The organism is Amycolatopsis sp. NPDC048633, from assembly GCF_040650695.1.
GTDB lineage: Bacteria > Actinomycetota > Actinomycetes > Mycobacteriales > Pseudonocardiaceae > Amycolatopsis.
Genome location: NZ_JBEZHS010000046.1, coordinates 1 through 54,106 on the forward strand (window position 1 = coordinate 1; position 54,106 = coordinate 54,106).

At 71.6% G+C, this 54,106-nt stretch carries 60 protein-coding genes (1 of these 60 cut by a window edge); 28 read left to right on the top strand and 32 right to left on the bottom strand.

What is annotated here, in order from left to right; genetic code table 11:
* Positions 1-385: 385 nt before the first annotated feature.
* Positions 386-1,312 carry a hypothetical protein gene (locus AB0C38_RS44310; protein ID WP_360685781.1) on the bottom strand — a complete coding sequence of 309 codons (927 nt, stop codon included), beginning with the start codon at positions 1,310-1,312 and terminating at the stop codon, positions 386-388.
* 598 nt (positions 1,313-1,910) lie between these two features.
* Between AB0C38_RS44310 and AB0C38_RS44315 the strand changes: the two genes are divergently transcribed.
* The 4 genes from AB0C38_RS44315 to AB0C38_RS44330 all read left to right on the top strand — a co-directional run bounded on the left by AB0C38_RS44315 (position 1,911) and on the right by AB0C38_RS44330 (position 4,711).
* Positions 1,911-2,444, top strand: a complete 534-nt coding sequence (locus AB0C38_RS44315; protein WP_360685784.1) for a hypothetical protein — start codon at positions 1,911-1,913, stop codon at positions 2,442-2,444.
* A gap of 61 nt (positions 2,445-2,505) precedes the next feature.
* Positions 2,506-3,390, top strand: a complete 885-nt coding sequence (locus tag AB0C38_RS44320; RefSeq protein WP_360685787.1) for a class I SAM-dependent methyltransferase — start codon at positions 2,506-2,508, stop codon at positions 3,388-3,390.
* Positions 3,387-3,806, top strand: coding sequence for a hypothetical protein (locus AB0C38_RS44325; RefSeq protein WP_360685790.1), 420 nt, complete (start codon positions 3,387-3,389; stop codon positions 3,804-3,806). The genes AB0C38_RS44320 and AB0C38_RS44325 overlap by 4 nt, the downstream gene beginning before the upstream one ends.
* Positions 3,807-3,895: 89 nt before the next feature.
* The gene (locus AB0C38_RS44330) at positions 3,896-4,711 is read left to right on the top strand and encodes an SAM-dependent methyltransferase (RefSeq protein WP_360685792.1); all 816 of its coding nucleotides are present in this window, start codon (positions 3,896-3,898) and stop codon (positions 4,709-4,711) included.
* Here AB0C38_RS44330 and AB0C38_RS44335 read toward each other — a convergent pair.
* The 3 genes from AB0C38_RS44335 to AB0C38_RS44345 form a co-directional block, all read right to left on the bottom strand.
* The gene (locus AB0C38_RS44335) at positions 4,701-5,048 is read right to left on the bottom strand and encodes a ClpX C4-type zinc finger protein (protein WP_360685997.1); all 348 of its coding nucleotides are present in this window, start codon (positions 5,046-5,048) and stop codon (positions 4,701-4,703) included. The genes AB0C38_RS44330 and AB0C38_RS44335 overlap by 11 nt on opposite strands.
* A gap of 34 nt (positions 5,049-5,082) precedes the next feature.
* Positions 5,083-5,472, bottom strand: a complete 390-nt coding sequence (locus AB0C38_RS44340; RefSeq protein WP_360685795.1) for a hypothetical protein — start codon at positions 5,470-5,472, stop codon at positions 5,083-5,085.
* Positions 5,473-5,563: 91 nt separating this feature from the next.
* Positions 5,564-6,808 carry a GDSL-type esterase/lipase family protein gene (locus AB0C38_RS44345; protein ID WP_360685798.1) on the bottom strand — a complete coding sequence of 415 codons (1,245 nt, stop codon included), beginning with the start codon at positions 6,806-6,808 and terminating at the stop codon, positions 5,564-5,566.
* 89 nt (positions 6,809-6,897) lie between these two features.
* On the opposite strand from AB0C38_RS44345, the gene AB0C38_RS44350 reads away from it, so the two are divergent.
* Positions 6,898-7,173 (top strand): hypothetical protein, encoded by a 276-nt coding sequence (locus AB0C38_RS44350; RefSeq protein ID WP_360685801.1) that lies wholly within the window; start codon positions 6,898-6,900, stop codon positions 7,171-7,173.
* Here AB0C38_RS44350 and AB0C38_RS44355 read toward each other — a convergent pair.
* The 3 genes from AB0C38_RS44355 to AB0C38_RS44365 form a co-directional block, all read right to left on the bottom strand.
* Complete coding sequence (locus tag AB0C38_RS44355; protein WP_360685804.1) at positions 7,170-8,009, bottom strand: GH25 family lysozyme; 840 nt, start codon at positions 8,007-8,009, stop codon at positions 7,170-7,172. The genes AB0C38_RS44350 and AB0C38_RS44355 overlap by 4 nt on opposite strands.
* A gap of 99 nt (positions 8,010-8,108) precedes the next feature.
* Positions 8,109-9,557 (bottom strand): radical SAM protein, encoded by a 1,449-nt coding sequence (locus AB0C38_RS44360; protein WP_360685807.1) that lies wholly within the window; start codon positions 9,555-9,557, stop codon positions 8,109-8,111.
* The gene (locus AB0C38_RS44365) at positions 9,557-12,136 is read right to left on the bottom strand and encodes a glycosyltransferase (protein ID WP_360685809.1); all 2,580 of its coding nucleotides are present in this window, start codon (positions 12,134-12,136) and stop codon (positions 9,557-9,559) included. The genes AB0C38_RS44360 and AB0C38_RS44365 overlap by 1 nt, the downstream gene beginning before the upstream one ends.
* A 116-nt stretch (positions 12,137-12,252) precedes the next feature.
* On the opposite strand from AB0C38_RS44365, the gene AB0C38_RS44370 reads away from it, so the two are divergent.
* From AB0C38_RS44370 to AB0C38_RS44390, 5 genes are all read left to right on the top strand, one after another.
* Positions 12,253-13,335: a sensor histidine kinase gene (locus AB0C38_RS44370; protein ID WP_360685812.1), complete on the top strand. Its 1,083-nt coding sequence runs from the start codon at positions 12,253-12,255 to the stop codon at positions 13,333-13,335.
* Positions 13,332-13,976 (top strand): response regulator transcription factor, encoded by a 645-nt coding sequence (locus tag AB0C38_RS44375; RefSeq protein WP_360685815.1) that lies wholly within the window; start codon positions 13,332-13,334, stop codon positions 13,974-13,976. Before AB0C38_RS44370 ends, AB0C38_RS44375 begins: the two co-directional genes overlap by 4 nt.
* A 99-nt stretch (positions 13,977-14,075) precedes the next feature.
* Positions 14,076-14,465 carry a hypothetical protein gene (locus AB0C38_RS44380; RefSeq protein WP_360685818.1) on the top strand — a complete coding sequence of 130 codons (390 nt, stop codon included), beginning with the start codon at positions 14,076-14,078 and terminating at the stop codon, positions 14,463-14,465.
* A gap of 1 nt (position 14,466) precedes the next feature.
* On the top strand, positions 14,467-15,759 hold the full coding sequence (locus AB0C38_RS44385; protein ID WP_360685821.1) for a DJ-1/PfpI family protein: 1,293 nt from the start codon (positions 14,467-14,469) through the stop codon (positions 15,757-15,759).
* 206 nt (positions 15,760-15,965) lie between these two features.
* Positions 15,966-19,619 (top strand): family 78 glycoside hydrolase catalytic domain, encoded by a 3,654-nt coding sequence (locus AB0C38_RS44390; RefSeq protein WP_360685824.1) that lies wholly within the window; start codon positions 15,966-15,968, stop codon positions 19,617-19,619.
* A 70-nt stretch (positions 19,620-19,689) separates the two neighbouring features.
* On the opposite strand, the gene AB0C38_RS44395 is transcribed toward AB0C38_RS44390, so the two are convergent.
* Positions 19,690-20,034, bottom strand: coding sequence for a hypothetical protein (locus tag AB0C38_RS44395; protein ID WP_360685827.1), 345 nt, complete (start codon positions 20,032-20,034; stop codon positions 19,690-19,692).
* A gap of 183 nt (positions 20,035-20,217) precedes the next feature.
* On the opposite strand from AB0C38_RS44395, the gene AB0C38_RS44400 reads away from it, so the two are divergent.
* Positions 20,218-21,477 carry a cation:proton antiporter gene (locus AB0C38_RS44400; RefSeq protein ID WP_360685830.1) on the top strand — a complete coding sequence of 420 codons (1,260 nt, stop codon included), beginning with the start codon at positions 20,218-20,220 and terminating at the stop codon, positions 21,475-21,477.
* 144 nt (positions 21,478-21,621) lie between these two features.
* The gene (locus tag AB0C38_RS44405; RefSeq protein WP_360685833.1) at positions 21,622-21,804 is read left to right on the top strand and encodes a CsbD family protein; all 183 of its coding nucleotides are present in this window, start codon (positions 21,622-21,624) and stop codon (positions 21,802-21,804) included.
* Positions 21,805-21,862: 58 nt separating this feature from the next.
* Here AB0C38_RS44405 and AB0C38_RS44410 read toward each other — a convergent pair whose 3' ends face one another.
* Entirely contained in the window at positions 21,863-22,144 is a 282-nt protein-coding gene (locus AB0C38_RS44410; protein ID WP_360685836.1) for a hypothetical protein, read from the bottom strand.
* 55 nt (positions 22,145-22,199) lie between these two features.
* Here AB0C38_RS44410 and AB0C38_RS44415 point away from each other — a divergent pair, with 55 nt between their 5' ends.
* On the top strand, positions 22,200-22,766 hold the full coding sequence (locus AB0C38_RS44415) for an isochorismatase family protein (protein WP_360685839.1): 567 nt from the start codon (positions 22,200-22,202) through the stop codon (positions 22,764-22,766).
* A 118-nt stretch (positions 22,767-22,884) separates the two neighbouring features.
* Here AB0C38_RS44415 and AB0C38_RS44420 read toward each other — a convergent pair whose 3' ends face one another.
* From AB0C38_RS44420 to AB0C38_RS44430, 3 genes are read right to left on the bottom strand one after another with little or no spacing between them, the layout of a single operon-like run.
* Entirely contained in the window at positions 22,885-23,217 is a 333-nt protein-coding gene (locus tag AB0C38_RS44420) for an antibiotic biosynthesis monooxygenase (protein ID WP_360685842.1), read from the bottom strand.
* A 43-nt stretch (positions 23,218-23,260) separates the two neighbouring features.
* Positions 23,261-24,163 (bottom strand): serine hydrolase, encoded by a 903-nt coding sequence (locus tag AB0C38_RS44425; protein ID WP_360685845.1) that lies wholly within the window; start codon positions 24,161-24,163, stop codon positions 23,261-23,263.
* A complete protein-coding gene (locus AB0C38_RS44430; protein ID WP_360685848.1) occupies positions 24,160-25,026 on the bottom strand; it encodes a LysR family transcriptional regulator in 867 nt (288 codons plus the stop codon). The genes AB0C38_RS44425 and AB0C38_RS44430 overlap by 4 nt, the downstream gene beginning before the upstream one ends.
* Positions 25,027-25,134: 108 nt before the next feature.
* On the opposite strand from AB0C38_RS44430, the gene bla reads away from it, so the two are divergent.
* Positions 25,135-26,043 (top strand): class A beta-lactamase, encoded by a 909-nt coding sequence (bla, locus tag AB0C38_RS44435; RefSeq protein ID WP_360685851.1) that lies wholly within the window; start codon positions 25,135-25,137, stop codon positions 26,041-26,043.
* Here bla and rimO read toward each other — a convergent pair.
* The 8 genes from rimO to AB0C38_RS44475 all read right to left on the bottom strand — a co-directional run bounded on the left by rimO (position 26,036) and on the right by AB0C38_RS44475 (position 32,588).
* Positions 26,036-27,397: a 30S ribosomal protein S12 methylthiotransferase RimO gene (gene rimO / locus AB0C38_RS44440; RefSeq protein ID WP_360685854.1), complete on the bottom strand. Its 1,362-nt coding sequence runs from the start codon at positions 27,395-27,397 to the stop codon at positions 26,036-26,038. The two genes, bla and rimO, sit on opposite strands and share 8 nt — an antisense overlap.
* 4 nt (positions 27,398-27,401) lie before the next feature.
* Complete coding sequence (locus AB0C38_RS44445) at positions 27,402-27,716, bottom strand: hypothetical protein (protein WP_360685857.1); 315 nt, start codon at positions 27,714-27,716, stop codon at positions 27,402-27,404.
* Positions 27,717-27,811: 95 nt separating this feature from the next.
* The gene (locus tag AB0C38_RS44450) at positions 27,812-28,444 is read right to left on the bottom strand and encodes an NAD(P)H-dependent oxidoreductase (RefSeq protein ID WP_360685860.1); all 633 of its coding nucleotides are present in this window, start codon (positions 28,442-28,444) and stop codon (positions 27,812-27,814) included.
* A 27-nt stretch (positions 28,445-28,471) separates the two neighbouring features.
* Positions 28,472-28,723, bottom strand: coding sequence for a hypothetical protein (locus AB0C38_RS44455; protein ID WP_360685863.1), 252 nt, complete (start codon positions 28,721-28,723; stop codon positions 28,472-28,474).
* 85 nt (positions 28,724-28,808) lie between these two features.
* Complete coding sequence (locus AB0C38_RS44460; protein ID WP_360685866.1) at positions 28,809-30,059, bottom strand: helix-turn-helix domain-containing protein; 1,251 nt, start codon at positions 30,057-30,059, stop codon at positions 28,809-28,811.
* A gap of 24 nt (positions 30,060-30,083) precedes the next feature.
* Positions 30,084-30,782 (bottom strand): alpha/beta hydrolase, encoded by a 699-nt coding sequence (locus AB0C38_RS44465; protein ID WP_360685869.1) that lies wholly within the window; start codon positions 30,780-30,782, stop codon positions 30,084-30,086.
* A 16-nt stretch (positions 30,783-30,798) separates the two neighbouring features.
* On the bottom strand, positions 30,799-31,902 hold the full coding sequence (locus AB0C38_RS44470) for an NAD(P)/FAD-dependent oxidoreductase (RefSeq protein WP_360685872.1): 1,104 nt from the start codon (positions 31,900-31,902) through the stop codon (positions 30,799-30,801).
* Positions 31,902-32,588 (bottom strand): TetR/AcrR family transcriptional regulator C-terminal domain-containing protein, encoded by a 687-nt coding sequence (locus tag AB0C38_RS44475; protein ID WP_360685875.1) that lies wholly within the window; start codon positions 32,586-32,588, stop codon positions 31,902-31,904. The genes AB0C38_RS44470 and AB0C38_RS44475 overlap by 1 nt, the downstream gene beginning before the upstream one ends.
* A gap of 497 nt (positions 32,589-33,085) precedes the next feature.
* On the opposite strand from AB0C38_RS44475, the gene AB0C38_RS44480 reads away from it, so the two are divergent.
* Positions 33,086-33,511 (top strand): DoxX family protein, encoded by a 426-nt coding sequence (locus AB0C38_RS44480; protein WP_360685877.1) that lies wholly within the window; start codon positions 33,086-33,088, stop codon positions 33,509-33,511.
* Between the two features lie 9 nt (positions 33,512-33,520).
* Here AB0C38_RS44480 and AB0C38_RS44485 read toward each other — a convergent pair whose 3' ends face one another.
* Together AB0C38_RS44485 and AB0C38_RS44490 are read right to left on the bottom strand one after the other, a co-directional pair.
* Positions 33,521-34,027 carry a VOC family protein gene (locus tag AB0C38_RS44485; RefSeq protein ID WP_360685880.1) on the bottom strand — a complete coding sequence of 169 codons (507 nt, stop codon included), beginning with the start codon at positions 34,025-34,027 and terminating at the stop codon, positions 33,521-33,523.
* A gap of 266 nt (positions 34,028-34,293) precedes the next feature.
* Complete coding sequence (locus AB0C38_RS44490) at positions 34,294-35,052, bottom strand: D-Ala-D-Ala carboxypeptidase family metallohydrolase (RefSeq protein WP_360685883.1); 759 nt, start codon at positions 35,050-35,052, stop codon at positions 34,294-34,296.
* Between the two features lie 179 nt (positions 35,053-35,231).
* On the opposite strand from AB0C38_RS44490, the gene AB0C38_RS44495 reads away from it, so the two are divergent.
* Together AB0C38_RS44495 and AB0C38_RS44500 are read left to right on the top strand one after the other, a co-directional pair.
* Entirely contained in the window at positions 35,232-36,101 is an 870-nt protein-coding gene (locus AB0C38_RS44495) for an alpha/beta fold hydrolase (RefSeq protein ID WP_360685886.1), read from the top strand.
* 4 nt (positions 36,102-36,105) lie between these two features.
* The gene (locus AB0C38_RS44500) at positions 36,106-36,696 is read left to right on the top strand and encodes a TetR/AcrR family transcriptional regulator (protein ID WP_360685889.1); all 591 of its coding nucleotides are present in this window, start codon (positions 36,106-36,108) and stop codon (positions 36,694-36,696) included.
* Here AB0C38_RS44500 and AB0C38_RS44505 read toward each other — a convergent pair.
* From AB0C38_RS44505 to AB0C38_RS44515, 3 genes are read right to left on the bottom strand one after another with little or no spacing between them, the layout of a single operon-like run.
* A complete protein-coding gene (locus tag AB0C38_RS44505; RefSeq protein ID WP_360685892.1) occupies positions 36,693-37,040 on the bottom strand; it encodes a dihydrofolate reductase family protein in 348 nt (115 codons plus the stop codon). The genes AB0C38_RS44500 and AB0C38_RS44505 overlap by 4 nt on opposite strands.
* Before the next feature lie 6 nt (positions 37,041-37,046).
* Entirely contained in the window at positions 37,047-37,547 is a 501-nt protein-coding gene (gene tsaA, locus AB0C38_RS44510) for a tRNA (N6-threonylcarbamoyladenosine(37)-N6)-methyltransferase TrmO (protein WP_360685895.1), read from the bottom strand.
* Positions 37,548-37,589: 42 nt separating this feature from the next.
* Complete coding sequence (locus AB0C38_RS44515) at positions 37,590-38,711, bottom strand: S1 family peptidase (protein WP_360685898.1); 1,122 nt, start codon at positions 38,709-38,711, stop codon at positions 37,590-37,592.
* A gap of 381 nt (positions 38,712-39,092) precedes the next feature.
* On the opposite strand from AB0C38_RS44515, the gene AB0C38_RS44520 reads away from it, so the two are divergent.
* On the top strand, positions 39,093-40,181 hold the full coding sequence (locus tag AB0C38_RS44520) for a mandelate racemase/muconate lactonizing enzyme family protein (protein WP_360685901.1): 1,089 nt from the start codon (positions 39,093-39,095) through the stop codon (positions 40,179-40,181).
* 66 nt (positions 40,182-40,247) lie between these two features.
* On the opposite strand, the gene AB0C38_RS44525 is transcribed toward AB0C38_RS44520, so the two are convergent.
* The 5 genes from AB0C38_RS44525 to AB0C38_RS44545 all read right to left on the bottom strand — a co-directional run bounded on the left by AB0C38_RS44525 (position 40,248) and on the right by AB0C38_RS44545 (position 44,882).
* The gene (locus AB0C38_RS44525) at positions 40,248-40,577 is read right to left on the bottom strand and encodes a hypothetical protein (protein WP_360685904.1); all 330 of its coding nucleotides are present in this window, start codon (positions 40,575-40,577) and stop codon (positions 40,248-40,250) included.
* Positions 40,578-40,744: 167 nt separating this feature from the next.
* A complete protein-coding gene (locus AB0C38_RS44530; RefSeq protein WP_360685907.1) occupies positions 40,745-41,986 on the bottom strand; it encodes a GGDEF domain-containing protein in 1,242 nt (413 codons plus the stop codon).
* A gap of 110 nt (positions 41,987-42,096) precedes the next feature.
* Positions 42,097-43,806, bottom strand: coding sequence for a sulfatase (locus AB0C38_RS44535; RefSeq protein WP_360685910.1), 1,710 nt, complete (start codon positions 43,804-43,806; stop codon positions 42,097-42,099).
* A gap of 117 nt (positions 43,807-43,923) precedes the next feature.
* Positions 43,924-44,319 carry a PPOX class F420-dependent oxidoreductase gene (locus AB0C38_RS44540; protein ID WP_360685913.1) on the bottom strand — a complete coding sequence of 132 codons (396 nt, stop codon included), beginning with the start codon at positions 44,317-44,319 and terminating at the stop codon, positions 43,924-43,926.
* Positions 44,316-44,882, bottom strand: coding sequence for an NmrA family NAD(P)-binding protein (locus AB0C38_RS44545; protein WP_360685916.1), 567 nt, complete (start codon positions 44,880-44,882; stop codon positions 44,316-44,318). Before AB0C38_RS44545 ends, AB0C38_RS44540 begins: the two co-directional genes overlap by 4 nt.
* A 207-nt stretch (positions 44,883-45,089) precedes the next feature.
* Between AB0C38_RS44545 and AB0C38_RS44550 the strand changes: the two genes are divergently transcribed.
* The 7 genes from AB0C38_RS44550 to AB0C38_RS44580 all read left to right on the top strand — a co-directional run bounded on the left by AB0C38_RS44550 (position 45,090) and on the right by AB0C38_RS44580 (position 50,545).
* Positions 45,090-45,284 (top strand): antitoxin, encoded by a 195-nt coding sequence (locus AB0C38_RS44550; RefSeq protein WP_360685919.1) that lies wholly within the window; start codon positions 45,090-45,092, stop codon positions 45,282-45,284.
* Between the two features lie 75 nt (positions 45,285-45,359).
* Complete coding sequence (locus tag AB0C38_RS44555; protein WP_360685922.1) at positions 45,360-46,529, top strand: VanZ family protein; 1,170 nt, start codon at positions 45,360-45,362, stop codon at positions 46,527-46,529.
* A 103-nt stretch (positions 46,530-46,632) separates the two neighbouring features.
* Positions 46,633-47,019: an STAS domain-containing protein gene (locus AB0C38_RS44560; protein ID WP_360685925.1), complete on the top strand. Its 387-nt coding sequence runs from the start codon at positions 46,633-46,635 to the stop codon at positions 47,017-47,019.
* A gap of 92 nt (positions 47,020-47,111) precedes the next feature.
* A complete protein-coding gene (locus AB0C38_RS44565; protein ID WP_360685928.1) occupies positions 47,112-47,507 on the top strand; it encodes an ATP-binding protein in 396 nt (131 codons plus the stop codon).
* A gap of 4 nt (positions 47,508-47,511) precedes the next feature.
* Positions 47,512-49,128 (top strand): PP2C family protein-serine/threonine phosphatase, encoded by a 1,617-nt coding sequence (locus AB0C38_RS44570; protein WP_360685931.1) that lies wholly within the window; start codon positions 47,512-47,514, stop codon positions 49,126-49,128.
* Complete coding sequence (locus tag AB0C38_RS44575; RefSeq protein ID WP_360685934.1) at positions 49,125-50,195, top strand: cobalamin-dependent protein; 1,071 nt, start codon at positions 49,125-49,127, stop codon at positions 50,193-50,195. The genes AB0C38_RS44570 and AB0C38_RS44575 overlap by 4 nt, the downstream gene beginning before the upstream one ends.
* Positions 50,192-50,545 carry an STAS domain-containing protein gene (locus AB0C38_RS44580; protein WP_360685937.1) on the top strand — a complete coding sequence of 118 codons (354 nt, stop codon included), beginning with the start codon at positions 50,192-50,194 and terminating at the stop codon, positions 50,543-50,545. Before AB0C38_RS44575 ends, AB0C38_RS44580 begins: the two co-directional genes overlap by 4 nt.
* Here AB0C38_RS44580 and AB0C38_RS44585 read toward each other — a convergent pair.
* Complete coding sequence (locus AB0C38_RS44585) at positions 50,542-52,632, bottom strand: MMPL family transporter (protein ID WP_360685940.1); 2,091 nt, start codon at positions 52,630-52,632, stop codon at positions 50,542-50,544. The genes AB0C38_RS44580 and AB0C38_RS44585 overlap by 4 nt on opposite strands.
* A 74-nt stretch (positions 52,633-52,706) precedes the next feature.
* On the opposite strand from AB0C38_RS44585, the gene AB0C38_RS44590 reads away from it, so the two are divergent.
* From AB0C38_RS44590 to AB0C38_RS44600, 3 genes are all read left to right on the top strand, one after another.
* Positions 52,707-53,159 (top strand): MarR family transcriptional regulator, encoded by a 453-nt coding sequence (locus AB0C38_RS44590; RefSeq protein ID WP_360685942.1) that lies wholly within the window; start codon positions 52,707-52,709, stop codon positions 53,157-53,159.
* A gap of 124 nt (positions 53,160-53,283) precedes the next feature.
* Positions 53,284-53,409 carry a hypothetical protein gene (locus AB0C38_RS44595; protein WP_360685945.1) on the top strand — a complete coding sequence of 42 codons (126 nt, stop codon included), beginning with the start codon at positions 53,284-53,286 and terminating at the stop codon, positions 53,407-53,409.
* Between the two features lie 180 nt (positions 53,410-53,589).
* A complete protein-coding gene (locus tag AB0C38_RS44600) occupies positions 53,590-54,015 on the top strand; it encodes a hypothetical protein (RefSeq protein WP_360685948.1) in 426 nt (141 codons plus the stop codon).
* A gap of 66 nt (positions 54,016-54,081) precedes the next feature.
* On the opposite strand, the gene AB0C38_RS44605 is transcribed toward AB0C38_RS44600, so the two are convergent.
* Positions 54,082-54,106, bottom strand: partial view of a DUF4360 domain-containing protein gene (locus AB0C38_RS44605; protein WP_360685951.1) — the 3' portion only. It continues 602 nt past the right edge of the window; only the last 25 of its 627 coding nucleotides appear in the window; its start codon lies off the right edge, out of view; the stop codon is at positions 54,082-54,084.

Below are 54,106 nucleotides of genomic sequence, written 5' to 3' on the forward strand. Positions count from 1 at the left end.
TACGTTTGGGTTTCGTGTTTGTTTTGTTGTTCAAGGCGGCCCCTCCGGGGCCGCGCCGCTATCGGCCGGCACGCGCGGGACCCGCCTCCGGCACCCACGCGACCGGCCGGCGGCTGCACCGGGGACCGCAGCTCAAGAAGGAGAGAATCCTCTCCGGACGGGCAGGCCTCCGAGATGGCCGAGTCGAGCGCGGCAGCCGCGTCCGTATCTAGCCAAACGGCATCTCGACGACCTCCCGGAGGGCTATCACACCACAACAAGGGGCAGCCGAGCATGTAGGTGGCAGACAGGCGGAAAGCACCTTCTTGACACACCGTGATCGGGCTGCACCAGGTCGACGAGATACCGAAGCCCGTCCAATACGATTATTGCAGTCTCGTCGAGACTAGACGAAGATAGCTAACGGTATAACTTGAATGTAGTATCCATTCAAATGCACCCCTGGGAGTGCAACTTCCGCGCCACTCTCCCTCCATTTCTCGCGCATTTCCTCGATCAACGGTTCAACCAAACTCTTGGCAAACGGCCCTAGGCCACCCCTCCGAACCACCGAGTTTTGCGCATCCTCTCGAAGATCAACAGCCGTCACCTTTCCCAGGAAGCTAAATTGCCCACCAACCAGTGCGGCAGCTACTTCAGAATTAAAGTACTCGCGACTCGCTGTAACGATACCTGAAACTTTTGATTGCCTGAATATTAGGTCGATTACCGGCGAAGAATCTAGGTCAGATTCAATTATCTTGACCATCCGCATGGTTGCCGCGTTCGACTCGGCTAACTCGCGAGCCGACGCCCGAGCGGCTTCTTCAAGTTCCAAGGCGGCCAACTGCTCCGGACTCATGCCTTTGCGCTCGTTGCGCTTGACCAAAGGGGCGCCTGCACCAGCCTTCGCAGCCTCCTCCTCAACAAACGGAGATAGGCTATTCATGAACTCCACTAGGGTCCGCATCGGAGACACTTCAAATTGACCTGCCAACTCAACTATGTCGCCCGACTTGATTGCCTCCACGGAGACGTCCTCCCCAACCCTCACCACCAAGCCGTCGGCATGAAGTCGCGCCCGGAGACGATTGAAGAGAGAAGCGGAAGTGTGCTCGCGCACAAATTTACTTTCGGTACTCTGGTCGCCTCCCGATTCGCGCGAGTATTTACCATTTACAGCCAGACTCAAACCTAGCAATGTAGCAAGACTTGGAAGTTTCACTCCAACTGAACCCTCGCCGCCAGACTTCTTGCTCTCGGCCTGTTTCTCCGCAATCTCACTCGTAAATGAAACGCCATCTTCCAGCGCAGCCAAGAAGCTCACCAGCATGGGCGTATCCAAATAGATTGGATGCGCCAGTTCGAAAGCGCGACCCCTGGGCTTACTATTTGTCACCATTTGACTCCCTCTTCCTGTGGCTCACCTCAGAAGATCAGCTGCCCGGAAGTCGTCGACCACGATCTGGCCGTTACGGTCCCGACACCGCACTCGGAAGCGACGACGCCACCTGATCGGTGCCACATGCATGCCACATGGCACCGACGTTCACCCACCGCCGACGATCAGCAACACGCGTGTTTTCCGAGGTAAAGCGGCCTGTAACTACCCAAGACCAAGGTCGGACCCTGACCGGATTAGAGCAGGGGTCGCAGGGTCAAATCGTGTCAGCCCGACGAAAGCACTTGCAGGGCCCGTGAGCAACATAACCACAGCTCACGGGCCCTTTGTGTCGCCGCCTTGCTTCGTCCGCGATCACCCGCGCGAGGCATCGCGGCCTCGACCTTCACCGGCCGGACTGGTGCCGGTACCCGTGGGGCCACGAGATCTCCTCGACCGGCAAATGGGCTACTTCGCGTCTGCCGGCTAAACCACTCGCCGAGTGAGGCGTGTTGGGGTCGAAGGTTGCCGGGCCGGAGGGGCAGACCCGATGGAAGCTGAAAGGGCGCACACGATGAAACCATGGAGAGCCATCGTCAGCGTGGCGGTCGCAGCGGCCACCGTCGTCGTCCTGCCGACTACCGCCGAGGCGAGCCCCTACTGCGTTCAGGACCTCGCCGGTGGCCCGCAAGCCTGCTTCACCACCGAGCAAGCGCTTGAGTCCCACCAAGCGGACCTCGCGCTGAGCCCCTTGCTCACCGTGTTCGACAGCACCGACTGGCACGGCGGGAGTGGATACCTGAACTTCGCCAGCGCCTACGGCCGTACCTACTGCGACGCCCCCAAGGTGCCGAACGAGGCGTCGGAAGGAAACCTTGGCCTGCGGCACTTCTCCAACGGCTTGAACGTGGCCGGGCGCATCAGCTCGTACGTCATCAAGGCCGGCTCCGGGTGTTCCGTCACCTTCTGGACCGGCACGGGCTTCAACGGCAACGGCGTCACCTCGAATCAGAACTGCGAGAACCTGACCAGGTGCTTCGGCCGCTTATTCAACGACAACACGCTTTCGCTTGCCGTCAGCTGAGCGGCTCGTGGTCGGCGAAACTCGGTCGCTCGGACGGAGGCGCGTCGTTAGCCTCCGGCGGGTGATCCATGAAGACCCTCGCGCGTACCTGCTCGGGCTTGAAGGCATTGCCTTGCTACGCGCGTTCACCGGAGAGTTCGATCGGGACTTCGTGGAGGCTCGGATCGCTGAGGTCCGCGGGATCCTCGCCGACGAGGCGTTGGCGGACGCGGCCGTGGAAGTCGACCGGGTCGACTCCGTTGCGGGTTATCGGCTGTGGTCGGCTACCTATGACCGGCCCAACTCGGCGTTCGACATCGACGAGCCCGTCGTCAAGGAGATCGTGAGCTCGCTGCCCGTGGGGGTTGCGCTGGATGCCGCGTGCGGGACTGGGCGCTACGCCGAGTTTCTGGCCGGGCGTGGCCATCGGGTCATCGGGGTGGACAGCTCACCCGACATGCTTACCCGGGCGCATGTCCGGGTGCCCCAAGCCGAATTCCTGCGAGGGGATCTGCACCGGCTCCCGGTCGCCGACGCCGAGGTCGATCTGGTCGTGTGCGGCTTGGCGCTGACCCACGTCTCGACGCTCGAGCCGGTGCTGGCGGAGTTCGCCAGGGTTCTGCGGCCGGGCGGGCACCTGGTGATCGCCGACATGCACCCCGAGCGCGTGGCGCAGGGCGCCGTTCCGCCCGTGCGCGATGCCGAGGGCCGACCTGGGCGCCTGAGCTCCTACCGGCACTCGATCGGGGACTACCTGCGAGCCGCGCTGCCGGCGGGACTGCAGGTGCGTCGCTGCGAGGAACCTCCGGTGCCGACCGGCGAACGGTCGGGGCCCCGGACAGTGCTGGGGCCATGGGAACTGTGGCCGTGGTGCCTGGCCGACATGGTGCCCGAAGCGAAACGAGCCGCCGGGACGCCCGCGTTGGTCGTCTGGCATTTCCCATTGTCCTCGATGGAAAGGGTATGACTGTGAAGAGAACGACCGCAGTGCTGGCCACGCTCATGGCAGCCACCGGACTGACGCTGGTAGGCGCACCCGACGCACTGGCCGCGGACGGGGCCACCGTTTACCTGTCCGGCAATGATGGGACGTACTTCAGCGGTACCGTCAACTTCACCAACAGGTCGGCCAGCGTCGATGGCGTCGTCTACCCGTCGAGCAACCGCTGCCGCCGCGTGAACGCGGCGGCGTTCGACAGCGTCACCAATGTCCTGGACCTCAAGGGCACCAGACTGTGGTGCACCATGTCTTCGCCGCAGCACATCCCGCTGACGGCGAACGTGCCCGGCGGAGCCTCGAAGATCGGGATCTCGCTGCTCGACCCCGAGGGCTACTCGGTCGACATCTGCTGGGTCACCCGGGGCGACACGTCCTGCAGGTGAGCCCGCGGGCCGTCTCGATCGCGGAGGAACCCGGGGGCACGGCAGACCGGACCCGGTAGGGTGATCGGAGCCGATTCGAGGGGGATGCGATGACCGATCAGGAAGGCGCGGACTGGATTCCGCCCGGAGCCGACCTTTCCCGGCCCAGCGCCGCCCGGATCTACGACTACCTGCTCGGCGGGGCCCACAACCTCGCCGCCGATCGGGCCGTCGCCCAGAAACTCGAGGCCATCCAGCCTCAGGTCGCCGCCATCGCCCGGCGGAACCGGGCCTTCCTCCGGCGCGTTGTGCGGTTCATGCTCGAGCAGGGCATCCGGCAGTTCCTCGACCTCGGCTCCGGGATCCCGACCGTCGGCAACGTGCACGAAGTCGCCCAGGCGGTCGATCCCGACTGCAAGGTCGTCTACGTCGACTACGAACCCGTCGCCGTCGCGCACAGTCTCATGCTGCTCAAGGACAACCCGAACGCCGAGGCCTTCGAGGCCGATGCCACGAGCACCGAAGCCGTCCTCGGTTCCGGGCCTGTGCAGAACCTGCTCGATCTCGGCAAACCCGTCGGGCTGCTGGCCATCACGCTCGGGCACTACCTCCCGGACGTGAGCCGGATCTTCACCTCCTACCGGGACGCCCTCGCGCCCGGCAGCCACCTCGCGCTCACCCACCTGACCAACGACTTCGCCGTCCTGCGCGACCCCAAGATCGCCGAGACCATGCGGTCGACGCAGGACTCCATCTACCCGCGCTCGCGTGACGAGGTGCTGGCCCTCTTCGACGGCTTCGAGCTCGTCGAACCCGGGCTGACCACCTCCGCGAACTGGCGGCCGGACCGGCTCGCCGCCGTCGTCGACCCCGAAGAAGACGGCCTCTACGCGGGCGTAGGCGTCAAACCCGGCGTCAAGCCGTAGCCGAACCGAACCGCTCCCACGCCGACTGGCGGGTCATCCCCAGCGCCACGCCGATCTGCGCCCACGTGCCGCCCAGGGTCCGCGCTTTGCCGACCCACGCGGCCAGGTTCTGCTGCACCTGCGTGGTCGCGGCCGCGACCGGGCCGAGGTTCTGGAGCACCTGCGCCAGCGGCAGGTCGTGCTCCCACGGTGCGATGAGCGGCGCGTCCGACGGCTTGCCGTCGATCACCGAGACGCACAGCTGGACGCACCCGTCGCAGATGAACACCCCCGGACCGCCGACGAGTGTTTCCACTTCGGTGTTCGGCTTGGCACAGAACGAACAACGTGCGATCACCGCGGTCATGAAACCTCCCTTGTCAGGGTGTACCTTACGCGCGTAAGGCGCAGCCTGACAAGCTCAAGAACGCCGACGTCCACTCGGCGAGCTCGGTGAGCCGCGAAGTCAGCTCTTCGATCTCGGCCCAGCGGCGGTGCTCGCGTTCGAGGTCCGGCACCAGGAAGTCCTCGACCAGCTGCAGCAAGGTGGCGATCTCGTAGGCGACGTCGGCGAGCTGCAGGAACGGCCGGTACTCGGCCTCGGTGCCGGTTCCGTTGCGCGTGGCCCAGTCGCGGGCGCCGTGCCCGGCGGTGCGGCACACGGCGACGACGGTGCGCCGGAGGTCACCGCGCCGGGACTCCGGCCGCCCTTCGGTCAGCGGGGCGACGTTCCAGGCCACCGACAGCAGGCAGCAGCCGGCGTCGTCCATCGAGTTGTTCATCACCGGACGTACTTTGGGCACCCGCGGGCACAGACCGGCCACTCCGACTCGCGGGGTCACGCCATCGTGTGAACAACCCGCCCGGATCGGGTCATCGACGCACGGAGCCGGCCAGCATCGGCAGGGAGATGAAGTCCGCCAAAGCCTGCTGACCCGCCGCGTTGGCGTGGATGCCGTCACCGTTGTCGTAGGCCGGGAGGATGATGTTCGGCTTCAGTGGGTCCTTCAGCACCACGTCGAAGTCCACCACGCCCGAACACAGGCCGCCGCACGAAGCCCACCGGGAGACGAACAGCGCGATCTCGTGCCTCGCCAGGTTCGCCGCGTCGTCGTACCCCGGGCGGGGCGTGCTCGGCGTGACGTACACGGCGATGCCCGCCGCGCGCAGGCGCTGGAACACCGCCCGGTAGCTGTCGAGGATCGTCGCCGCGTCGCAGCCGTACGCGAGGTCGTTCGTGCCGTAGTAGTAGATCACCGACGTCACGCCGTGCAGCGACAGGACGTCGCGGTCGAGCCGGCTCAGTGCGTCCAGCCCGGTGATGGACGGCGGGGAACCGGGGCACGACGCCGCACTCGTCGTGCCCGAGACGCCGGCGTTGGCCACCGCCAGCTGGGCCGAAGCGGGCGACTCCGCGACGATCCGCCGCGCGAGGTCGTCGGTCCAGCGCCGGTCCGCGCCGAGCTGGGTGCAGCCGGGGCCGCAGTTGGTGCTGCCGATGCCGTCGACGACCGAGCTGCCGAACGGGACGACCGTGCCCTTCAACGCCGAGTTGTGCACGTCGACCGCGCTGACCACGTAAGTCGAGCCGACGGTGGAAGTGAAAGCGGCAGCCGAAGCATCAGCCGTGTGGTCCCCCGACCCCGGCGCGCTCAGGTAGTTGTCCCGCAGGGCCGCGCCGTGGCGGCCGGGAGTAGCCGTGCCCGCCACGAACATGCTCACCGCGAGGTTCGTGTCGGGACGCGTCACGAGCCGGGTTTCGTCGCTCCAGATGTCGCCGCCGACGGGGATCGTGACGGCGGACCGGCCGGCGAACGTCAGGTCGCGCGTCCCCGATACCCCGGCACCGGTCGTGCTGAGCCCGGCGGTGGCGTGGTCGATGGTCAGCGGCCCGGTGCCGAAGGTGTTCTGGAGCCGGACGCGCACCGCGTCGCCGCCCTGGCTGAGGTGGGTGATCATGCGCAGGGACTGGCCTGACACCGGCGCGTCGGTGCGGCCGTCCTGGGACTGCGCCCACGACGTGAACCAGGCGGGTCCCGCACCGTCCGCGCCCGGCGCCGAGGCGACGACCAATGCGGAAATCGTGGCCAGTACAGCGATCCGATGGGCTGCTCGCATCCGATCGATGGTAGGGAGCCGGTCACGAAAGCGGCAAGCAGCTTGTCCGATCTTGTCAGCGGCCGGGTTTTCGCGTTGCATGAGCAGGCATGACGCTACGAGGCCTGCCCCACCGCAGCGAGAGCACCCCGCGGATCTTCGGAGAGCCGTACGAGACACCCGACGGCACGACGGTGATCACGGTGACCAGCCCGCCCGGGGTCTTCGCGATCCGGGAGGGCCAGGCCAAGTTCGAGCCGGCGGTCGACGCGACGCGAGTCGCGCTGCTGGCCGTCGGCACCGGCCTGGTCGCCGCCACCCTCGGCACGCTCGCCGTGCTGCGCCGGCCGCCGTGGCCGGACCTGACGGGCCACTGGGAGCGTTAAGCCGCGCCACCGGCCAGCGCCACGACCCGGCCGAGCGGGCCGTTGTAGTAGTTCTGGTCGCCCGGGAGGCCGCCGCCACGCGCGAACTGCCAGATGCTCTGCTTGTCCCAGCCCGCCGGGAGCTCCCCGACCTCCGGTCCGTACCGCGCGAGCCACAGCGGGTTCGTGTTCCCGAACTTCGCCGCGTTGCCGGTGCACTGCTTCCACCACGCCGTGCTGGTGTAGATCAGCGCGCTGCGCTTGACCTTCGCCAGGTACGTCCGGGTGAAGTCGGTGATCCACGCCGTCAGGTCGGCCTGGTTCTTGCCGTAGCAGACGTCGCCGTACGGGTTGTATTCGATGTCCAGCGCGCCCGGGAGCGTCTTGCCGTCGGACCGCCAGCCGCCGCCGTGGGCGATGAAGTACTCCGCCTGCTCCGCGCCGCCCGAGATGTCGGGCCGGCCGAAGTGGTACGCGCCGCGGATCAGGCCCGCCGCGTGCGCGCCGTCGTACTGCTGGCTGTACTGCGGGTTGACGAACCCGGTGCCTTCGGTCGCCTTGACGTAGGTGAACTTGGCGCCGCCGGCCGCCGCGGCGCCCCAGTCGACCGGGCCCTGGTGCCCGCTGACGTCGTGGCCGAGTGTCTGGTCGGTCGTGTCGGCGCGGGCCGAGCCCGGCACGACGCCTTCGTGCAAAGCGATCTGCGTGCCCGCGAAGTTCGTGTCGGCGAGCGAGTAGTCAGGTGCGGCTTCGGCGGGTACGGCGACGACCACCGAAGCGAACGCGGCCAAGGCGCTCGCTGCGGCGAGCCGAGGCCGCCACCGCTGTTCGTCGTGTCCGGCAACGGTTCGGCTCATCAGGGCTCCGATCTCGGTACGGGCACGTCCGGACCCCATGCTGCCTGCCCTGATCGCTCCCCGCGAGACTTGTGTCACCCGATGTAGTGATCTTGGTTCTCAGAGCTCGGTGGTGATGATGGCCTCGACCAGCACTTCTCCCGGTGGAGTCAGCTGGATCACGCCGTCGTCGGGGCGCAGCTCGACGAGGCCCCGCGCGGCCAGCGACCGGAACTTCCCCAGCCACGGTTCCGCGAACAGCGAACGCCCGGGGAACCCCGACGCGTGCAAGGAATCCCGCAACGGCTGCAACGTCGTCAGCGCCATCTTCACCGCTCGCGCCTCCTGGGCCTCGGGCGTGAACCGCGTCGCCGAGCCCAGCGGAATGCGGCCGCCCGAAACGGTTTCGATGTACCGCTTGGAGTTGACGTCGGTGATCGCCTCCGAAGCGCGGCAACTGGAACTGCCGCCCAGGCCGATCGCGACCTCGGCCTCCTGCTTGTCCTGGTCGACCATGATGGCCTTCCACTTCTCGGGCCCGAGGCCGGCGCGCGCGAAGTACATCGTCGGGTGCTCGGTGTAGCCCGCCCCGCGCAGGCCGTCGGTGAGCAGCTCCCGCATCTGGTACTGCTCGCCGAGGGTCGGCCAGCGGTGGCCGTCGCGCACCAGCTTGTCCCGGTACGCCGGCAGCTGCCACGCCGCCGGCTTCTCGCCGGTCACGCCGGTGCGGGTGTCGCTGTAGGAGGCCAGGTGCAGCTTCGTGCAGACGACGGCCGTGACTTCGTTCTCCAGCACGACGTCGAGGTCGCGGCGGACGCTGTCCAGGGTCTGGTCGAGCAGGCCGTACATCAGGTCGATGCTGACCCACTCGAAGCCGAGCGACCGGGCGTTCCGGACGAAGTCGACGCACATCTCGGCGCTGTGCTCGCGGCCGCACAGCTCCAGGACGTGGTCGTCGAACGACTGGACGCCGCTGGACAGCTTGGTGCAGCCCAGGTCCCGCAGCAGCTCGAGCTTGGCCGGGGTGAACGTGCTCGGGTCGCCTTCGAACCGGATCGTCGTGTCGGCGGTGAACCCGAACTCCGAACGGTAGAACTCCAGCAGCCGGCGGATCTCCGGCTCCGGCAGCAGCGACGGCGTGCCGCCGAAGACGTTGAACTCCCCCACCTCGGCCCCGGCCAGGTGCGGGACGGCGTCGAGCCACAGCCGGGCTTCGGCGATGTTGAGGTCGACCCAGTGCTTCGCCTTTTCGTACTGCACTTCGGGTTTGCCCTTGACCAGCACCACCGGGTACTGGCAGAACCGGCAGCGGTACGCGCACGTCGGGATGTAGGACCACAGGTGGATCGGCCTCGACGAAGCCAGCTGCGCGTCCAGATCACGCAGGAAGTCCGACGGCGAGCCGGGGACGTTGCCCGGGAAGACGTGCGCCCCGAACGGGTCCTCCTGCACGAAGTCCAGGAGGTGCCGGTTCTCCGGCGCCTCGAGGACGTCGAGCACGGCGGGCCGCGGCCACGCCGGGTCGAGCGTGTGCAGCGAGCCGATCGCCTCTTCGTAGGCGAGGGTCATCAGAACACCCCTCCGTTGCCGAAATAGTTGTGGGCCTCTCCGGATTCCCGGTCCTCGCAGTAGTAGTGGACGAACTCCGCGAAGCGCTCCGCCGGGATCTCCGCCAGGCACGGCGGGAGCGGCGGCGGGAAACCGATGTCTTCACCGACGTGCCGCCGCAGACAGGCGAACAGGTCGTCGGCGAACTCGAAGTACAGCCGGTACGACGGCGTCTTGTACGCGTGGATCGGCGTGAAGTCGACGACGCGCATCCCGTCGCGGATCTCGGCGATCCGGCGGGCGAGCCGGGCCGCCAGGTCCGTGCCGAAGAACGCGATGACAGCGTCGTCCTCCAAGAGCGCCGGCGTCAACAACACCGGCAGGATCGTGTTCTTCGGCGTGAAGTCCTTGATCGAGAACTCCCACGCCTGCCGCGCCTCGGCCTCGGTCAGATCCGCGGCGGCGGCAGGCACCGAAGGCCGGATGTCCCGCATGACGATGATGCCGTCGGAGCCGTACGCCCGGCCGGCGATGACCTCGTCGATGGCGTGGTCGACGCGGCGCGGGTTGATCTCGACGCGGGAGCGCGGCGCGTACGTGATCGCGTCGCCGCCGCTGGCCACCTTGATGCCGAAGTCCCAGTCGTCGGACAGGTGGCTGACGAACTTCCCGTCCTGCAGCTGGTAGAAGATCTCGATGCCGCCCGCGCGCTCGTAAGCGTCGCGCTCGACGGCGAAACCCTTGCCATCCGGGAAGCCGCCGAACAGCGAGAACGTGACGGCGCGGCATCGCAGCGTCCGCTGGATCGCGTCCCACAGCCGTGGCCGCCCGGTGAAGTGCGCGAAGTCGTAGTAGTAGTCGCAGACGCCGATCGCGGCCTTGCTCGACTCCATCGCGGCGAACAGCTCGCTCAGCCAATGCGGGTCGACGCGGCAGTCCGCGTCGGCCGACACGAGGTAGAACCGCTCCCCCGGATCGGTGTCCGGGCGGTTCCGGCTGCGCGCCGCGGCGAAGTCCATGCCCGCCCGCCGCGCGCACGACACGCCCTGCTCGGACTCGGCGATCACGTGCAGCGCCAGGTCCGGATGCGAAGCTGCGAAGGCGCGCGCGACGGCCACGGTGTCGTCGGTCGAGTTGTTGTCGACCAGCACGACCTCGTACCGGCCCTTGTCGAGCGGCGCGTTGCCGTCGCGCTGGTCGTGCAGCGTCCGCAAGACCTCCGGCAGGTTCGCGGCCTCGTTGTAGACCGGCAGGACGACCGAAAGCCGCGTGCCCGCTCCCATCGGCGGCGGGTAAAGCCGGTCGACGAGGTCGTCGACGACCCGCGTGCCGAAGTGCGCCTGCCCGAGTTCGGAGTTCGCCCGCACCACGTCCGCCCGTTTCCCTTCGTCGGTGATCAGCTCGGCAACCTCGCGGGCGAACGCGTCGTCCGGCAGGTCGCGGGCCCGGATGTCCAGCACGGGCGCCCGGTAACCCTTGCGGCCGTAGACGACGTCGTAGAGCTCGTACCCGCTCGTGATGTACGGCGTCCCGGAGGCGATCGCCTCGCTGACCGGGTTGCCGTAGCTCTCGTAGTCGTAGGAGGTCAGGAAGGACACGACCGTCGCGTGGGAGAGGAGGTCCCGGACCGAGTACCGGCCGGGGACGGCCGTGTCGTACGGCGTCAGCCAGCCGCCGAAGACGACGCGGTCGCGGACGCCGAGCCGGGTGGCGAGGTCCGTGAGGCGCGAGTGCTCGGCCGGGGTCTCGTCGACGTCGCCGGCGACGAACAGCCAGACGCCGGGCAGCAGTGCCAGCAGGTGCAGGTCCCGGTCGATGCGCTTCTGCGGGATGATCCGCGTGATCCGGGCGAGCAACGGGACGCCGTCGGGAATGCCGTGGTCACGCCGGAAACCCGCGTTGCGCTCGTCGACCCGCGCGGGCGCGATGGCGAACGCGTTGGGCAGGACGTCGATGGCCCGCAGGTCCGGCACCCACTCCAGCGTCTTCGCCTTCGCTTGCTCGTGGAGCGCGAAGTAGTGGATGTGCGGCGAATTCCGCGGTGCGGGGACGCCGGGGTAGGGGAATCGGCCGTACTTGGCGATGCCCGGTTCGCTCTGCCACATGAGGTCGTGGTCACGCCAGAACACGAACCGGCCGAGGCGGTGGCGGGCACCGTAGCGGTCGATCGCACGGTAAAGCGCTTCGGTGTAGGTGATGTTCTCGGGCAGCGTGCCGTTCTCCACCATCACCATCGTGACGCCGAGGCGTTCCCAGGCGGCCACGATCTTCCCGGCCAGCTCATCGGCGATCCGGTCGATCTCCGGGCGCAGCGTCTCGTCGCCGTTCTGGACGACTTCGCGCAGGACCCGCTCGACGAACTCGCCGTCGTAGCCGCGAATCCCGCCGACGCCCTCGACGCGGTCGAGCGTGACCCACCCGGGCAGCAGCCCGGCTTCGTCGCGGTAGGGCCGGAAGAACGCGCCCTTGTCGGCCTTGATGTCATAGCCGAGGTCGAGGTGGACCCGGTGCCCGGCGAACCGGCGCGCCGTCTTGAGGAACTCGACCACGACTCCGGACAGCGCGGTGGCGTCGAAGGACACGCCCCAGAGGACTGACATCGATGTCGGACTCCCGTCTCGGCTTCGCCGTCGTCCCCAGCGTAAGCGGCGGGAGTCCGGACGGCCGCGTGAGCGAAGTGGTTGACCGCGGGCGCCGGACGCCCCAGAGTGACCCCATGAACCGGGCCCTAGGGGTGCTGACCTGCGGCGCCTTCCTCTCGATCGTGCTCGGGGTCCTCGGCTCCGGGGAGCCCGCGCTCGCGTTGGTGTTCGGCGCGGTCTTCACCGTGCTCGCGACGGCGGGCTTCGGCTGGGTGCGCACCCGCGACGGGTGGGCGTGGCCCGCGGTGTACGTCGGTGTCCAGCTGCCGCTGGCGTTCGTGACGTTCACGATCAGCGCCGGGGTCGGCGCGACGCTGTTCCTCGTCGTGCTGGTCAGCCAGTCCGTGCTGCTGCGCCTGCCGCTGCCGGTGATCGCGCTCGTGATCGCCGTGGTGCCGCTCGTGCACCTCGGGATGTCGCTCGGCGAAGGTCTGCGGGAAGGCCTCGGCACGCTCGTTTCGGTGCTGTTCGCGGCCGTCATCACCGAGCTGCTGCTGCGCGAACAGCGCTCGCGCGGCGAACTCGCCGAGGCGCACGAGAAGCTGCGCGACTACGCCACCCAGGCCGAACGGCTGGCGACGGCGCAGGAGCGCAACCGCGTCGCCCGCGACATCCACGACGGGCTCGGGCACTCGCTCACCGTCGTCCAGATGCAGGTCAAGGCCGCGCGGGCGGTGCTGCCGAAGGACCCGGGCAAGGCCGACGAGGTCCTCGCGAAGGCGCAGGAGCAGGCCGAGAAGGCGCTCGCCGAGGTGCGCCGCTCGGTGAAAGCGTTGCGCGAGCCGCGGTCGGTGCCGTTGCCGGACGCGTTGCGGGCGCTGGTCTCCGAGGCGGGTGTCCCGGGCGGGCTCACGGTTTCCGGTGCCGAGCGGCCGCTGCCGGAAGAGCAGCGCGAAGCCCTTTTCCGGACGGTGCAGGAAGGGTTGACGAACGTCCGCAAGCACGCCGGTGCGGAGCGCGTCGAGCTGGTCCTGAACTACGCCGACGCTTCGGTCCGCGTCGTGGTCCGCGACGACGGCGCCGGCTCGGACGGCGGCGCGTCCCCCGGCTTCGGGCTGCTGGGGCTGCGGGAACGCGCCGAACAGCTGGGTGGCAAGCTCGACTTCACCTCGGCGCCGGGCGAGGGCAGCGCGCTGAGCATGGAGGTTCCGGGATGACACCGGTCCGCGTCCTGCTCGTCGACGACCAGGCGCTGTTCCGCGAAGCTCTCGCCACCCTGCTGGCGACGCACGACGGCATCGACATCGTGGGCGAGGCGGGCAACGGCGAGGAAGCACTGCGCCGGACGGCGGAGCTGGCGCCGGACGTCGTCCTGATGGACCTGCGCATGCCGGTCCTCGACGGCATCGGCGCGACCAGACGACTACGGCTGGAGCACCCGGCCGTCCGGATCATCGCGCTGACCACCTTCGACGACGACGAAGACGTCTTCGCCGCCCTCCGCGCGGGTGCGGTCGGATACCTGCTCAAGGACGTCTCATCGGCCCGGCTGATCGAAGCGGTGCTGGCCGCCGCGCGCGGCGAGTCGGTGCTGCAGCCGTCGGTCGCCGCGAAGGTCGTCGCGCGGTTCGCGCAGCTGCCCGAACCGGCTCCGCAGCCCCTGGTGGTGCCGTTGTCCGAGCGGGAGCGGGAGGTGCTGCGCCTGCTCGCGGACGGCCGCAGCAACCGCGAGATCGCCGCGAAGCTGTTCCTCGCCGAAGGCACGGTGAAGAACCACGTGACGAACCTGCTGGGCAAGCTCGGCGCCCGGGACCGCACCCAGGCCGCGCTGCGGGCCCGGGATCTCGGCCTGCTCTGAGCAGTCACATGACCCGGGTCATGACTTCCGGCACGTCCCGATCCGGCCGGCACCCGGGATTCTCGTCCAGGAGCGAAACCGCACTGGAGGGAACCCGAAATGACCACCGCCGCACCGCCCCGGACCACCGCCCGCAAGCTCGCCCGGTTCACCGGGCACTACGTCGAGATGGTCGCCGCCATGCTCGTCGGGATGGTGGTGCTCCACCCGCTCTGGCCGGCCGCCTGGCTGGAGCGCGCGGACGTCGACGCGCTCGTCATGGCCACGAACATGACCGTCGCCATGACCGCGGCCATGCTGCTGCGCCGGCACTCGTGGCCGCGGATCGCCGAGATGGCCGCCGCGATGTACCTGCCGTTCGTCGCGCTGCTCGTGCCGTTCTGGCTCGGCGCGATCGGTGGCGGCACCCTGATGGTCGCCGGGCACGTGATCATGTTCCCGCTGATGCTGGCCGCCATGGTGTGGCGCCGCGCAGAGTACTGGCACTGACATGCGCGGATTCCTGAAGTGGTGCGCCCTGGTCATCGCCGTGCTCGCGGTCCCCGCCATCGGCGCGACCGTCTCCGCGCTGTCGGCGTTCGGGGCGCTCTACTCCCCCGGTCCGGACCGGCCGGTGCCCGCCGCGGCGCCGCCGGCCCACGACCCGGCCAAGCCGACCGCGGTGATCGTGGTCGGCGACCGCGGGGCCGTCGTCTCCGACACCCTCGCGCCGTACGAGATCCTGGCCTCGACCGGCCGGTTCAACGTCTACGCTGTCGCACCGAAGCGGGAGCCGAAGCCGCTGACCGGGGGCCTCGACCTGATGCCCGACTTGAGTTTCGACGACCTCGCCGCCCTGCTCGGCCCGAAGGCGCCCGACCTCGTCGTCGTGCCCGCGCTGCCGGACGTCGGCGAGCCCAGCACCGAGCCGGTCAAGAGCTGGCTGCGTACGCAGGCCGCCCACGGCGCGAAGCTGCTGAGCGTCTGCAACGGCGGCGGCGTGCTCGCTTCCGCCGGCCTGCTCGACGGCCGTCCGGCCACCGCGCACTGGCTGAAGCTCGAAACCTGGGAAGCCGACTACCCCGCCGTGCGCTGGGTGCGTGACCAGCGGTTCGTCGACGACGGCGACGTCGTCACCACCGCCGGGATCCTCTCCGGCATCGACGGGACGCTGCACTGGGTCGAGCGGCTGACGGACCCCGCGGTGGCGGCCGACGCCGCGAAGGCGATCGGCTGGACGCGCTACGGCACCAGGGTTCCGGTGCACCCGCCGGCGTCGATGCCGGACGCGGCCGCGATCGTCAACGCCGGCTTCCGCTGGAACCCGGACGAGATCGGCGTCCTGCTCGCCGACGGGGTCGGCGAGATCGAGCTCGCGTCGGTGTTCGACACCGAAGGTCAGTCGCTGTCCTCGCGCACCCTCGCCGTGAGCACCGACGGCGCCCCGATCCGCTCCCGGCACGGCCTGACCTTCGTGCCCCGCGCGACGCTCGCCGCGGCGGACCTCGACCGGCTGGTGGTGCCCGGCGCGACGCGCGGAGTGACGACCCCGCCCGGCGGCCCGGCTCCGGAGTACATCCACGACCGGCCCGGCTTCGCCTACGACACCGCGGTGAGCGCGCTTTCGCGCACCACGGACGTCGCGACCGCGCGCTGGACCGCGAAGACCTTGGAGCTGCCCACCGACGGGGTCGTCTTCGAAGGCCGGGCGTGGCCGTGGCTGCCCACGGCGCTGCCGGTCGCCCTGGTCCTGCTGGGCGCGGCGGTGGTCACCGTGGTCCTGCGGAAGCGGCGCCGGAGCTGAGCGCTGAACGCCCCGATTCCCCCGCGAATCGGGGCGTTCGGCATGCCTAAAACGATTTAGGAATCCGCCCGTTGTCGAAGCGATTCACCAAGTGTGCGTCCCGGTGGAGTATTGCCAACGTATGAGTTCGTGATTACAGTCACGTATCACGCTCTATTGAAACGTTTTAAATCTCGCCGCCCCGTCCCCGCCGTTAGGGAGCCCGCATGCTGCCCTCGAAGCTCTGGCGCGCGACCACCACCACGCTCGCCGCGATCCTGGTTCTCACCGCCGCCTCGGTTCCCCCGGCCGGCGCGGCCCCACCGGTCGACCTGGCCGGCGCGCACTGGATCTGGTACCCGGAAGGCGACGCCCGGGTCAGCGCCCCGGCCGCGACCCGCTACTTCCGCACGACGTTCACCGCGCCCGCCGGCGCGGTCAGCGACGCCCAGTTCGTCGTCACCGGCGACGACACCACCGACGTCTGGCTCAACGGCAAGCCCCTGGCCTCCTCGGCCCGCACCACCGACTCGTGGCGGACGTCGCTGCCCGTGGACCTGCGGCCCGCGCTGGCTCCCGGCGTCAACACCCTCGCCGTCGCCGTCCGCAACGCCGGTGGCCCGGCCGGCCTGCTCGGGCGGCTGCGCGTGACGACCGCTTCGGGCACCACCGACCTGGCCACCGGCGCCGGCTGGAAGAGCGCGACCACCGCGCCGGACGGTTGGGAGCAGCCCGGCTTCGCCGACGGGACCTGGCCCGCGGCCGCGGATCTCGGCACCTACGGCGCGGCGCCCTGGGGCAGCGGCGTCACCACCCCGAACGGCTCGGCGAAGACGCCGCTTTCGGTCGCGAGCGCCACCGTCGGGCAACGCGTCAACCCCCTCGGCGTCGACCCGGCCCAAGCGCGGTTCGCCTGGAAACTGGCGTCCTCGGCCGCGCAGCAACGGCAGTCGGCGTACCAGCTCGTGGTGTCCGCCGGCGGCACCGACGTCTGGGACAGCGGCCGCGTCGCCTCCGCGCAGCAGGCCGACGTCGCCTACGGCGGCCCGGCGCTGACCTCGCTGACCGCGTACACGTGGCGCGTCCGCGTCTGGGACGCCGAGGGCCGGATGAGCGACTGGAGCCCGGTGCAGCGCTTCGAAACGGCGTTGCGCGACCCGGCGGCCGAATGGACCGGTGCCTTCCTCGGCCGCGCCGCGGCGGGCCCGGACCTCGCCGGCGCGAGCTGGATCTGGTACCCCGAAGGCGATCCGGCCGGCGGGGTCCCGCCCTCGACCCGGTTCTTCCGCAAGTCGCTCACTCTGACCGCCGCGCCGTCGAAGGCCACGCTCGTCGTGACCGGTGACGACAGCGCGACCGTGTGGGTCAACGGAACGCAGGTCAGCGACTCGCCGCGGGTCACCGACTCGTGGAAGACGGCCGCCGTCCTCGAGGTCGGGAACCTGCTGACCGCGGGCGCGAACACGATCGCCGTCAGGAGTGAGAACACCACCCAGAGCCCGGCCGGGACGATCGCGAAGCTGACCGTCCAAGGTGGACCGTCAGTGGTCTCCGACGCGTCCTGGAAGGCGAGCCAGACCGGCCCGGACGGCTGGCAGCAACGCACCTTCGACGACAGCTCCTGGCCGGCCGCGCGGGCGGTGGCCGCGTACGGCACCGGACCGTGGGGCGCGAACGTCGCCGTGAGCGCACCCTCTCCCCTGCTGCGCAAGAGCTTCACGGTGTCGAAGCCGATCGCGAGCGCGCGGCTGCTCACCACGGCCCTCGGCCTGCAGGAGACCCACCTCAACGGCGCCAAGGTCGGCGCGGAGGTCCTGGCACCCGGCTGGACCGACTACGCGAAGCGCCTGCAGTACCGCGTTTCCGACGTCACCGGCCAGGTCCGCCAGGGCGAGAACGTCCTCGGCGCGATGGTCGGCAACGGCTGGTACTCCGGGAGCGTCGGCATCGCCGGCAGCCAGAAGTACGGCACCGAGCCGTGGTACTCGGCGCAGCTGAAGCTGACCTTCACCGACGGTACGACGGCCACGGTCGCGACCGACGGCACCTGGAAGACCGGCGACGGCCCGATCCGCGCCGACGACCTCTACCAGGGCGAAACCTACGACGCCCGGCTCGCGTCCGGCTGGGACCGGCCCGGCTTCGACGACCGCGCCTGGGCGGCACCCCGCGTCAAGACCGGCACCAAGCCGAACCTGGTGTCCCAGGTGGACAACGGCGTCACGGTGCAGCAGGAGTTCAAGCCCGTCGCGTGGACCCAGCCGAAGCCGGGGGTCTGGGTCGCCGACCTGGGCCAGAACTTCAGCGGCTGGAACCGGCTTTCGGTGACCGGCCCGGCCGGCACGACGGTCACCATGCGGCACGCCGAGGTGCTCAACCCCGACGGCACGATCTACACGACGAACCTGCGCGCGGCGCAGGCGACCGACCGGTTCACCCTGGCGGGCACCGGCGGCACCGAGACGTACGAGCCGCGCTTCACCGTGCACGGCTACCGCTACGTCGAGCTGACCGGCCTGCCTTCCGCTCCGACGGCGGCGACGCTGACCGGGCGGGCGATGTGGACGGCCGGCGCGCAGCCCGGCACCTTCACGACGTCGAACGCGCAGGTGAACCAGCTGCAGCACAACATCCTGTGGGGTGAGCGCTCGAACATGCTGTCCGTGCCGAGCGACTGCCCGCAGCGCGACGAGCGGCTCGGCTGGACCGGCGACATCGGGATCTTCGCCGGCACCTCGACGTTCAACCTCGACGTCGCGAACTTCCTCGGCAAGTTCAGCGACGACCTGGTCGACGCGCAGCACGCCGACGGGTCGTTCACCGACGTCGCGCCGGGCGTGCTCGACGGCTCGGGCACGGCGGGCTGGGGTGACGCGGGCGTCATCGTGCCCTACACCCTGTGGCAGCGCTACGGCGACACCGGCGTGATCAACGAGCACTTCGCCGCCATGGTCAAGTGGGTCGAGTACCTGCGCTCGACGTCCGGCGCCGACCTGATCCGCGACCACCAGACGTTCGGCGACTGGCTCAACGTCAACGACAACACCGCGCAGGACCTGATTTCGACGGCGTTCTTCGCGTGGTCGTCCCGGCTGGTGTCCCGGATGGCCGCGGCCACGGGACACACCGCCGAGGCGACGAAGTACGGGACGCTGGCCGACCAGATCGGGACGGCGTTCACGAACCGGTTCGTCCAGGCCGACGGCACGGTGGGCGCGAACACGCAGACCGGGTACGTCCTGGCGCTGGCGTTCGGGCTGCTGCCGGCCAACCGCGTCCAGCCGGCGGCGGACAAGCTGGCCGCGCGGGTCGCCGCGGCGAACGGGCACCTCAGCGTCGGGTTCCTCGGCGTCGAGAACCTGCTGCCGGTGCTGGCCGCGCACGGCCACGCGGATGTCGCGTACCAGGTGCTGCTGCAGCCGGACTTCCCCGGCTGGGGCTACATGATCGGCCACGGCGCGACGACGATCTGGGAGCGCTGGGACGGGATCAAGCCGGACGGGTCGTTCAACGACCCGGGGATGAACTCGTTCAACCACTACGGCCTCGGCTCGGTGGGCGACTTCCTGTACCGCTCGGTCGGCGGGCTCTCGCCGGCGTCCCCGGGCTACGCGTCGCTGCTGGTGGCGCCGCGTCCGGGCGGCGGCTTGACGTCGGCGAAGTCGGCGTACGAGACGCCGTACGGCGGCGCGGTCAGCGACTGGTCGGTCTCGGCCGGGAAGCTGACGCTGCGGGTGACGGTCCCGGCCGGCAGCTCGGCGACGGTCCAGGTACCGACGTCGCAGCCGGGGTCGGTCGTGGCGCCGCCGGAAGCGGTGCCGTCGTCGACCGGGTCGTACTTCGTGCCGGCGGGTTCGTACACCTTCACCGCCACCGCGTGAATCGAGAGCCGGTACCGCCGCTTCCCCGCGGCGGTGCCGGCCCGATCCGGGCCTCCGCCGGGCCCGGAGCTCAGTGACGCAGCGCGAGGTTCAGCACGTCGCCCGCGCGGTCCAGGCAGTCGACGCAGATCACGGCGTCGCGCTGGGCGCACGTGACGCGCAGCAGCGGGCGCCGCAGGCCGAGGAACGTCCGGCGCTCGCGGCGGCCGCAGAACTCGCAGACCGCGGCCAGCGGTGACGTCACCGCGGCCAGCACGTCCCCGCCCGGGGTCTCCCGGTCGGCACTGTCCCGGACCACCCGCAGCCCGGCGCGCACGCAGTCCACGCAGATCGGCCCGGCTTTGCCGGGGACCCGCGGGCCGTGCACCGTGCCGCAGAACCGGCAGGGCCGCCCGGCCCCGTTCGCCGCCGTCACGCCGCCTCCTCACCGGTTTCGCCGCGCGCACAGCGGGAACCCGGGGCGCGACGCCACCTCCCGGTCACGCTACCCGCATCCGGCCGGGCAGGGGCATCGGCGGAACCGGCGAACGCTCGGCCGGGACCGCGCGCACGGACCTCCCGCCCGGGTGGCACGGCACCGAGCGGGCAGGAGGAACCTTTGTCGTCGTTGACGGTGCTGTTCGGCGTGGCCGGCCTGCTCGCCCTGGCCGCGGCGATCGTGCCGAAGCTCGTGGCCGACCGGCCGTTCTCGGTACCGCTGGTGATGCTGATCGCCGGGATCGTCCTGGGCCTGCTGCCGCTGCCCGCGCCCTACGGCAACGGGTGGAGCGACCCCGCCGCCCACCTGCACGGCGTGGAGTCCTTCACCCAGGTGGGCATCCTCGTGGCGCTGGCCGGGGCCGGCTTGTCGGTCGACCGCCCGTTCGGCCTGAAACGCTGGGGCTCGACGTGGCGGCTGCTCGCGCTGACCATGCCGCTGTCGATCCTGGCGATCGCCGCGCTCGGGTACTGGTGGCTCGCGCTGGCGCCGGGCGTGGCGCTGCTGCTGGCCGCGGCGCTGGCCCCGACCGACCCGGTGCTGGCCGGCGACGTCGGCGTGCCGCACCCCGACGTCGAGCCGGAACTGGCCCGGGACAACGAAATCCGCTTCACGTTGACCACCGAGGCGGGGCTCAACGACGGCCTGGCCATGCCGTTCGTCCTGCTCGGGCTGGCGATGGCGGGCAGCAGGCCGAGCCTGGACGTCTCCTGGGTGCTGGTGGACCTGCTGCTGCCCGTCGTGACCGGCGCGGTGCTCGGCCTGGTCGCCGGGCGCGGGCTCGGCTGGGCGATCTTCCACACGTCGTCGGACCGGCTGCGCCTGGCCGAATACGGCGACGGCTTGGTCCTGCTCGCCCTGGCCTTCCTGCCGTACGCGCTGGCGGAGCTGGCCCACGGCAACGGGTTCGTCGCGGTGTTCGTCGCCGCGGTCGTGGTCCGTAAGCAGGAGCGCGAGCACGACTACCACGGCGTCCTGCACGCCTTCGGCCACCAGCTCGAACGGCTCTTCGTGCCGCTCGCCCTGCTCGGGCTGGGCCTGGCCATCGGCGACGGGCTGCTGATCGGCCTCCGCCCCCTGGAAGTGGTGATCGCCGTGGTCGCGGTGCTGGTGGTGCGGCCCGTGGTCGGCTGGGTCTCACTGCTCGGGTCCTCCGCCGGCCGGCCGGGGACGCTGGCCATCGCGTTCTTCGGCGTCCGCGGCATCGGCACCCTCTACTACCTCGCCTACGCCCTCAACCGGCTGCCGGTGGCGCAGCAGGGCGTGCTGTGGCGGGTCGGCGCGCTCGCCGTGGCCGTGTCGGTGCTGGTCCACGGCATCCTCGCGGAACCGGCCATCCAGCGGATCGAACGGATGGGCGGCCACCTGCCGGCCCGGTGACCCCGGCCTCGGTGCTGCGTGACGGTCCTCACGGCATTCGCCCGGTCGTGATGTGTAGGGGGTCGGTGACTGGGTAATCGAACGTCAAGGCCCTTTTGGCGACTGGCCGATCCGGAAATGTCGCCGCAACGGAAGGTGCATCCCATGAACGACAAGTTCGAGAACAAGGGCGAAGAGCTCAAGGGCCGCGCGAAGGAAGCCGTCGGCGACGCCACCGGCAACGAGCAGTGGCAGGCCGAGGGCAAGGCCGACCAGGCCAAGGGCTCGCTCAAGCAGGCCGGCGAGAAGATCAAGGACGCCGTGAAGGGCGTCAAGGACAAGCACTGATCGGTCCTGCGACTGCCGCACCCCGGGCTCCCGGGGTGCGGCTTTTCGTCGTTTGGACCTAGGCGAGCCGCTCCACGGCGTCGCGCGCTTCCTTGAGGTCCGCGCCCGTGCGCTCTCGGTAGATCTTGATCGCCTGGATCTTCTTGCCTTCGCGCAGCAAGGCGGTCACCTCGGCGAGCCCCGGCTCCTCGACGGTCACGCCGAGCTGGGCGGCGATCGCGTCCAGCTTCCGTTCCATCCGCTCGAGCCGGCGGCTGAGCCTGCGTTCGGTGGCCGACGAGCCCAGGCCGACGACCACGACGAGCAGGACGACCCCGAGCAGCAGCATCCCGTAGTCCATGGCGGGTCATGCTACGTCGCGAAAACTGTCGGTGCCCGCGTTTAGGCTGGCACTCATGACGACATTGACCGACCGCCCGAACACCGCCTTGCTGATCGTCGACGTGCAGAACGGCGTGATGGAGGGCGCTCACGACCGTTCGGCCGTCCTCGAGAACCTCGTCGCCCTGGTCGAGAAGGCGCGCTCGAGCGGGGTCGAGGTGGTGTGGGTGCAGCACACCAGCGAAGACCTGCCCCGCGGGAGCGAGGTGTGGCAGTACGTGCCGGAGCTGGTGCGGCGCGAGCCGGAACCGCTGGTGCACAAGGCTTACGGCGACTCGTTCGAGGACACCGACCTCGAGGCGGTGCTGTCCGCGCGCGGCATCGGCAGCCTGCTGGTGGCGGGAGCCCAGACGGACGCGTGCATCAGGTCCACCCTCCACGGCGCGATCACCCGCGGCTACGACGCGACGTTGGTGGCCGACGCGCACACGACGGAGGACCTGTCGGCGTACGGGGCCCCGGAGCCGGGCGCGGTCATCGCGCACACGAACTTGTACTGGGGGCACCACGCGGCGCCGGGCCGGACCGCGGGGACGGTGCTGACTTCGGAGGTGGAGTTCGGGGTGACGGTACCGGCCTGAGCCACCTGGCCGGTGGTCCGCGGGAGCGGCGCCGCCCACCGCGAGGTCATGAACGACTCTTTCCTGCCGCCGGATGTCATGAACGAGTCGTTCATGACATCCGGCCGAACCGGCTCTCCTACTCCGCTCGCTTGAAGCCGTACGCGCGCTCCACTTTGGCCACCTCGATGTGATAGTCCGCGTACCACTGCTTCCGCCCGAGGCGCTGGGCCTCCAGGTGCTCCGGGTGCTGCTTCCACGCGGCGATCGACTCGGCGTCGCGGTAGTACAGGACGGTCAGCTCGCGGCCGTCGGCGCTCGTCTGGGACTCTCGCCCCAGATAACCCGGCTGCGCGCGGCCCAATTCCGCCATCCGCGAGTCCATCGACTCGTAGCCGTCCAGGTTGTCGGCGTCGAGCGCGCTGCTGACGATCACCGCGTAATACGGGGGTTCAGGTCTCGTGAAGGGCACAGCCGGAGCCTAGGTCCGCGCCCCCGCGCGCCCAACCCGATATTCACGCTCCGCGCAGGTGGTCGCGCAGGGCCCGGGCCACCCGGGCCATCAGCACGTCCGCCTCGGGCTGCAGCACCGCCGGGACCTGGGACTCCGTCAGCGCCACCACTCCGAACACCCGGCCGTCCCCGTGCTCGACGACCCCGGCCTCGTGCCGCAGGTTCAGCAGCGTCCCCGTCTTGGACGACCAGCGGGCCGCGTCCGAGGCGAAGTCCGGCGTCAAGCGATGGCGGATCACGTTGTGCGCCATCAGGTCCCGCACGCCCGCGGCCACCGAAGCGTCGATCCGGGACGGCGTCCACAGCGCCTGCAGCAGCTCGAGCACGGCCCGCGCCGATGCCGCGTTGGCGCGCGTGACGTCGAGCTGGGCCAGCCGGTGCCCCTGCCCCGCCGTGCCCGCGCCGATGGCCAGCGAATGCGCCAGATCGGCCTCGCCCGCGTCGAACCGCTCGGCCGGGGTGTCGACGAGGTCCGCCATCAGGTGGCGCACGGCGATTCCGCGCAAGCCCCAGCCGTCCAGCGTGCGCATGATCAAGTCCGGCGGGGTGAGGCCGAACAGGACGTCGGCCGCCACGCCGTCGCTCAGCGCCGTGCTCAGGTACAGCAGGTCGTCGACGGCGATCCGGGCCGGGTGGCGGAACCGCGTCAGCCCGATCGGGCCGGGCGTGGTGACGCCGCCGGGCGCGACCTCCAGCTGCGTCGCACCGTCCAGTTCGCCGCGGCGGACGCGCTCCAGGGTCGCCGCCGCCAGCGGGACCTTGACCAGCGACGCGATCGGATACACCCGGTCCGCGTCGATCCCCAGCTCGTGCCCGGACCGCAGGTCGCGGACCAGGAACGACCCGCGCAGCCCGCCGTCGTCCAGCTCGGCCCGCAGCCGCCGGACCAGCCCTTCCGCGCTCACGCCTCGGCTCCCAAGCACCGGGCGACCGCGGAGGACAGGCCACGCACCCGGTCGGCGTCTTCGCCCAGAGCGGCCGCGACGCCGAAGCCGCGCGCCAGCGCGACCTCCCCGACCGGCCGCCAGTGCAGCCCCAGCTGATCGGCCTGCGCCGCCGAGCACAGCAGCAGGTCCGCCGAGCCGAACACCGCCGCGGCGGCCGCGGTCAGCGAGCCGGACACGGCGACCTGGGCGGGCAGCAGGCCCACGGCGTCGCGCACCCGCAACAGCCGGTCGCGGACGTGCGGGACGTCGTCCTCCGGCTGGATCCGGACGTGGCGCCGGGCACCGCCGGACCGCCCGGCGCGCAACGTCTCCAGGTGCACGACCCGCGCCGGCGCCGCGACCACCCCGGCCAGCCCCAGCGGCACGGACCACACGCCCTCGTCGGCCGGGACCGCGACGAGCGCCGCCCGCACCTCCTGGGTGCGGACGAGCTCGGCCCGCTCCCCCGGCGGCGCGACGCGGAACTCCAGGTGGACCTCCAGCGCGCGGGCCTCGGCGGCCAGTTCCGCCAGCTCGCGCACGCCGCAGGTGTCCGGGACGGCCACGCGCATCGGCCGCAGCCGCGCCCGCTGCGCGTCGTGGTCCAGCGCGTCGGCCAGCTGCACGAGCCGCCGGGCCGAGGGCAGCACGTCCCGCCCGAACGGCGTGAGCCGCGCCCGGCGGGTCGAGCGGTCGAAGAGCCGCTCGCCGAAGTGCCGTTCCAGCGCGGCGATACGCCGGCTCGCGACCGGCTGCGGGATGCGCGCGACCGCCGCGCCCGCGGTGAAGCTCCCCGCCTCGCTCACGCTCACGAACGCCCTGCAGCCGCCGACCAGGTCCACGACGCCACTCTATGCGATTCCGGCATCGAACCGTTCGTTTCCGTCTTGGACAGCATGAGCGAAGCCGGTGAGACTGCGGAGGTCGCTCAAGATCGGAAAGGTTGCCTCGTGCCGTTCCCCCACGTCCGGCGGGCCACGCTCGCCGCGCTGGCCCTCGTGTCGCTCACCGCCTGCGCCGCCGAAGCCCCCGCACCGGCTCCCGCGCCGCCGGCGTCGTCGTCGTCGAAAACCGCCGCCGCCCCGCAAGCGGACTTCGCACCGCTGGAGCGTGAGTTCGACGCCCGCCTCGGCGTGTACGCCGTGGACACCGGCTCCGGCCGCGAACTCGCCCACCGCGGCGACGAACGCTTCGGCTACGCCTCGACGCACAAGGCGTTCTCGGCCGCGGCCGTCCTCCAGCGCACGAGCCTCGACGGGCTCGCGAAGGTGCTGAAGTACACCCGCGCCGACCTCCAGTCGAACTCCCCGGTCACCGAAAAGCACGTCACCACCGGCATTTCCCTGCGCGACGCCATGGACGCGGCGTTGCGCTACAGCGACAACACCGCCGCGAACCTCCTGTTCAAGGAGCTCGGCGGGCCGCCGGGGCTCGCCGCCGCGCTGCGCGGGATCGGCGACACGACCACGCACGTCGACCGGACCGAACCCGGCCTCAACGATCTCGCGCCGGGCGACATCCGGGACACGAGCACCCCGCGCGCGATGGCCGCCAGCTTGCGCGCGTTCACCCTCGGCACCGCGCTGCCGCCGGAGAAGCGCACCGTGCTCACGGACCTGATGCGTGCCAACACCACCGGCGCGACCGTGATCCGCGCGGGTGCGCCCGCGGGCTGGGCCGTCGCCGACAAGACCGGCACCGGCGACTACGCGACGCGCAACGACATCGCCGTGGTCTGGCCGCCCGGGCGCGCACCGATCGTCGTGGTGGTCATGTCCGACAAGAAGACGGAGGACGCGGAACCGGACGACCGGCTGCTCGCGCAGGCGGCGAAGCTCGTCTTCAGCGCTCTCAAGTGAGGACGCGGACCTCGAGGTCGACGCCGCGCGTGCCGACGACCACGGCCCGCACGAGCGAACCCGGTTCCGGCGCCGCTCCGGCGAACGTCACCTGCCCGTCGACCTCCGGTCCCTGGTGCGCCGCCCAGCCGCGGCCGCCGGTCCCGACGACCACCTCGACTCTCGTGCCGAGCCGGTCCTCCGCGCGCTGGGAGACCAGGGTGTCGGCGAGGACCGACAGCTCCTCGACCCGCTCGGCGAGCAACGCGGCGGGGACCTTGTCCGGCAGACCGGCGGCCTCGGTGCCGTCCTCGTCCGAGTACCCGAACACGCCGGTGGCGTCCAGCCGAGCCTGCTCCAGGAAGAGCTTCAGCTCGGCGAAGTCGGCGTCGGTCTCGCCGGGGAAGCCCGCGATGAAGTTCGAGCGCACGCCGGCGTCCGGCGCCACGGCCCGGATCCCGTCGAGCAGTTGCAGGAACCGCTCGCGGTCGCCGAACCGGCGCATCCGGCGCAGCACCGGCCCGCTCGCGTGCTGGAACGAGAGGTCGAAGTACGGTGCGACGCCCGGCGTTCCGGCGATCACCTCGACGAGGCTGGGGCGCAGCTCGGCCGGCTGCAGGTAGCTCACGCGGACGCGGTCGGTGACGGCGGCGAGCTCCGGCAGCAGCTTCTCCAGTGCCTGCAGGTCGCCGAGGTCCTTGCCGTACGACGTCGAGTTCTCGCTGACCAGCACCAGCTCACGCACGCCGTGGCCGGCGAGCCATTCGGCTTCGGCGAGGATCTCGGCGGGCGGCCGCGAGACGAACGCGCCGCGGAAGCTCGGGATCGCGCAGAACGTGCACCGCCGGTCGCAGCCCGACGCCAGCTTCAGCGACGCGATCGGGCCGCCGCCGAGCCGGTGCCGCAGCACCGGCGGGCCACTCGCCGGGCCGGCGTGCCCGGGCACGTGGGCGACGACGGAGGCGGGCCGCTGGACCGGCGTGATCGGCAGCAGCGTCCGCCGGTCGCGCGGGGTGTGCGCGGGCCGGGTCCGGCCCTGGAGGACGTCTTCGATGCGGTCGCCGATCTCCGGGTAGTCGTCGAACGACAGGACGGCGTCGGCCTCCGGCAGCGCGTCCGCGAGCTCACGGCCGTAGCGCTCGGCCATGCAGCCGACCGCGACGACCTTCGCGCCCTTGCCGGACGCGGCGAGCACGGTGTCGATCGACTCCTTCTTGGCCGCTTCGATGAAGCCACAGGTGTTCACCACGACGACGTCGGCCTCGTCCCCGGCCTCGGCCAGGCGCCAGCCCGAACCGCCGAGGCGGGCAGCCAGCTCGTCGGAGTCGACCTCGTTGCGCGCGCAGCCCAGGGTCACCAGGGAGACGGTGCGCACGCCGTCAGTCCGCGACGACGTCGCCGTGGGCCGGCTGGTCGCCGATCGCGGTCACGAACTCGCCGCGGCCGGGCCCCGGGTCGCCGATCGCCCGGGTCTGCACCAGCACCGGCGCGTCGACCACCGGAGCGATGGCGTTCAGCGGCAGGTAGGCGGTGATCACCATGCCGCTGGCCAGCAGCACGCGAGCCACCTTCCGGCGCCGGTCACCGACTTCGTGGACGCCGACGCAGGTCCCCCACTGCTTCCCGGCCGGCGCCTCCGGGGCGCTCTCCTGCCGCAGCCGGCGTTCTTCGGCCATCCGCTCGAGCATGCTCACGGTTCCCCCTCGGTGCGTCCGGTAGCCGGTCGAGCCGAGAATCGCACGCCGCGCGAAAGCCCCTCAAGGTCTTCACCGGAAGTGGCCGGAAGCGGTCAGTGACCACCGAACAGGTGCCGGACCTCGGTTTCGACGTCGTCGAGCCACCCGGTCCGGCGCCGTTCGTCCGCGTCGGCGACCACCCGCAGCACGAGCCGGCGCACGTCCGGCTCGCCGAGGTAGGGCGCGAGACAGCGCTTCCAGATCGCGTCGAGCGGATCGCCGAACAGCGTCCGCTCGCGCTCCTCGGTGGTGTCGGACGTGTTCACGACCAGCAGCCGCCGCAGCGAGAGGAGCGACTCCGGCGCGCCGCCCGCGTCGTCGAGGCGGTAGGCGACGCCGGGGACGAGGATCCGGTCGAGCCAGCCGGCGAGGATCGCGGGCGGTTTGCCCCACCAGTTCGGGTGGATCGCGACGAGCCCGCCCGCTTCGCGCACTTCGTCCCGATGCTGCCGCACCAGCGGATCCGGCTCGGCGGCGAGGAACTCCTCCGCCCGCGTCCCGCTTGTGTAGGCCTCTTCCGCGGTGAGCACCGGGTCGAAGCGTTCGGCGTACAGGTCGTGGAAGAGCACCGGCCGCCCAGCCTGGGCCAGGGTCTCGCGGACCCTGGTGGCGAGCGCGTGGTTGAAGCTTCCCGGCCGAGGGTGGGCCAGCAGGACGACCACCGGCCGGGACGTCTCGTCGATCACCGGGTCAGCTTGCCACGGCGGCCGGCGTCAGCCCGCGTTCGCCAGCAGGCCCGGCCCCGACGGCGCGTTCGCCATCAGGCAGGCGTGGCACGGCATCCCGCGCAGCCCGTCGAGCACTTCGGCCTCGCCGGGGAAGATCCCCTCGCCGCACAGCGCGGTCAGCTGCGCCGGCACGGCGCCCGCGGGCGGGACGGGGATCAGGTGACAGACGCGTCTGCTTTCGCCGACGACGCCTCGGCGTAGCCGCACCAGCGCGAGCATCCCACCGTTTTCACCCATACACGGAACGTAGGCCGAACGGCTCATTCCAGCTTCGTGCCCGCGACCCAACGATCTTCGGCGGTGGTGGTCCGGGACACCAAAGTCACACCGGCGACAGCACGGCCGCGCCCAGGCGGTGGCTCAGGTTCAGCGCGAGCTCGACGTCCAGGCGGCTTTCGGCGAGCTCGCGCGGCAGCAGCTCCTGCGCCTTGCGGACGCGGTACTGGACCGAGTTCTTGTGCATCGTCAGCTCGCCCGCGGCCGCCGTGTAGCTGCCGCCGGACGCGAGGAACACGCGCAGGGTGTCGCGCAGCCGCGCGCAGTTCTCGTCGTCGGCGCTCAGCGGCCCGAGCGTGCTCGAGACCCACAGCCGGGCCGCGTTGAGGTCGGTCGTCATCAGCGCGACCGTGCCGACCTCCCGGAAGGTCAGCACGCGGTCGCAGTGCTCGCCGGCGGCCAGCGCCAGCGCGTGCACCCGGCGGGCCTGCTGGTGGGTGTCGCGGAAGCCCGCGACGCCGGTGCCGGGGTCGCCGACCGTCACGCGCACGCCCGGGTCGGCCTCCGCGAGCACCGCGTCGAGGTGCTCACGGCGGACCGACTCGACCGGGAGCCACGCCCACGCGCCGGCCACGTCGCGGGGCACGAACAGCGGACGTCCCTGGCCGCCGGCGCGCTCGAGCACGGCGCCCGCGACCGACTCCAGCAGCGACAGCACGTCGTGGGACTCGGACGCGTGCCAGACGACCATCCCCACGTGCGAGCCGCGCAGGCGGTAGCCGATGACCGCCTCGGCGGCGTCGACGTCGGCCGGGCCGGCGTTCTCGCTCAGCAGGTCCAGCACCTTCGCCGCCCGCGCGGCACTCCGGTTGAGCAGCCACTTGTCGCGTTCGTCCTGGTAGACGCTCACCAGCTGGCGCACCACCCGCGTGATGAACTCGTAGGCGACCTTGAGCAGCCGGCGCATCATGGCCCCGAGCAGGGCCGCGTCGTCGACGAGCCGGATGCACTCCTGGAACCCGAAGTCGAGCATCGCGGCCTGCCCGAGGTCGTACGCGCGGATCAGGTCGAACACCGGCGTGCCGCGTTGCGCCAGCCGGCGCGCGTACTCCATGGCCGCGGCCGGCGGGTCGACGGTCGCCGGGTCGATGCCGTGCCGGAAGATCTGCAGGGCCGTCTCGATGTTCTGGTAGACGCTCGCCGACAGCAGGCTCACCATGCGCTCGTCGTCGTTGACCAGCTGCGGCAGGTCGGCCGCGTACAGCTGGACCAGCTCCCCGGTCAGCTCGCCCGCCCGGTCCGCGAGAGTGCCGGCGATCTGCCGGAGGCGGTCCGCGACGACTTGTTCGTCCACCATGGAGCCACCCTACGGGGTGAACGATCAAGCTCGTCCGGCGAACTCGTCGATCAAGCCGAACGTTTCGGCCGGAGCCTGAACGTGGGGCACGTGGCCGGCGCCCGCCACGACCTCGAACCGCGCGTCGGCGAACGCGGCCGCGTAGACCTTGCCGAACTCCGGCGGCACGACGACGTCGTCGGCACCCCAGACCAGCAGCGCCGGGATCCGGACGCGCGCGAGCCGGCGCAGCAGCTTCGGGTCGGCGATCCGCGGGCCGCCGTAGACCCGCAGCGCGGCCATGTCCGCGGGGTCCGGCCCGGGCGCGCCGGGCGGCGGCTGCGGCAGGCTGATCGGGTGGCCCTCGACGTCGGGACCGATGCCGTCGAGCACGACCAGCCTGCCGATCCGGCGGCCACGGTCGCGGACGGCCATTTCGGACGCGACCCAGCCACCGAAGGAGCTGGCGACGACGAGGACGTCACTCACGTCTTCGTCGTCCAGGAGGTCGAGGTAGGTCACGGCGAGGTCGTCGACGCCGGAGAACCAGTCCGGGCGGGGCGTGCCGGCCCAGCCCGGGTGCGTCGGCGCGAGCACGCGCGCGTCCGGTGCGAAGTGCTCGACGATCGGCTCGACGCCCCGCGGGCCGGCGCCGCCGTGCAGAACCAGCACGGTGCGGTCGCCGCTGCCGGTGTCGACGAGCGGGATGTCCAGCCCCGGGTGGGGGCGCAGTGTTCGGGTCATGGTGGTTTCCTTCCGGTCAGGAGTGGGCGGTGTGGGCCAGCATCTGGTCGACCATCGCGGCGGGCGCGTCCGGCCGGAAGCAGGCTTCGAGGTTGAACGCCGAGTCGCGGGCCGCTTCTTCCGCCCGGGGGAACAGCGCGGCTTCGTACGCCGCGAGAGCGCTTTCGACGTCGTCGTGGGCGGCCAGCGCAAGAGCCAGTTCGGTGGCGTCGAGCATGGCGAGGTTCGCGCCCTCCCCCGCGAACGGGGACATCACGTGCGCGGCGTCGCCGAGCAGGGTCACCCCCGGCACGCGGTCCCACCGGTGGCCGACCGGCAGGGCGTGGATCGGGCGCGGGATCAGCTCTTCGTCGCTGTCCTCGACGAGGGCGCGCAGCCCGGCGTCGAAGTCACCGAAGACGTCGAGCAGGCGCGCGCGGTCGGCCAGGCCGGTGACCTCGTCGGGATCTTCGTTCTTGACGGCGGCGTACACGCGGATCCGGCCGCCGCTGGTGCGCTGGGCGATCAGGCCCTTCCCGCCGGCCAGCGCGAACATCGAGCCCGAGCCGACGAGCGCGGCCGCGGCCGGGTGCTTTTCGTCCACATCGGACAGATGGGCCTCCACGAACGACAGCCCGGAGTAGACCGGGACGGCGGGCGACAGCAGCGGCCGGACCTTCGACCACGCGCCGTCCGCGCCGACGATCAGGTCGGCTTCGACGACCTCGCCGGTGCCCAGGGTGAGCCGGCCGGCGGCCGCCGCGGTCACCTTGGTGCCCCAGCGGACGACGCCGGCCGGCAGCGATTCGACCAGGATCCGTTTGAGCGCACCGCGATCGACCTCGGGCCGGGTGCCGCCGCTCGCTTCGGCGGTCTCCTCGAAGCGGACGACGCCGTCGCGGTCGAGGATCCGCAGGGCCTCGCCTTCTTCCCGGGCGATGGCGCGGAACTGCCCGGTCAAGCCCGCGTCGGCGAGGGCGCGCTGACCTGACTCCTCGTGGAGGTCGAGCGTGCCGCCCTGGTCACGGGCGATCGGTGAGGCGTCGAGCTCGTAGACGGTCGACGCGATGCCACGGGTGTGCAGGACGCGGGCCAGCGTGAGGCCGCCCAGGCCGCCGCCGACGATGGCGATTCCGGTCATCAGGTCTCCTCGGGTTCGGGGCGCGGGGTGGCGAGCGCGCCGTTGAGCAGCGCGTCGAACGCCCACCGCGCGCGGGCGGGGCCGGGGCCGGACACCAGGTCGGCGGCCAGCGCGGCGATGTGCGGGTGGGTCCGCGGGGAGGCCGTGGCCAGGGAGTCGACCATGACGTCGTGCTCGCGGGCGGCCCCCGGCTTCTCGCGGCGGCTGCCGTGCTCGACGGCGGTCGCCGTGGCAGTCAGCAGCAGCACGTCGACCGCCCAGGCGGCCTGCCCGGGCGCCATGCCTCCCTCGTCGAGCAGCGCGAGCACCGCCTCGACGACGGCCAGGTAGTGCGGCCCGCTCAGCCGGGTCACCAGCGCGACGCGGGCAAGACTCGGGTGCGCGAACAGCACCGACCGGTAGGAGTCCAGCACCGCCCAGAGGCGCTCGCGCCAGTCCCCGGCCCCGCCGAGGCCGACCTCCGCGAGCAGCTCGTCGAGCACCGCGGCGTGCAGTTCTTCGGTGTCCTTGACGTACACGTAGAGCGAAGCCGCACCGGTGTCCAGCTCCTTGGCGAGCCGGCGCATGGTGACGCGCTCGACGCCTTCGGCGCGCATGACCGCGACCGCCGTCGCGACGATCCCTTCGCGGGTCAACGCCGGTTTCGCCGGACGCTCCCGGCGGTTGTAGGTGCTTTCCGGAGCCATGCTTCCACTGTAGCGAACATGTTCGTTCCGTGCACGTTCGGGACGAACATGTACGTGCCGCCCGGCACGGAGTTCCGCCGGGTGGCACCACCGGCTGCCGCCGGCACGGGTCAAGGTGGACAACCGGGGCGTCGGGACGATCACCTTCGGCACCAGCCGGTGGACCCTCGCTGATCCGCCAGGCCCAGAGCACACCACTGCCCCGCTGAATATTTCCAGAGGGAAAACATTCGAAACAATCGCGAAACACGGACCAGTTCCCTAACTGGTCTGGACCACTGAACGAAGATCACCCGTCTGGCGGTTTCCGCTTCCACCGCAGGGTAAACCCAAAGGTACAGACCACTGCACCGAAATTTTCGGAAAACCGGTTAAGCAACTTTCGGGGGGTGTGTCACCTTCTCACGGGCGGTATATCTGGAATACACCGAATCCGCGGAGGCCGGCGACACCGCCGGCCGTCCGATGCCGCCCGCACCCCGCTCACCGGAGGCACCATGCACCGCCTGGACCCGGCCCGCGACCACGTCATCGGGCTCTACCGCATCGTCATCGGCTTCCTGTTCGCCTGCCACGGCCTGAAAACGTTGTTCGGCGTGCTCGGCGCGAAGGCCCCCGCCGCCGTCGGGGCGTGGCCGGGCTGGTGGGCCGCGGTGATCCAGCTCGTCTGCGGCGCGCTCGTCTGCCTGGGCCTCGGCACCCGGGCGGCCGCGATCCTCGGCTCCGGCTCGATGGCCTTCGCGTACTTCACCGCGCACCTGCCGGACGGCCTGCTCCCGATCCAGAACGGCGGCGAGGCCGCGACCCTGTTCTGCTGGAGCCTGCTCGTCGTCGCGTTCGTCGGCCCGGGCCGCTTCGCGCTCGGCAACCTTCCCGCCCTGCAAAGGACTTCCGAGCCGGCACGGGCCCGCGTCACGGCCTAGGCGTGCCGGCTAGGGGCGCGAGATCCCGACGCCGCTGCGTGCGTCGGCGCCGTACTTGGCCAGCTCCGCCGCGAGATCGAGCCGCCCGCTCTTCCCCCGGTCGGCGTCGGTCAGCAGCTCGCGCGGGATGAGCCAGACGACCTCGAACTCGAGCCCGCTGGGATCCTTGGCGTACAAGGACTTCGTGGTGCCGTGGTCGGACGAACCGACCAGCGCGCCGGCCTCCTTGAGGCGGCCGGCGAGCCGTTCGAGGTCGCCGAGGGTGTCGACTTCCCACGCGAGGTGGTACAGCCCCACCGACGTCTTCCCCGCACCCGAGTCCGCGGCTTGCGAGCCGAGCTCGAACAGGCCGAGGTCGTGGTCGTTGGTCGACCCGGGCGCCCGCAGGAACGCCGCACCGGGGTACGCCTCGCCGTCTTCGGTGTAGCCGAAGCCGAGCACGTCCCGGTAGAACGCGACGCTTTCGGCCAGATCCCGGACGTAGAGCACGGCGTGGTTCAGGCGGAAGATCGACATCGGGGCTCCCCGCGCGCGGCACAATCGGTTGAAGTTTCAACTGAAGGTTACCACGAACGACAACACCGGACGCCTACCGAGACCCACTCTCGGTAGGCCTAGAACCGACCGGGCGACAAACCTTCGACACCGGATCGAGGCCCTGGTCAGGTGCCCCCGCGGTTCGTAGGGTGGATCCACCGCAGGACACCGTGTCAGCTGTCCGGCGGGCTGTGGTGCCCCGGATCCGACCTTTCCCCGAAGCCAAGTCCGGGGCGCCACAGCATTCAGCTGACGGTGCCGCTCTCCCACCACCAGCTCTGCGAGCCGTAGGCGTACTCGACGCGGCTGTCGACGTGCTGGTGCGCGTCCGAGAGCGTGTACCGCTCCAGCCCGGAGAACCCGCAGGCTTCGGCGAGCACGTAGACCTGGCGGGTGCTCAGGCCGCTGACGTAGGCGTCGGCCGCGGTGCCGTAGACGTGCATGCTGTTCGACGCGCCGCCGACGGACTGGTTGTGCGCGATGCTGCGGAAGCCCGAGGAGATCGTGATCGCCCGGCCGCCCGCCTTGAGCCGCAACGCTTCCAGCTTGTACATCAGCCGCCGGACGTTCTCCTTGACCGTCGCCGCGGCGACCTTCCCGCTCCCGAACCCGGTGCCGTCCTTCGACATGAACTCACTCCACTCGAAGTGCGCGGTCGAGCCGTCGGAAGCCTCCAGGGCGTTGAGCGCGGCGAAGTCGTCGGCGTCGGCGACCCCGTTCGCGGTCAGGTGGTTCGCGGCCTGGAACCGCTTCAGCGCGGCGGTGGTGCCGGGCCCGAACTCCCCGTCGACGGCGACGTACGTCTGCTGCGGACCGTCGGCGGCCCACCCGGCGACGCGGATCTGGAGTTCCTTGACGGCGGCCCCGGTCGAGCCGGACTTCAGCGACGCCGGCCACGCATAGGCTTCCGCGACCGCGGGAAAGGCCGTCATCGCGGCGACGCCACCGGCCAGGGCGAGCCCCGACTTGATCAGGGTGCGGCGGTCGAAGCGGGACGGGCTCATCGAGACCTCCGAAGGGGTTGGCGACAAGGGCGCCGCAGCAGACCCCGGCCGGCCAAACATCCGCCAATCCCGGCCCCGGGCCGCACGGAGGGTCACTGCGTCCGGCGCTCCGGTCGTGAATTCCTGACCAGCCGGCTGGCTTCATTTACATACATACATCACGTATGTATTCTCGCCTCATGACGAAGCGAAGCGAATCCCTGGGTCAGGAGCACCGGGTCCGGCTGCCGGCCGGCGAGGTGCGGTACTTCGAGCGGGGCGAGGGCTCCCCGGTGGTGTTCGTCCACGGGGTGCTGACGAACGCCGAGCTGTGGCGGAAGGTGGTGCCGGACGTCGCCGCCGCCGGATTCCGGTGCCTGGCCCCGGATCTGCCGCTGGGCTCGCACGACATCCCGATGCGCGCGGACGCCGATCTCTCCCCGGCCGGCAACGCCGACCTGATCGCGGACTTCCTCGACGCGCTGGACCTGCGGGACGTCACGCTCGTCGCGAACGACACCGGCGGCGCACTGACGCAGATCCTGCTCAGCCGCCGGCCGGAGCGGGTCGGGCGGGTCGTGCTGACGCCGTCCGACTGCTTCGAGTACTTCTTCCCGCCCATCTTCAAGGCGCTTCCGCCGATCGCCCGGATCCCCGGTTCGATGGCGGTGCTCGGCCAGCTGCTGCGGATCCGCGCGCTGTACCCGTTGCCCCTGCTCTTCGGCTGGGTGACCAAGCGGCCGCTGCCGGACGAGGTGGCGCAGGCCTACCTCTCGCCGCTGCGCAAGTCCGCCGGGGTGCGCCGCGACCTGCGCAAGCTGCTGCGCGAAGTGCACCCGCGGCACACGCTGGCCGCCGCCGAGGCGCTGCGGACCTTCGACCGGCCGGTGCTGCTCCCGTGGGGCCCGGAGGACAAGTTGTTCCCCATCGGGCTGGCCCATCGGCTCGCCGCGCTGCTGCCGGACGCGAAGGTCGTGGAGGTCCCGGACGCCTACACGTTCCTGTCCGAGGACCAGCCCGCCGCGCTGGCCGGGCACATCGCCGAGTTCGCGGGCGTCATGGCAGATTAGGCGGGTGCGACGTACCCAGCAGGACCGTTCCGCCGGCACGAAGGCCGCCCTGGTCGCGGCCGCGCGGGAACTGTTCGCCGCCCGCGGCTACCAGGCCGTCCCGGCGGACGAGATCACCCGCGCCGCCGGCGTCACGCGCGGCGCGCTGTACCACCACTACGCCGACAAGCAGGGCCTGTTCCGCGCCGTCGTCGAAGAGCTCGAACGCGAGCTGACCCAAGAGGTCGAGGCGGCGTTCGCCGGTGGCGCGGACCCGCTGACCGGCATGCTGCAGGGCCTCGGCGTCTTCCTCGACGCCTGCCTGCGCGAGGAGGTCCGCCGCATCTCGCTCACCGACGCGCCCGCCGTGCTGGGCTGGGACGTCTGGCGCGAGATCGAGGCGGAGTACGGCCTCGGCCTGATCGTCTCGGTGCTCGAGCAGGCCAGGGCGGACGGGCTGATCGTGGAGATGCCCGTTCGCGCCCTGGCGCAGCTGGTGCTCAGCGCGGTGATGGAGGCGGCGAGGATGATCGCCGCGGCGGACGACCCGGCGCAGACCCGCGCCGAAGTCCAGCAGGTCCTCGGCGGCTGGCTCGCGAGCCTCCTGCGGACCTAGCGCGTCCGATAGGTGCTGAGCACGCCGGACCCGATCCGGGTGGCCGACACCAGCCGCAGGTCCGCGGGCGCCGGGACGTCGTCGAAGAGCCGCCGGCCCTCCCCCACCACGCTGGGGAACACGAGCGGGCGGTACTCGTCGGCCAGGTCGCGGCGGCCGAGCGCCTGCGCGATCCCGACCGAGCCGATGACGATCAGGTCCCGCTCGTGGCGCTGGGCTTCGTCGACGAGATCTCCTTGCAGCAGCGAGGAGTTCTGCCAGGCGGACACATCGCCGAGCGTGCGCGAGGCCGCCAGTTTCCGGGCCGCGTTCAGCCGGTCCGGGAACTCGCACCGCGCCCTCACCGGTACCTACCGCGGTCGTGGGCCGGATTCATCGCTCAGGTGGGACGGAGTTGTCCCGTCCGCGACGTCGACCGCGTCGAACCACCCGCAGGCGGGCTCGCCGGGCGGGCGGTCGAACCGCGTCACGTACGGTTTGACGTCGAGCACGGGGGTGCCGTCGAGCAGGTCGACCCCCGCGAAGCGGATGGTGCTGCCGGTGACGTCGAGCAGCCGGACCAGGCTCAGCCCGATCGGGTTGGGCCGGCGCGGGCCGCGCATGGCGAAGATGCCCATCCGGCGGCCTTCGCGGCGGAGGAGGTACGGAACCTGCGTCAGCCCGCCCGGCCGGTCGGGGCGGTCCAGCAGGCTGAGCAGCCACGCGTAGTCGAACCCGGCCAGGCCGGCCAGACCTTCGGCGAACCGCGGGTCGAGCTCGATCGTGCCTTCTTCGGCGCGGTTCGCCCCCGCTTGGACAGGGGTGTGCTCGAGGTCCGTGCGGGCGGTGCGCACGACACCGATCGGGATCATCGGTCCAGCGTAGGACCCCGCGACCGGTGCCGTGCGCGACCGTCACGCCGTGACGAGCGAGAGACCGTACGTCTGCAGGATCTCGTTCACCGGCTGGAACCACGTCTCGCCGCCGGAGCCGCAGTTGCCCCAGCCGCCCGAGGTCACACCCTGGGCCTGGTCGCCGGTGATGAAGGAGCCACCGGAGTCACCGGGTTCGGCGCAGACGTTCGTGCGGGTCATCTGGTAGACCGCGCCCTGGGAGTAGTTGACGGTCTCGTTGAGCCCCAGCACCGTGCCGCAGTGCCAGTGCGTCGTCGAGCCCGAGCGGCACACCGACGTGCCGACCGGCGCGACCCAGGAGCCGCGGACGAGCGCGTCGCTGACCGTGCCCCAGCCGAGCACGACCGGCGCGGTCCACCAGCCGTTGCCGATGCGGATGAACGAATAGTCGTTGCCGGGGAAGGAAGAGCCGGCGAAGCTGCCCATCGCCGAGCCGTCCCAGCCGACGACCGAGCTGCCGGTTCCGCCGCAGTGGCCGGCGCTGACGAAGCCACCGTTCACGGAGAAACCGATCGAGCAGCGGGTGTTGCCGTTGATGTAGTAGGGGTCGCCACCGACGGTCCCCGCCGAGAACGGCTCGGCGGCCGGCGCGGTCGCCACCGTCACCGGGCCGGCTTTCGCCGCGCGGGACAGGAAGGCGTCGACGTCGGCGCCGTGCGCGCCCGGTCGCAGGGTGACCACGACGCTGCCGGCGCGGGGGTCGGTGCGCCAGCCGCTGACGGCGGCCGGCGCGGGGTCCGCCTTGGCGGAGGCGTCGATCGCGGCCTTGGTCGCGTCGAGCTTCGCGGCGCTGACCTGGGCCGGCGCGGTTTCGGCCCCGGCCTGCCGGACGGCTTGTGCCGCGGCCGGGTCGGTCACGCCGACCACGAGCTTGCCGAGCGCGGGGTCGAACCAGGCACCACCGAACGCGGCGCCGGCGGCCTGCTGCGCGGCCGGCATCACCCGCGCGGCGGTGATTTCCTGGCCGAGCCGGGTTTCGGCCTGGGCGGCGGTCAGGCCGAAGTCCCGCTGCATGGCGGAGACCAACCCGGGCGAGGCGACGGCCGGGCTGAGCGACGCGGAAGCGAGTGAGGCGGTCAGGACGGCGGCGCCGCCGAGGGCGAGGACGATTCTTCGACGCATGCGGTCTCCTTCGAGGCAGGGGGGAAAGAAACTCACCGTGCGCCGAGTGTGCGGGCGAAACGTGGAGGTGGTCCAGATTTGTCCGGTCTTCTGTCCGGAATTCGCGGAGGCGAACGTCTGTCCGTTGTGGACTGGACGGCGAGATGACTTGCCGGGCAACGGATTTCCGGAACGCGAAGAACCGCGAACAGGTGTCGCCTGTCCGCGTCGACGAAGGTCTGGACCAAGTACAGCACGCGAGTGGGGGCGGTGAACGGAACCAGAGTCTGCGGGGCAGCAGACGTGCATGAGTGTCCCTCTCAGCGGCACCCCGGCCGTTGACAGCCCGCACCCGCCAGGCGAGAATCATATTTCCTATAGGATTCTGGGGCAGGGGGATCGTTGACTGTCGTCACGCGGGCCGAGGCCTTTCTCGTCGATGTCGAGGTCGAGCAGGCGCGGACCGACGCCGTGCAGGCGTTCACCTCCCAGGAGACCGTCTTCGTCGAACTGACCACCGACGACGGCGGCCGCGGGCTCGGCTACGCCTACACGATCGGCACCGGGGGCAGCTCCGTCGTCGCCCTGCTGCGCGACCACCTGCTCCCCCGGCTCGCCGGCCGGGACTCGCGGCGGGTCGAGGCGCTGTGGCGGGACCTCTTCGCCACCACCCGGGCGACGACCGTCGGCGCCATCACCTCGCTCGCGCTCGCCGCCGTCGACACCGCCCTGTGGGACCTCAAGTGCCGGCGGGCGGGCGAACCCCTGTGGCGCGTCGCCGGCGGGTTCCGGCCGCGCGTTCCCCTCTACGACACCGAGGGCGGCTGGCTGCACCTGAGCACCGAGGAGCTCGTCGCGGGCGCGAAGGCCGCCGCGAGCGCCGGGTGGGGCGGCGTCAAGGTGAAGATCGGCAAGCCCGACGCGAGCGAGGACCTCGAACGCCTCACCGCGGTCCGCGAGGCCGTCGGGCCGCGGTTCGACCTGATGGTGGACGCGAACCAGTCGATGACCGCCGCCGAGGCCGTCCGCCGGGCGGCGGCGTTCGGCCCGCTGGACCTGTTCTGGCTGGAAGAACCCCTGCCGGCCGACGACGTCTCGGGGCACGCCCGGCTCGCCGCGGCGACCGCCGTCCCGATCGCCGTCGGCGAGTCGCTCTACTCGGTCGCGCAGTTCCGCGACTACCTGCACCGCGGCGCCGCCTCGATCGTGCAGCCCGACGTGGCCCGGATCGGCGGCATCACGCCGTGGCTCAAGGTCGCCCACCTCGCCGAAGCCTTCAACGTCGAGGTCTGCCCGCACTTCCTCATGGAACTGCACGTGAGCCTCGCGGCGGCCGTGCCGAACGGGCGCTACGTCGAGCACATCCCGCAGCTGCGCGCGATCACGCGCACCGAAATCACCGTCGAGAACGGCCACGCGGTGCCCCCGGAAACGCCCGGGCTCGGAATCGACTGGGACCGCGACGCGATGGACAACCGCCGCACCTCGTGAAGAAACGCGGACACGACACCGTCCGGCCACCCGGAAAATGGGTGGCCGGACGGTTCCCGGCGAAAATCAGATTTCGTCGACCTGGTAGGTGACCACCCGCGCCGGGACGAGCAGCGCACCGGCGCATTCCGCGACCGCCGGGCCGAATCCGTACGGCACGAAATCGCCGGCCACGAACCAGAACGCGCCGCCGTTGGCACAGTGCGCGATCACGCGGTACCCGTAGCCCTCACCGGGGAAGCAGCTGACCGACACGCCCTGCCCGAAGAGCGTTCCGTAGCGCTCGCCGAAACAGCCGGGTGGCGCGAAGTCGCCGCCGGCCGCGGCCGCGGGCACGACCGACAATCCGAACAGCGAAAACACAGCAACCGCGAGAACCGCCAATTTTCTGCGCATGACCACTCCTCAACGCGGAGAACCCCGACGTTACCGAGCCTAGGAGTGCGGAAGAATTACCGGCAATTCATCGGGCCAGTGAATGCGAGTGCAGCGGAAAGTCACCACGCTGCTCCATCCGGGCTAGCCCGCGACCCTGGACGGATGGCGGAGGTGCGCACATTTCCTCAACGGCTGACGCAAACCCGATCCCGGCCGGAGTTCTTCGCTTCGTAAACGGCCTTGTCCGCCGCCCCGAGCACCTCGTCGACCCCGCGGCCCGCGGCCGGGTGGACCGCCACCCCGATCGACACCGAAAGCCCGGCGATCCTCGTCCCGTCCGCCACGACGACGGCGAGCTCCCCCACCGCGTCCCGGATCCGCTCGGCGACCGCCACGGAGTGGACGCGGCCGATGCCGGGCAGCAGCACGACGAACTCCTCCCCGCCGAACCGGCCGACCGAGTCGTAGATCCGCACCTCGCCCCGGACGGCCCCGGCGACCGCGCGCAGGACGTCGTCGCCCGCCAGGTGCCCGTGGGTGTCGTTGACGCGCTTGAAGTGGTCGAGGTCGAGCATCAGGATCCCGCAGTCGCCCCCGGCGCGCGCCGCCCGGCCCAGCTCGGCCTCGGCCCGCGCCCGCCACTCCGCGATGGTCAGCAGCCCGGTCTTGTGGTCGCGGCCGGCCTGCAGCTCCAGCCGCCGCCCGAGCTCCCCGCGCCGCAGCAGCACGAGCGGCAGCACCAGCAGCGGAACCAGCCACGGCCGGGCGGTCAGCAGCACCGCGGCCGCGGCCCCTAGGCACAGCGTCGCCGCGTCGAGCACGTTCTCCGGCACCGACCCGGCCAGCGACAGCAGCGGGCGGGCCGGCTCGTGCAGCTTGAACCCGACCATCACCAGCAGGGTGTTGACCAGGAAGAACGTCAGCCCGGCGGCCACCGTCGCGACCACGCCCGGCGCGCCGGTGCCGACGCCGAACAGCTCGGCGACGCCGCGGGCGGCGAAGATGGTGACCACGTACGTCGCCACCGAGCACGTCAGCCGGTACAGCCGTGCTCCGGGCACGCTCGCCATCCGCAGCCACAGGTGGCCGTAGATCAGCACGGTGAGCACGGACGCGAGCGCCGGCGGCGTCGACAGGGTCGCGGCGAAGAACCAGACCGAGCTGACGCTGACGTGCGGGTTCCCGGCGAGGAACCGCCGCATCCGCTCGGCCTTCGCCGACAGCTCGGTCTGCACCACCGCCGAACCGAGCAGGATCGCGCAGAAGACCCATTCCCGCGTGGTCGGTGCCGTCGACGGCACCGCGAACGGCAGCACGACGGCGGTGACCTCGAGGACCAGGTAGTACGGCAGCACCCCGGCCGGTGCGGTGTGCAGCCGATCGACGCGCGCCGGGTGTGCGGCGCTGACTTCCCCCTGCGGATCCACTTACCCTCCCGTGTCCGTGGATCAGCCGGGCTCCCCCGCCCGGCGACTCCGACGATAGGCGCGCGGGGCGCCTCGCGGAAGCCGCCGGACGGAGTGTCCGAAGAGGACGGTCAGCGGGCGAACGCGGTCAGGAAGCGGTCGCGGAAGGAGTCCATCTTCCAGACCGGGGCCTGCGCCGCGGGGTGCAGCCCGTCCGTCCAGCCCCAGCCGGAGATCCGGTCCAGCACCTTCGGGTCCTTCGCCACGATCGTGATCGGCACGTCGTGCACCGAGCCCTGCGGCGTGACCACCGGCGGCTGGTGGTCGCCGAGGAACACGAGGACCAGGTTGTCGTCGCCGTAGTGCTGGACGAACGAGATGAGCGTCTTGAGCGAGTAGTCGGTGGCGTCGCGGTAGGCGTCGCGGATCTTCGCCGGGTCCTTCCAGACCGACTCCGGCGCCTCCCCCGCACCCGGCTGCGGCGCGAAGATCGAGCCGTCGCCGACCTGGTTCCAGTCGACCAGCCAGGGCCGCGGCGACCAGGGCGCGTGGCTGGAGACGAGGTCCACCTCGGCCATCACCGGCTGCTGCGAGGACTTCGCCAGCTCGTTGCGCTGCAACATCGAGAACGTGTACTGGTCCGGCATCGTGGCGTAGGCGAAGCCGGGGCCTTTGTAGCCGATGTTGCGGAAGTCGTAGTAGGCGTCCGGGTGGTAGAACCGCTGACCCTCCGGCCAGTCCTTCGTGTGCGCGGGCACGTCCCAGACGGTCTTCCAGCCCGCCTTCTGGAACGCGCCGCCCAGCGTCAGCCGGTCGCTGTCGAGCAGGTTGTTGTAGCGCTGCTGGTTGTCGATCCACATGCCGGACTCGACGGTGGAATGCGCGAGCCAGCTCCCGCCGCCGAACGTCGAGGACGACAGGAACGCGCTCTTCGCACCGATGCCCGCCGCCTTCAGCTGCGCCGTGCCCGCGTCGAGCGTCGCGCCGATCTTCGGCGCGAACGCCGGGTCGTCGAGCGCGACGCGGCCGTAGCTCTCCACGAACGTGAGCACCACGTTCTTGCCGCGCAGCCCGGTCAGCAGCTGGTCACCCGGGGTGTTCCGGAACGCGTCCTCGGCGGCCAGCTCGCCGAACGGCCGCTGTTCCCGCAGGTCCGTGCTCACCTGGCGCAGGTCGTCGTAGGCCAGGGCGGCGGCGTTCTGGGCCGCGACCGGCTGGCCCGGCGCGACCTCGACGCCGAACACCGAGCAGACGATCCAGATCACGCCGAGCACGGCCACCACGCGTGACGACCCGGTCCGGCGCCCGGCGGCGATCCGGGTGAGCCGCAGCATCGCGAGCACCATGAAGGCGATGACGGCGATCGCGAGCAGCACCGCGCCGGCCAGCGCGGCGTACGCGCCGGCGTCGCCGATCTCCCCGGCGAGGAACTCGACGCCGGCGTTGAAGAAGCTCCAGTCGTAGATCGGGTCGAACGGCTTCTCCAGCGTCGCGTAGAAGCCCGTGTCGAGCGCCTTCATCACGGTGAGCAAGCCGAGCCCCAGCCCGACCAGCACGGCGACGACGCGGCGCGCCCGCGGCGGCAGGACCAGCACGAACGCCGCGACGAGCAGGCCTTCCACCGGCACCCGGACCAGGGCTTCCGGCGAGAACGAGTTGAGGTCGTCCGGCGCGAGGAGCGCGAAGAGCACCAGGAGCGCGGCCAGGACGGTCAGCACCACGCCCGCGACGGCGTGCCGCCGGGCCGGCCGGGGCAGCCCGAAGTCGGGCAAGGACACACCTCCGTCCGGGGCGCGGCGGCGGGCACGCCGCGGCAGCGGCAGACCGGTGTTTCCCATCATGGCGGGGGCCTCACATCACGGTTCACAAGGGCGACCGCCGGGCCCCTGCGGCGGGGACGGCGGTCCTCACCGCATATACGGATCGGGGCGGCGCGTGGTTCACGCGCCGCCCAGCCGTCAGGCCGCGGGTGGCCAGAGGTACACCTTTTCCGGGACGATCCGGACGATCAGCCGCCGCGCCCCCGGTTCCGGCGGCGGCGTCTTCCCGCCCATGTACCGGTCGTACATTTCGTGCAGCAGCACCTTTTCCGGGTCTTCGACGATCTCTACGCCGCCCCGGATCTCCACGTACCGGCCGGGGTTGCCCGCCACCAGCAGGCTCACCCGCGGGTCGCGCCGCATGTTCCGCGTCTTCAGCCGGCCCTCGATGGTGCTGAACACGACGGTGTCGCCGTCGCGCTGCACGAAGATGACCGACGACTGCGGCCGGCCGTCGGCGTTCGCGGTGGCGATCACCGCCGTGTGCGGGCCGTCGAGCACTTCGCGGGCGGCTTCGGTCAGGGGCACGGTCATCGGGACGTCCTTTCGGAAAGCCATCGGGAAAAGGTCAGCAGGCCGGGGTGGAGCTTCCGGGTTTCGGCGGGATCGCGGGCGCCGGACTGGCTGTGACCGGCGACGCTGACCGTTTCCCGGCCACTTCCGGACGCCGCAGGATCGCGTGGGCGCAGCGGCCGATGTCCGCCACCGCGATCCCGGTCGTCGGCGAGCGTCCGCGTGTCCTCGAAGGTCGACCACACGACGTGCGCGACCCCGGCCCGGCGCGCCGCCGCGGCCATCGTGGCGGCGTGGGCGGTTTCCCGCTCCGGACGTTCCTGGGCGGCCGTCACGCAGAAGGCGCCGTACGCGCCGGCGAACGCGGCCTCGACGGAACCGGGGTCGTCGAGGTCGGCGGTCACGACCTCCGCCCCGGCCGCGGCCAGTTCCTTCGCGCGCGGCGAACCCGCGTCCCGCGTGAGGGTCCGGACGGCGAACGGGCCGTCCGGATCCGCGGCGATCGAGCGGGCCGGCCCGCCGCCCTGCCGCCCGGTGGCGCCGACGACGGCGACCACCCGTTTTTCCGTGGAGGAAGTGCTCATGCCCGTACCGACCGGGCCCGGCGGCAAAAAGAATCGGCCGTACCCGAACTCGCCGGTCCCAAACCCGCGGGGCCGGCTTTCACCCGGGAAAGGGGCAGTAATACCCACGACAGGTGAGTGCCTGCGGCCATTCGGTTGCGAGCCGGTTGCGCCGGTGTTCTCCTCGGGAGGTCCGAAGATCGGATTCCGAATGGAAGGCCTGCAGCGATGAACCTGTTCGACAAGGCGAAGGAAGCCCTCGGGAACAACCCCGACAAGGCCGACCAGGGTATCGACAAGGCCGCCGACGCCGCCAAGCAGCGGTTCGGCGACCACGCCGACAAGATCGACCAGGGCTCGGACAAGGCGAAGGACTTCCTGCACAAGCAGAGCGGCGGCCAGCAGGACGCGCCCCCGCAGTAGGCCCGCCACGGTGCGCGCCCAGCCGTCCGGGGGAAGCACGCTTCGCTCCCCGCTCGGCTGGGTACCACCGGGTCCGTGGTCGCCACCTATCTCGTCCCCGTCCGCACCGCCCTCATCCTCTTCCCCTTCCTCGTGCTGGCCGTCATGCTCCCGGCCGCCTTCGTCAGCTACCGCCGGCGGGGCCGCGCCGGCGGCTGGTCGACGTTCGTCTTCTACGCGTTCCTGTTCTACCTGCTGGCGATCGCCACGCAGACGGTGCTGCCGCTGCCCGCCGACCCGGCGTTCTGCGCGGGGCACTCCTACGCGAGTTCTCCGCAGCTGCGGCCGTTCTACTTCGTCGAGGTGGTTTCGCAGCGGGCCCGCGGGCACTGGAGCCCCGGCGCGCTGCTGCACAACCCGGCCGTCTGGACCACCGCGCTCAACGTCGTGATGCTCGCGCCGTTCGGGTTCTACGTCCGCTACGCGCAGCGGGTGCGGCTCGTGCCCGCGGCGGCGATCGGCTTCGGCCTGTCGCTGTTCTTCGAGCTCACGCAGCTGACCGGCCTGTGGTTCGTCTACCCCTGCCCGTACCGGCTGTTCAGCGTCGACGACCTGATCCTCAACACGGCGGGCGTCGTCGTGGGCTGGCTGGTGGCCGGTCCGCTCGGCCGGCTGCTGCCCTCGGCGGAGCCCGAGCACGACCGCCACTACGCCGCGAGGGTCACGTTCACCCGGCGGCTGTTCGCGCTGGCCACCGACCTGCTCGGGTTCGCCGCGCTGCTCGGCTTCCTGTTCGGCCTGCTGACGCTGTTCGGCGAGGACCTGGAGCACCGCGACACGCCGGTCGTGATCCTCGCCCTCGTCTGGTTCGTGGTGCTGCCCGCGGTCACCGGCTCGACGCCCGGGAAGCGGGCGATGCTGCTGCGCGTGGCGCGGCGGGGCCGCCGCCGGGCCGGCCCGATCGCGCTGCTGGTCCGCAACGGCGTCCTGCTCTCGCCGCTGTGGCTCACGTGGCTGCTGCTGGACCTGGACCACTGGGACCTCGGCCGGCACCCCGAGCAGCTGCTCCTGCCGGTCGCGCTGGTCGCTTCCGTGTTCGTCGTCGGCGTCTGGACGCCGCTCGCGGTGCTGCTCGACGGCGAGCACCGGGCGCCCTACGAACGGCTGACCCGCACGGTCAACGTCGCCATCGTGCCCCCGAGCGCCCCGGACCCCGAACCGGCGGCCGAGCCCGCGCGGCCGGAAGAAGTCCTTAAAGGACGGTGAGGGGACACCGTGCTGCCCGGGACCGGCGGCGCTGGTAGATTCCGTCGGGAGCCGGTTGAGCCGCCAGCCCGCGTCCCGTCCCCGTCCCCCTTCTGGAGTTCGCATGACCACCGACGCACTGCGGCCTCGGCAGCGGTTCTCCGGTGACGGCTGGTCCGTGGACCTCCACGAGGACGGCGACCTGGAGATCTGCACCCTGCGCGGCGAGTTCGACTTCGCGGTCTCGGCGAAGCTCGCCGAGACGCTCCCGACCGATCCCGGCGCCCGCCCCTTGGTGCTGGACATGAGCGAGGTCGGCTACTGCGACTCCAGCTGCCTGCAGGTCCTGCTGCAGCTGAGCGGCCGGGTGCGCGAGGCGGGCGGCCGGCTCGCCCTCGTCACGACCGTGCCCGTCGTGGTCCGGCCGATCGAGCTGCTCGGCCTCGGCGACGTCCTGCCGCTGCACCCGAGCGTCGCCGCGGCGCGCGCGTCCTGGAGCGAAGAACCATGACGGCCGCCGATACCCGTGTGGACGGGCCCGGATCCGGGCATGAAGAAGGGGAGGCCTTTCCCCCGGGGCCCGGTACGGCGAAGGAGGCGGACGTGAACCTGCGAGCGATCCGGCACGAGCTCGGTATCACCGCCGAGCTCACCGAGCTGGCCAAGGTCCGCCACTGGGTCCGCACGGTCCTGTGCGGACTCCCGGCCAACGTCGTCAGCACCGCGGTCATGGTGGTGGACGAGCTGACGTCCAACGCGCTGCGCCACGGCCGCGCGCCCTACCACGTGCGTCTGCTGACCGGCGCCGCCAAGCTGCGGATCGAGGTCGACGACGGCGGGGGCGAGCCGGCCCGCCGCCGGGCGCCGTCCGACCAGGGCGGCCGCGGGCTCCTGCTGGTGGAGCGCTGCGCGGCGGCCTGGGGCCAGCTGCGCCGGCCCAGCGGCAAGACGCTGTGGGCCGAGCTGGCGACCGACGACCCCGCGGGCGCCCGTGGCTGATCCGGTGCGCACCGCGCGCAGGGCCCCGGACACCGGCGACCGCGGCTGGGCCGCCGCGCCCACCGCCGCTCTCTGCGCCGACGCCGGTGGCGTGGTCCTCGCGCTCAACGAAGCCGCCCGCACGCTCTTCCCCACCGCCGGGCCCGGCCGCCTTCTGGCGGACACCGTCGCGGGCTGGCTGGCCGGCGCGCACGACCGCCGCGCCGGCGACGTCGTCCGCGGCGAGGCCGGTGAGCGGGCCTTCGCGGCCCACCCGATCCCGCACGGCGAGGCCGTGACCTGGTGGCTCGTCGACGAGACCGACGCCCGCGTCGCCCAGGATGCCCTGGTCCGGGAGCAGGAGCGCACCGCGTTCCTCAGCGACGCCTCCGCCGCGCTGCTGGGTTCGCTCAACCTCGAGCGCTGCATGGAAGTCGCCGCCCGGCTCGCCGCGCAGCACCTCGCCGACGCCGCCCTGGTCCTGGCGCCCACCACGAGCGGGACCTACCCCGCCGTCTCCTGCGTGCGCGGGGAGGAGCCGGCGCGGTCCCGGCTGGAGATCGACCCGGACGACCTGCCCGGGCTCGGCGAGGCCCTGCAGGGTTTCCCGCCGGTCCCCTCGCGCTGGCTCGACCCGGACGCGGCGCCCGGCTGGGTGCTGCCCGCGAGCTTCGGCGCGGTCGGTTCGATCGTCGTCACGCCCCTGCCCGGCCACGGCGTCCCCGCCGGTGCCCTGGTCCTGCTCCGCCGCGGCGACCGGGCCTCCTTCACCGACCAGGAGGAGCTCTTCGCGCGGCTGTTCGCGGCGCGGGCCGGCGCGGCGATGTCGGCGGCACGCGTGTTCGCGCTGCAGGCGTCGATCACCGACACCCTGATGCGCGAGCTGCTGCCGCCCACCCTCGAGCAGCGCGGCGGCGTCGAGTTCGCCGGCCGCTACCGCCCGGCGCGCGACGGTGAGCGGATCGGCGGCGACTTCTACGACGTGCACCCGGTGACCACCCCCGAGGGCGACGAGTCGCTGGCCGTGCTCGGCGACGTCTGCGGCAAGGGCCTCGACGCGGCCGTGCTGACCGGGAAGATCCGCACGACGCTGCGGGCGCTGCTGCCGATGGCGGGCGACCACCACGGGCTGCTGAGCCTGCTGAACCGCACGCTCGCCGACGGCCGCAACGCCCGCTTCGTCACGCTGGTGCTGGCCTCGGCCCGCCGCGAGGGTGCCGACGTCCGGCTGCGGGTCACGTGCGCGGGCCATCCGCCGCCCCTGATCGTCCGGGCCGACGGCCGGGTCGAGGAGGCCGGCACCCACGGCACCCTGATCGGCGTCCTGCCGGAGATCCGGACGACCGGCGCGGACGTCACGCTCGCCCCGGGCGAGACGTGCCTGCTCTACACCGACGGGATCATCGAAGCGCGCGGCGGCCCGCTCGGGGACGCGATGTTCGGCGAGGACCGGCTCCGGCAGTCGCTGACCGAGTGCGCGAACATGCCGGCCGACGCCGTCGTCGAGCGGATCCAGATGCTCGCGTCGCAGTGGATCGGCCGCGGCGCCCACGACGACATGGCCGTGCTGGCGATCACCGCGCCGCGCGGGCAGCACCTGGCCGCGGTCGGCGGCCATGGCCGCGGGAGGTACACGGCATGAGCACCCCCACCCGCACCCCCGGGGTGGCCGAGCACGCCGAACGGCTCTGGGACGCCGTCACGACCGGGGACGAGTACGCCGCCGGCGACGTCGTGATCCAGGCGCTCGGCGACGGGGCCGACCCGGAGAGCCTGCTGCTCGACGTGATCGGCGCGGTCCAGCGGAAGGTCGGGCAGGAGTGGGCGGCCAACCGCCTCACCGTCGCCCAGGAGCACGCGGCGACCGCGATCAACGACCGCGTCATCGCGACCTTCGGTTACGTGCTGAAGCGGCCGGACCCGCACCTCGGCCGGGTGACCGTCGCCTGCGTCGACGGCGAGTGGCACGCGATGCCCGCCCGGCTGCTCGCCGAGGTGCTGCGGCTGCGCGGCTTCCAGGTCGACTACCTCGGCGCGCAGGTGCCCGCCCCGCACCTGGTCGCCCACCTGCACCGCACCGGGCCGGACGCGGTCGCGCTGTCCGGGTCGATCGCCACCCGGCTGCCGACCGCGCACGCCACGATCACCGCGTGCCAGGCCGCCGCGACCCCGGTCATCGCCGGCGGCGCCGCGTTCGGGCCCGACGGCCGGTACGCCCGGCTGCTCGGCGCCGAGGCGTGGGCGCCGGACGCGCGTTCGGCCGCCGACCGGCTGGCCGAACCGCTCCCCCGCCCGCACGCCGGGCACCAGCCGCTCGACGACCTGCCGCACCTCGCCGACCAGGAGTACACGCTGGTCACGCGCAGCTCCGGCCGGCTCGTCAAGTCCGTGCTGGCCGGCCTGGAGGAGCGCGTCCCGGCGATGCGGACCTACAGCGACCTGCAGCGCCAGCACACCGCCGAGGACCTCGCGCACATCGTCGAGTTCCTGGCGACGGCGTTGTACGTCGGCGACGGCGAGCTGTTCACCGGCTTCCTGACCTGGACCGCCGGCATCCTCACCGCGCGAGGCGTCCCGGCCGCGTCGCTCGTGCCCGCCCTCGAGCTGCTCGAGGCGGAGCTGCGCGACTTCCCCCGGGCGACCAGCCTGCTCCGCGACGCGCGCACGCACTTGGCGGATCCGGCTCACCGGTCGGGGCGGCCGGCATGACCGGCGGGCTGACCTGCACCTGGACCGCGGCGGACGTCGGCACGGCCCGCGTCGCGATCGTCGGCGAGCTCGAGTACGCCACGGCCAAGCTGCTGCTGCAGCTGGTCACCGACCGGCTGGCCGACCACCCGGGCGTGCGGGAGGTGCGGCTCGACTGCGGCGGGATCGCCTTCTGCGACTCCTCCGGGCTGTCCACCCTGCTGCTGGTCCACCGCGCGGTCACCGGCGCGGGTTCCCGGTTGCACCTGGACAACCGGCCGCCCGCGCTCGACCGGCTGCTGGCCCTGACCGGGACGACGGCGTACCTCACCGGCGAGGCCGCCGACTCCCGCGCCCGCCGCGACTCCTAGCCGCCCGCCGGCTCACCCGCCGGTCGGGGCTCGGCCTTCGCCAGCTTGGACGGCCACCAGATGCGCCGCCCGACGTCGACGGTCAGCGCCGGCACCAGCAGCGACCGCACCAGGAACGTGTCCAGCAGGACGCCGAACGCGACGATGAACGCGATCTGGGCGAGGAACAGGATGGGGATCACCGCGAGCGCGGAGAACGTCGCGGCGAGCACCACGCCGGCCGAGGTGATCACCCCGCCGGTCAGCGACAGCCCGCGCAAGGTGCCGTCGCGCGTGCCGCGGGTCAGCGCCTCCTCGCGGACTCGCGTCATCAGGAAGATGTTGTAGTCGATCCCGAGCGCCACCAGGAAGACGAACCCGAACAGCGGCACCACGGGGTCCGCGCCCGGGAAGTCCAGGAGGTGGTTGAACACCAGGGCGGAGACGCCCATCGTCGCCGCGAACGAGAGCACCACCGTCGCGATCAGCAGCAACGGCGCGAGCAACGACCGCAGGAGCAGGGCCAGCACGAGGAAGATCACCAGCAGCACGATCGGGATGATCAGCGCGCGGTCGTGCTCCGAGGTCTTCTGCGTGTCGAGCTGGATCGCCGTCGGGCCGCCGACCTTCGCGTCCGCGCCGGGGATCGCGTGCACGGCGTCGCGCAGCTTGCCGACGGTCGCGACCGCCGCTTCGGAGTCCGCCGGGTCGTTCAGCACGGACAGGATCTGCACGCGGCCGTTCACGACCTTGGGCTTGCCGTCCGGGCCGGGCAACGGGATCGACTGCGCCACTCCGTCCATTGTGGACGCCCGCAGCACGGCGGGCAGCGCGCCGGCGTCGGCGATCGTGATCGCGGGCGCGCCGAGCCCGCCCGGGAAGTGCCGGCCGAGGACGTCCTGCCCGGTGCCGGATTCGACCTGCGTGAGGAAGACGTCGGACTGCGCGGTGCCGGACGCCTTGAGCTGCGGCAGGAACGCGACGCCGACGCCGAGGACGAGTGCCGTCACCACCCAGACCGTGCGCGGGCGGCGGCCGACGAGGCCCGCCACCCGGCCCCAGATCCCCGAGGTCTCCGGGTGCGGCGAGCCGAGCGCCGGCTTGAACGGCCAGAACGCGCCGCGGCCGCAGAGGGCCAGCACGGCGGGCAGGAACGTGGTGGACGCCAGCAGTGCGGCACCGATGCCGATCGCCGCGACCGGGCCGAGGCCCTTGTTCGAGTTCAGGTCGCTGAACAGCAGGCACAGCACACCGAGGATGACGGTGCCCGCCGAGGCGGCGATGGGTTCGAGCGTCGCGCGCCACGCGAGTTTCAGTGCGTCGAACCGGTTCGGCGTGTCCCGCAGCTGCTCGCGGAACCGCGCGACGAGCAGCAGGGCGTAGTCGGTCGCCGCGCCGAACACGAGGATCGAGAGGATGCCCTGGCTCTGGCCGTTGAGCGCGAGGACGTCGTTCTTCGCCAGCAGGTAGACGACGAGACTGGCGAGCCCGAGCGCGAACACGGCCGAGAGCAGCACCAGGAACGGCAGCAGCGGGCTGCGGTAGACCGCGAGCAGGATCAGCGCGACCACGCCCCCGGCGACGAGGAGCAGGACGCCGTCGATGCCGCCGAACGCCTTCACCAGGTCGGCGATCTGCCCGGCCGGCCCGGTGACCAGCACGGTGAGCCCGGCCGGGGCGCCCTCGAGCGTCGCGCGGACCTCCTTGACGACGTCGGCGGGGTTGCCGTCGGCGAGGATCGGCACGGCCAGCTGCACGGCCTGGTCGTCGCGCGGGGCCGGCTCCGGCTTGGCGAGCGGGCCGACGACGCCGGGGATCCCACCCAGCTGCCGGGCCTTGGCGTCGAGGAACCGGCGGTCGTCGGCGGTCAGGCCGGTGGTGCGCTCGGCGACGACCGTCGCGGGCAGCACCTGGCGCGGGGTGAAGGCCTTCTGCTCGTCGGAGACCTCGGTGGCCTCGGCCGAGCGCGGCAGGAAGGCGGCGTTGTCGTTCTTCGCGACTTCGCTGAGCTTCCCGGCGAACGGCCCGCCGAACCCGCCCAGCCCGAGCCAGGCGATCACCAGGAGGGCGGGGATCAGCCAGCGGAGCCGGCGCGGCTTCTCGTTCATGGTCGCTAAGGTCCTTTCGAGGGCGGGCACGCCCAATTGTTCAGCAAGCTGAACATTCTGCACGACGACCCGGAGTGACGGTGAGCACAACCCCCGAACCGGACCTGAGCACCTGGCCCACGGGCCGGCTGCTGGCCGTGGCCGCGCGCCTGGTCGAACACCGCTGGGCGGCCGTGCTCGACGGGATGGGGCTCACCCACGCGGGGCTGATCGCGCTGCACACCTTGCGCGACGGGCCGCTCCCCCAGCGGACGCTGGCCCAACACTGCCAGGTGACCGACCAGACGATGAGCCGCACCCTCGACCGGCTGGCCAAGGCGGGGTTCGTCACCCGGACGCCGGACCCGGCGGACGCGCGGCGGCACCTGACCCGGCTGACGGAGGCCGGCCGGGCGGCCCACGAACGGGCGGTGCGAGCCGAGCCCGCGTTGCTCGGCGTCCTGGGCGAGGACGACACTTTCCGCGCCGGGCTGCTGGACGTGATCACCCGGCTGTCCACGGAAGATCGAGACCAACCGGTGACCTGACCGGCTCGACCGCAGGCCGGGGCGCGTTCGACGACACCAGAGGCAACCGGAGGGCCGGGCCGCGGCCTCCTCCGGCGATTCATCCCGCGCGGGCGTGGGTAGGTCTTCTTCCATGTGGATCGCGGTGAGCACCCCAGTGGCCCTCCTGATCGCTACCGTCCTGATGGAGCGGTTCGAGCGACGATGCACCCTGTCGCCCGCCGCGAAGGGCGAACCACTCGAGCTGCCGGCCGCGGGCGCCCTCGACTGAGCTCGCGATCCCCCGTTCGTCCCTTGTGGACAGTTGAGCGGCGGTCCCCCTCCGACGTCCTCGCTCGGCACACTCACCTGTGATCCACGTCTCACTCTCGTTCGTCGAGAACCCCGGGCCCGCCCCGCGGCGACTGACGAAGCAGATCCGGCGAACACCGGATCGAGGGAGGAGGACACCATGCGCAGCAAGTCCACCCGCACGGTGATCGGCCTGGCCGCGGCGGCCGGGCTCGTCACGGCGGTGAGCATCGGGATCGCCGGCGGCGCGTCGGCGGAACCGGGGACCACGGAGGGGACCATGACGAACGCGAATCAGCCGCCCAAGGGGGCCCGGGCCACCGTGCAGGTGAGCCCGAACCCGACGACCCAGCGCGGCCAGGAAGTGACCATCACGGGCAGCTGCGGCGGCGGCACCGGCCTGAAGTCCGTGCTCGGCGGCTTCCCGGAGCACCCGGCGCTGGAGAACATCCGGATCGTCGACGCCGGACCGGACCACTTCGTCGCCAAGGCGACCGTCTCGCAGCACATCGGCAACGGCGTGGGCCCGGTCTTCGTCGACTGCGGCGGCGAAGCCGGCGTGACCCTGCTGGTCACCCACGTCTGACGCGAACGGGCCCGCTCACCGGGAGACGTTCCGGTGAGCGGGCCAGCCCGGGCAATTCCGCCGAATTCAGCAGGTCTTCCACGCGAAGTGG

Bases quoted from the DNA above. Each gene is read 5' to 3' on its own strand.
- AB0C38_RS44560 (WP_360685925.1), top strand. From the start codon at position 46,633: ATGACCACCGACGCACTGCGGCCTCGGCAGCGGTTCTCCGGTGACGGC.
- AB0C38_RS44365 (WP_360685809.1), bottom strand. From the start codon at position 12,136: ATGTCAGTCCTCTGGGGCGTGTCCTTCGACGCCACCGCGCTGTCCGGA.
- AB0C38_RS44525 (WP_360685904.1), bottom strand. From the start codon at position 40,577: ATGCGCAGAAAATTGGCGGTTCTCGCGGTTGCTGTGTTTTCGCTGTTC.
- AB0C38_RS44375 (WP_360685815.1), top strand. From the start codon at position 13,332: ATGACACCGGTCCGCGTCCTGCTCGTCGACGACCAGGCGCTGTTCCGC.
- AB0C38_RS44315 (WP_360685784.1), top strand. From the start codon at position 1,911: ATGGAAGCTGAAAGGGCGCACACGATGAAACCATGGAGAGCCATCGTC.
- AB0C38_RS44545 (WP_360685916.1), bottom strand. From the start codon at position 44,882: ATGAGCACTTCCTCCACGGAAAAACGGGTGGTCGCCGTCGTCGGCGCC.
- AB0C38_RS44495 (WP_360685886.1), top strand. From the start codon at position 35,232: ATGACGAAGCGAAGCGAATCCCTGGGTCAGGAGCACCGGGTCCGGCTG.
- AB0C38_RS44535 (WP_360685910.1), bottom strand. From the start codon at position 43,806: ATGATGGGAAACACCGGTCTGCCGCTGCCGCGGCGTGCCCGCCGCCGC.
- AB0C38_RS44415 (WP_360685839.1), top strand. From the start codon at position 22,200: ATGACGACATTGACCGACCGCCCGAACACCGCCTTGCTGATCGTCGAC.
- AB0C38_RS44585 (WP_360685940.1), bottom strand. From the start codon at position 52,632: ATGAACGAGAAGCCGCGCCGGCTCCGCTGGCTGATCCCCGCCCTCCTG.
- AB0C38_RS44600 (WP_360685948.1), top strand. From the start codon at position 53,590: ATGCGCAGCAAGTCCACCCGCACGGTGATCGGCCTGGCCGCGGCGGCC.
- AB0C38_RS44340 (WP_360685795.1), bottom strand. From the start codon at position 5,472: ATGAACAACTCGATGGACGACGCCGGCTGCTGCCTGCTGTCGGTGGCC.
- AB0C38_RS44355 (WP_360685804.1), bottom strand. From the start codon at position 8,009: ATGAGCCGAACCGTTGCCGGACACGACGAACAGCGGTGGCGGCCTCGG.
- AB0C38_RS44485 (WP_360685880.1), bottom strand. From the start codon at position 34,027: ATGTCGATCTTCCGCCTGAACCACGCCGTGCTCTACGTCCGGGATCTG.
- AB0C38_RS44325 (WP_360685790.1), top strand. From the start codon at position 3,387: ATGACTGTGAAGAGAACGACCGCAGTGCTGGCCACGCTCATGGCAGCC.
- AB0C38_RS44580 (WP_360685937.1), top strand. From the start codon at position 50,192: ATGACCGGCGGGCTGACCTGCACCTGGACCGCGGCGGACGTCGGCACG.
- AB0C38_RS44460 (WP_360685866.1), bottom strand. From the start codon at position 30,059: ATGGTGGACGAACAAGTCGTCGCGGACCGCCTCCGGCAGATCGCCGGC.
- AB0C38_RS44370 (WP_360685812.1), top strand. From the start codon at position 12,253: ATGAACCGGGCCCTAGGGGTGCTGACCTGCGGCGCCTTCCTCTCGATC.
- AB0C38_RS44405 (WP_360685833.1), top strand. From the start codon at position 21,622: ATGAACGACAAGTTCGAGAACAAGGGCGAAGAGCTCAAGGGCCGCGCG.
- AB0C38_RS44455 (WP_360685863.1), bottom strand. From the start codon at position 28,723: ATGGGTGAAAACGGTGGGATGCTCGCGCTGGTGCGGCTACGCCGAGGC.
- AB0C38_RS44515 (WP_360685898.1), bottom strand. From the start codon at position 38,711: ATGCGTCGAAGAATCGTCCTCGCCCTCGGCGGCGCCGCCGTCCTGACC.
- AB0C38_RS44475 (WP_360685875.1), bottom strand. From the start codon at position 32,588: ATGGCTCCGGAAAGCACCTACAACCGCCGGGAGCGTCCGGCGAAACCG.
- AB0C38_RS44330 (WP_360685792.1), top strand. From the start codon at position 3,896: ATGACCGATCAGGAAGGCGCGGACTGGATTCCGCCCGGAGCCGACCTT.
- AB0C38_RS44465 (WP_360685869.1), bottom strand. From the start codon at position 30,782: ATGACCCGAACACTGCGCCCCCACCCGGGGCTGGACATCCCGCTCGTC.
- AB0C38_RS44540 (WP_360685913.1), bottom strand. From the start codon at position 44,319: ATGACCGTGCCCCTGACCGAAGCCGCCCGCGAAGTGCTCGACGGCCCG.
- AB0C38_RS44360 (WP_360685807.1), bottom strand. From the start codon at position 9,557: ATGACCCTCGCCTACGAAGAGGCGATCGGCTCGCTGCACACGCTCGAC.
- tsaA (WP_360685895.1), bottom strand. From the start codon at position 37,547: ATGATCCCGATCGGTGTCGTGCGCACCGCCCGCACGGACCTCGAGCAC.
- AB0C38_RS44575 (WP_360685934.1), top strand. From the start codon at position 49,125: ATGAGCACCCCCACCCGCACCCCCGGGGTGGCCGAGCACGCCGAACGG.
- AB0C38_RS44490 (WP_360685883.1), bottom strand. From the start codon at position 35,052: ATGAGCCCGTCCCGCTTCGACCGCCGCACCCTGATCAAGTCGGGGCTC.
- AB0C38_RS44380 (WP_360685818.1), top strand. From the start codon at position 14,076: ATGACCACCGCCGCACCGCCCCGGACCACCGCCCGCAAGCTCGCCCGG.
- AB0C38_RS44480 (WP_360685877.1), top strand. From the start codon at position 33,086: ATGCACCGCCTGGACCCGGCCCGCGACCACGTCATCGGGCTCTACCGC.
- AB0C38_RS44350 (WP_360685801.1), top strand. From the start codon at position 6,898: ATGACGCTACGAGGCCTGCCCCACCGCAGCGAGAGCACCCCGCGGATC.
- AB0C38_RS44550 (WP_360685919.1), top strand. From the start codon at position 45,090: ATGAACCTGTTCGACAAGGCGAAGGAAGCCCTCGGGAACAACCCCGAC.
- AB0C38_RS44470 (WP_360685872.1), bottom strand. From the start codon at position 31,902: ATGACCGGAATCGCCATCGTCGGCGGCGGCCTGGGCGGCCTCACGCTG.
- AB0C38_RS44390 (WP_360685824.1), top strand. From the start codon at position 15,966: ATGCTGCCCTCGAAGCTCTGGCGCGCGACCACCACCACGCTCGCCGCG.
- AB0C38_RS44410 (WP_360685836.1), bottom strand. From the start codon at position 22,144: ATGGACTACGGGATGCTGCTGCTCGGGGTCGTCCTGCTCGTCGTGGTC.
- AB0C38_RS44345 (WP_360685798.1), bottom strand. From the start codon at position 6,808: ATGCGAGCAGCCCATCGGATCGCTGTACTGGCCACGATTTCCGCATTG.
- AB0C38_RS44385 (WP_360685821.1), top strand. From the start codon at position 14,467: ATGCGCGGATTCCTGAAGTGGTGCGCCCTGGTCATCGCCGTGCTCGCG.
- AB0C38_RS44310 (WP_360685781.1), bottom strand. From the start codon at position 1,312: ATGCTGGTGAGCTTCTTGGCTGCGCTGGAAGATGGCGTTTCATTTACG.